The 56,482-nt window shown below is 65.1% G+C and carries 54 protein-coding genes and 1 tRNA gene (1 of these 55 cut by a window edge); 30 read left to right on the forward strand and 25 right to left on the reverse strand.

Going from position 1 to position 56,482, the window contains the following annotated elements; genetic code table 11:
• The first annotated feature begins 70 nt into the window (after positions 1-70).
• The 8 genes from WA237_RS02450 (at position 71) to WA237_RS02485 (ending at position 7,745) form a co-directional block, all read left to right on the forward strand.
• Positions 71-1,162: an ABC transporter ATP-binding protein gene (locus WA237_RS02450; RefSeq protein WP_336096550.1), complete on the forward strand. Its 1,092-nt coding sequence runs from the start codon at positions 71-73 to the stop codon at positions 1,160-1,162.
• Positions 1,163-1,254: 92 nt separating this feature from the next.
• Positions 1,255-2,388 (forward strand): extracellular solute-binding protein, encoded by a 1,134-nt coding sequence (locus WA237_RS02455; RefSeq protein WP_336096551.1) that lies wholly within the window; start codon positions 1,255-1,257, stop codon positions 2,386-2,388.
• A 74-nt stretch (positions 2,389-2,462) separates the two neighbouring features.
• On the forward strand, positions 2,463-3,305 hold the full coding sequence (locus tag WA237_RS02460) for an ABC transporter permease (RefSeq protein WP_336096552.1): 843 nt from the start codon (positions 2,463-2,465) through the stop codon (positions 3,303-3,305).
• A complete protein-coding gene (locus WA237_RS02465; protein ID WP_009812916.1) occupies positions 3,305-4,078 on the forward strand; it encodes an ABC transporter permease in 774 nt (257 codons plus the stop codon). Before WA237_RS02460 ends, WA237_RS02465 begins: the two co-directional genes overlap by 1 nt.
• Positions 4,075-5,442 (forward strand): amidohydrolase family protein, encoded by a 1,368-nt coding sequence (locus WA237_RS02470; protein WP_336096553.1) that lies wholly within the window; start codon positions 4,075-4,077, stop codon positions 5,440-5,442. Before WA237_RS02465 ends, WA237_RS02470 begins: the two co-directional genes overlap by 4 nt.
• A 21-nt stretch (positions 5,443-5,463) precedes the next feature.
• Positions 5,464-6,225 carry a DUF1028 domain-containing protein gene (locus tag WA237_RS02475; protein ID WP_336096554.1) on the forward strand — a complete coding sequence of 254 codons (762 nt, stop codon included), beginning with the start codon at positions 5,464-5,466 and terminating at the stop codon, positions 6,223-6,225.
• The gene (locus WA237_RS02480) at positions 6,218-7,513 is read left to right on the forward strand and encodes an NAD(P)/FAD-dependent oxidoreductase (RefSeq protein ID WP_336096555.1); all 1,296 of its coding nucleotides are present in this window, start codon (positions 6,218-6,220) and stop codon (positions 7,511-7,513) included. Before WA237_RS02475 ends, WA237_RS02480 begins: the two co-directional genes overlap by 8 nt.
• A gap of 156 nt (positions 7,514-7,669) precedes the next feature.
• Positions 7,670-7,745 (forward strand) — tRNA-Thr (locus tag WA237_RS02485).
• A 170-nt stretch (positions 7,746-7,915) separates the two neighbouring features.
• Here the strand turns inward: WA237_RS02485 and WA237_RS02490 are convergent.
• The gene (locus WA237_RS02490) at positions 7,916-8,692 is read right to left on the reverse strand and encodes a helix-turn-helix domain-containing protein (protein WP_336096556.1); all 777 of its coding nucleotides are present in this window, start codon (positions 8,690-8,692) and stop codon (positions 7,916-7,918) included.
• A gap of 146 nt (positions 8,693-8,838) precedes the next feature.
• Here WA237_RS02490 and WA237_RS02495 point away from each other — a divergent pair, with 146 nt between their 5' ends.
• The 3 genes from WA237_RS02495 (at position 8,839) to WA237_RS02505 (ending at position 13,649) form a co-directional block, all read left to right on the forward strand.
• Entirely contained in the window at positions 8,839-10,437 is a 1,599-nt protein-coding gene (locus WA237_RS02495) for an ABC transporter substrate-binding protein (protein WP_336096557.1), read from the forward strand.
• An 84-nt stretch (positions 10,438-10,521) separates the two neighbouring features.
• On the forward strand, positions 10,522-12,141 hold the full coding sequence (locus WA237_RS02500) for an amidohydrolase (RefSeq protein WP_336096558.1): 1,620 nt from the start codon (positions 10,522-10,524) through the stop codon (positions 12,139-12,141).
• Positions 12,142-12,278: 137 nt separating this feature from the next.
• Positions 12,279-13,649, forward strand: coding sequence for an oligosaccharide flippase family protein (locus WA237_RS02505; protein WP_336096559.1), 1,371 nt, complete (start codon positions 12,279-12,281; stop codon positions 13,647-13,649).
• On the opposite strand, the gene WA237_RS02510 is transcribed toward WA237_RS02505, so the two are convergent.
• From WA237_RS02510 to WA237_RS02520, 3 genes are all read right to left on the reverse strand, one after another.
• Positions 13,604-14,374 (reverse strand): hypothetical protein, encoded by a 771-nt coding sequence (locus WA237_RS02510; protein WP_336096560.1) that lies wholly within the window; start codon positions 14,372-14,374, stop codon positions 13,604-13,606. The two genes, WA237_RS02505 and WA237_RS02510, sit on opposite strands and share 46 nt — an antisense overlap.
• A gap of 8 nt (positions 14,375-14,382) precedes the next feature.
• A complete protein-coding gene (locus WA237_RS02515) occupies positions 14,383-15,303 on the reverse strand; it encodes a phosphotransferase (protein ID WP_336096561.1) in 921 nt (306 codons plus the stop codon).
• Positions 15,304-15,687: 384 nt separating this feature from the next.
• Positions 15,688-16,563 (reverse strand): hypothetical protein, encoded by an 876-nt coding sequence (locus WA237_RS02520; protein ID WP_336096562.1) that lies wholly within the window; start codon positions 16,561-16,563, stop codon positions 15,688-15,690.
• Positions 16,564-16,852: 289 nt separating this feature from the next.
• Between WA237_RS02520 and uvrB the strand changes: the two genes are divergently transcribed.
• Both uvrB and WA237_RS02530 read left to right on the forward strand, forming a co-directional pair.
• On the forward strand, positions 16,853-19,051 hold the full coding sequence (gene uvrB / locus WA237_RS02525) for an excinuclease ABC subunit UvrB (RefSeq protein WP_336096563.1): 2,199 nt from the start codon (positions 16,853-16,855) through the stop codon (positions 19,049-19,051).
• Positions 19,052-19,129: 78 nt separating this feature from the next.
• Positions 19,130-19,354 (forward strand): hypothetical protein, encoded by a 225-nt coding sequence (locus WA237_RS02530; RefSeq protein WP_009812930.1) that lies wholly within the window; start codon positions 19,130-19,132, stop codon positions 19,352-19,354.
• A 39-nt stretch (positions 19,355-19,393) separates the two neighbouring features.
• On the opposite strand, the gene WA237_RS02535 is transcribed toward WA237_RS02530, so the two are convergent.
• A complete protein-coding gene (locus WA237_RS02535) occupies positions 19,394-19,891 on the reverse strand; it encodes a hypothetical protein (RefSeq protein ID WP_336096564.1) in 498 nt (165 codons plus the stop codon).
• 161 nt (positions 19,892-20,052) lie between these two features.
• On the opposite strand from WA237_RS02535, the gene dtd reads away from it, so the two are divergent.
• Positions 20,053-20,502 (forward strand): D-aminoacyl-tRNA deacylase, encoded by a 450-nt coding sequence (gene dtd / locus WA237_RS02540; RefSeq protein ID WP_336096565.1) that lies wholly within the window; start codon positions 20,053-20,055, stop codon positions 20,500-20,502.
• Here the strand turns inward: dtd and WA237_RS02545 are convergent.
• Entirely contained in the window at positions 20,493-21,161 is a 669-nt protein-coding gene (locus tag WA237_RS02545) for an alpha/beta hydrolase (RefSeq protein ID WP_040617850.1), read from the reverse strand. The genes dtd and WA237_RS02545 overlap by 10 nt on opposite strands.
• The gene (locus WA237_RS02550) at positions 21,158-21,787 is read right to left on the reverse strand and encodes a DNA-3-methyladenine glycosylase family protein (protein WP_336096566.1); all 630 of its coding nucleotides are present in this window, start codon (positions 21,785-21,787) and stop codon (positions 21,158-21,160) included. Before WA237_RS02550 ends, WA237_RS02545 begins: the two co-directional genes overlap by 4 nt.
• Before the next feature lie 163 nt (positions 21,788-21,950).
• On the opposite strand from WA237_RS02550, the gene WA237_RS02555 reads away from it, so the two are divergent.
• The 4 genes from WA237_RS02555 to WA237_RS02570 all read left to right on the forward strand — a co-directional run bounded on the left by WA237_RS02555 (position 21,951) and on the right by WA237_RS02570 (position 27,836).
• Positions 21,951-23,168 carry an MFS transporter gene (locus WA237_RS02555; protein WP_336096567.1) on the forward strand — a complete coding sequence of 406 codons (1,218 nt, stop codon included), beginning with the start codon at positions 21,951-21,953 and terminating at the stop codon, positions 23,166-23,168.
• A 109-nt stretch (positions 23,169-23,277) separates the two neighbouring features.
• Positions 23,278-23,733, forward strand: coding sequence for a MarR family winged helix-turn-helix transcriptional regulator (locus WA237_RS02560; RefSeq protein ID WP_286908063.1), 456 nt, complete (start codon positions 23,278-23,280; stop codon positions 23,731-23,733).
• Entirely contained in the window at positions 23,730-24,773 is a 1,044-nt protein-coding gene (locus tag WA237_RS02565; protein WP_336096568.1) for an efflux RND transporter periplasmic adaptor subunit, read from the forward strand. Before WA237_RS02560 ends, WA237_RS02565 begins: the two co-directional genes overlap by 4 nt.
• 12 nt (positions 24,774-24,785) lie before the next feature.
• Positions 24,786-27,836 (forward strand): efflux RND transporter permease subunit, encoded by a 3,051-nt coding sequence (locus WA237_RS02570; RefSeq protein ID WP_336096569.1) that lies wholly within the window; start codon positions 24,786-24,788, stop codon positions 27,834-27,836.
• 18 nt (positions 27,837-27,854) lie between these two features.
• Here the strand turns inward: WA237_RS02570 and WA237_RS02575 are convergent, their stop codons facing one another.
• From WA237_RS02575 to WA237_RS02600, 6 genes are all read right to left on the reverse strand, one after another.
• A complete protein-coding gene (locus tag WA237_RS02575; protein ID WP_336096570.1) occupies positions 27,855-28,628 on the reverse strand; it encodes a squalene/phytoene synthase family protein in 774 nt (257 codons plus the stop codon).
• Positions 28,618-30,228: a citramalate synthase gene (gene cimA, locus WA237_RS02580; RefSeq protein WP_336096571.1), complete on the reverse strand. Its 1,611-nt coding sequence runs from the start codon at positions 30,226-30,228 to the stop codon at positions 28,618-28,620. The genes WA237_RS02575 and cimA overlap by 11 nt, the downstream gene beginning before the upstream one ends.
• Positions 30,225-31,631: a cysteine--tRNA ligase gene (gene cysS / locus WA237_RS02585; RefSeq protein WP_336096572.1), complete on the reverse strand. Its 1,407-nt coding sequence runs from the start codon at positions 31,629-31,631 to the stop codon at positions 30,225-30,227. Before cysS ends, cimA begins: the two co-directional genes overlap by 4 nt.
• 172 nt (positions 31,632-31,803) lie before the next feature.
• Positions 31,804-32,121, reverse strand: a complete 318-nt coding sequence (locus WA237_RS02590; RefSeq protein ID WP_336096573.1) for a hypothetical protein — start codon at positions 32,119-32,121, stop codon at positions 31,804-31,806.
• Positions 32,122-32,131: 10 nt separating this feature from the next.
• Positions 32,132-34,588 carry a cytochrome c oxidase subunit I gene (gene ctaD / locus WA237_RS02595; protein ID WP_336096574.1) on the reverse strand — a complete coding sequence of 819 codons (2,457 nt, stop codon included), beginning with the start codon at positions 34,586-34,588 and terminating at the stop codon, positions 32,132-32,134.
• Complete coding sequence (locus tag WA237_RS02600; RefSeq protein WP_336096935.1) at positions 34,585-35,133, reverse strand: cytochrome c oxidase subunit II; 549 nt, start codon at positions 35,131-35,133, stop codon at positions 34,585-34,587. The genes ctaD and WA237_RS02600 overlap by 4 nt, the downstream gene beginning before the upstream one ends.
• A gap of 126 nt (positions 35,134-35,259) precedes the next feature.
• Here WA237_RS02600 and WA237_RS02605 point away from each other — a divergent pair, with 126 nt between their 5' ends.
• Complete coding sequence (locus WA237_RS02605) at positions 35,260-35,814, forward strand: DUF2231 domain-containing protein (protein ID WP_336096575.1); 555 nt, start codon at positions 35,260-35,262, stop codon at positions 35,812-35,814.
• On the opposite strand, the gene WA237_RS02610 is transcribed toward WA237_RS02605, so the two are convergent.
• The 3 genes from WA237_RS02610 to WA237_RS02620 all read right to left on the reverse strand — a co-directional run bounded on the left by WA237_RS02610 (position 35,784) and on the right by WA237_RS02620 (position 37,614).
• Complete coding sequence (locus WA237_RS02610; RefSeq protein ID WP_336096576.1) at positions 35,784-36,293, reverse strand: CopD family protein; 510 nt, start codon at positions 36,291-36,293, stop codon at positions 35,784-35,786. The genes WA237_RS02605 and WA237_RS02610 overlap by 31 nt on opposite strands.
• Positions 36,290-37,051, reverse strand: a complete 762-nt coding sequence (locus WA237_RS02615; protein WP_336096577.1) for a cytochrome c oxidase assembly protein — start codon at positions 37,049-37,051, stop codon at positions 36,290-36,292. Before WA237_RS02615 ends, WA237_RS02610 begins: the two co-directional genes overlap by 4 nt.
• Before the next feature lie 188 nt (positions 37,052-37,239).
• Entirely contained in the window at positions 37,240-37,614 is a 375-nt protein-coding gene (locus tag WA237_RS02620; RefSeq protein WP_216015940.1) for a VOC family protein, read from the reverse strand.
• 78 nt (positions 37,615-37,692) lie between these two features.
• Here WA237_RS02620 and soxR point away from each other — a divergent pair, with 78 nt between their 5' ends.
• From soxR to WA237_RS02635, 3 genes are all read left to right on the forward strand, one after another.
• Positions 37,693-38,178 (forward strand): redox-sensitive transcriptional activator SoxR, encoded by a 486-nt coding sequence (gene soxR, locus WA237_RS02625; RefSeq protein WP_336096578.1) that lies wholly within the window; start codon positions 37,693-37,695, stop codon positions 38,176-38,178.
• Between the two features lie 85 nt (positions 38,179-38,263).
• Complete coding sequence (locus tag WA237_RS02630) at positions 38,264-39,466, forward strand: pyridoxal phosphate-dependent aminotransferase (RefSeq protein WP_336096579.1); 1,203 nt, start codon at positions 38,264-38,266, stop codon at positions 39,464-39,466.
• 244 nt (positions 39,467-39,710) lie between these two features.
• Positions 39,711-41,249 (forward strand): trimethylamine methyltransferase family protein, encoded by a 1,539-nt coding sequence (locus WA237_RS02635; RefSeq protein ID WP_336096580.1) that lies wholly within the window; start codon positions 39,711-39,713, stop codon positions 41,247-41,249.
• A 57-nt stretch (positions 41,250-41,306) separates the two neighbouring features.
• Here WA237_RS02635 and WA237_RS02640 read toward each other — a convergent pair whose 3' ends face one another.
• The 3 genes from WA237_RS02640 to WA237_RS02650 are packed head-to-tail and all read right to left on the reverse strand — an operon-like array spanning position 41,307 to position 43,151.
• Positions 41,307-42,092: a DUF4336 domain-containing protein gene (locus WA237_RS02640; RefSeq protein WP_336096581.1), complete on the reverse strand. Its 786-nt coding sequence runs from the start codon at positions 42,090-42,092 to the stop codon at positions 41,307-41,309.
• Between the two features lie 8 nt (positions 42,093-42,100).
• Positions 42,101-42,652 carry a peptidylprolyl isomerase gene (locus tag WA237_RS02645; RefSeq protein WP_336096582.1) on the reverse strand — a complete coding sequence of 184 codons (552 nt, stop codon included), beginning with the start codon at positions 42,650-42,652 and terminating at the stop codon, positions 42,101-42,103.
• Complete coding sequence (locus tag WA237_RS02650) at positions 42,645-43,151, reverse strand: peptidylprolyl isomerase (RefSeq protein ID WP_040617854.1); 507 nt, start codon at positions 43,149-43,151, stop codon at positions 42,645-42,647. Before WA237_RS02650 ends, WA237_RS02645 begins: the two co-directional genes overlap by 8 nt.
• Before the next feature lie 129 nt (positions 43,152-43,280).
• On the opposite strand from WA237_RS02650, the gene WA237_RS02655 reads away from it, so the two are divergent.
• Both WA237_RS02655 and WA237_RS02660 read left to right on the forward strand, forming a co-directional pair.
• Positions 43,281-44,465, forward strand: a complete 1,185-nt coding sequence (locus WA237_RS02655; RefSeq protein ID WP_336096583.1) for a phosphoglycerate kinase — start codon at positions 43,281-43,283, stop codon at positions 44,463-44,465.
• Between the two features lie 101 nt (positions 44,466-44,566).
• On the forward strand, positions 44,567-45,460 hold the full coding sequence (locus WA237_RS02660) for a fructose bisphosphate aldolase (RefSeq protein ID WP_336096584.1): 894 nt from the start codon (positions 44,567-44,569) through the stop codon (positions 45,458-45,460).
• Positions 45,461-45,580: 120 nt separating this feature from the next.
• On the opposite strand, the gene WA237_RS02665 is transcribed toward WA237_RS02660, so the two are convergent.
• A complete protein-coding gene (locus WA237_RS02665) occupies positions 45,581-47,203 on the reverse strand; it encodes an acyl-CoA dehydrogenase family protein (protein ID WP_336096585.1) in 1,623 nt (540 codons plus the stop codon).
• 126 nt (positions 47,204-47,329) lie between these two features.
• Here WA237_RS02665 and WA237_RS02670 point away from each other — a divergent pair, with 126 nt between their 5' ends.
• Positions 47,330-47,629, forward strand: a complete 300-nt coding sequence (locus WA237_RS02670; protein WP_040618320.1) for an FtsB family cell division protein — start codon at positions 47,330-47,332, stop codon at positions 47,627-47,629.
• A gap of 3 nt (positions 47,630-47,632) precedes the next feature.
• Here the strand turns inward: WA237_RS02670 and WA237_RS02675 are convergent, their stop codons facing one another.
• Complete coding sequence (locus tag WA237_RS02675) at positions 47,633-48,316, reverse strand: fused DSP-PTPase phosphatase/NAD kinase-like protein (RefSeq protein ID WP_009812960.1); 684 nt, start codon at positions 48,314-48,316, stop codon at positions 47,633-47,635.
• 202 nt (positions 48,317-48,518) lie between these two features.
• Between WA237_RS02675 and WA237_RS02680 the strand changes: the two genes are divergently transcribed.
• Positions 48,519-49,715, forward strand: coding sequence for a pyridoxal-phosphate-dependent aminotransferase family protein (locus WA237_RS02680; protein ID WP_336096586.1), 1,197 nt, complete (start codon positions 48,519-48,521; stop codon positions 49,713-49,715).
• Here the strand turns inward: WA237_RS02680 and WA237_RS02685 are convergent.
• Positions 49,712-50,821: a pyridoxal phosphate-dependent aminotransferase gene (locus tag WA237_RS02685; protein WP_336096587.1), complete on the reverse strand. Its 1,110-nt coding sequence runs from the start codon at positions 50,819-50,821 to the stop codon at positions 49,712-49,714. The genes WA237_RS02680 and WA237_RS02685 overlap by 4 nt on opposite strands.
• Positions 50,822-50,937: 116 nt before the next feature.
• Between WA237_RS02685 and WA237_RS02690 the strand changes: the two genes are divergently transcribed.
• The 3 genes from WA237_RS02690 to WA237_RS02700 all read left to right on the forward strand — a co-directional run bounded on the left by WA237_RS02690 (position 50,938) and on the right by WA237_RS02700 (position 53,259).
• Positions 50,938-51,114: a twin-arginine translocation signal domain-containing protein gene (locus WA237_RS02690; protein WP_009812963.1), complete on the forward strand. Its 177-nt coding sequence runs from the start codon at positions 50,938-50,940 to the stop codon at positions 51,112-51,114.
• A 189-nt stretch (positions 51,115-51,303) separates the two neighbouring features.
• Positions 51,304-52,611, forward strand: coding sequence for a polysaccharide biosynthesis/export family protein (locus WA237_RS02695; protein ID WP_442970244.1), 1,308 nt, complete (start codon positions 51,304-51,306; stop codon positions 52,609-52,611).
• 171 nt (positions 52,612-52,782) lie between these two features.
• Positions 52,783-53,259, forward strand: coding sequence for a hypothetical protein (locus tag WA237_RS02700; protein ID WP_336096589.1), 477 nt, complete (start codon positions 52,783-52,785; stop codon positions 53,257-53,259).
• A gap of 102 nt (positions 53,260-53,361) precedes the next feature.
• Here WA237_RS02700 and folE2 read toward each other — a convergent pair whose 3' ends face one another.
• On the reverse strand, positions 53,362-54,462 hold the full coding sequence (folE2, locus tag WA237_RS02705) for a GTP cyclohydrolase FolE2 (protein ID WP_336096590.1): 1,101 nt from the start codon (positions 54,460-54,462) through the stop codon (positions 53,362-53,364).
• A gap of 304 nt (positions 54,463-54,766) precedes the next feature.
• On the opposite strand from folE2, the gene WA237_RS02710 reads away from it, so the two are divergent.
• Positions 54,767-55,612 carry an enoyl-CoA hydratase/isomerase family protein gene (locus WA237_RS02710; RefSeq protein ID WP_336096591.1) on the forward strand — a complete coding sequence of 282 codons (846 nt, stop codon included), beginning with the start codon at positions 54,767-54,769 and terminating at the stop codon, positions 55,610-55,612.
• A 340-nt stretch (positions 55,613-55,952) separates the two neighbouring features.
• Here the strand turns inward: WA237_RS02710 and WA237_RS02715 are convergent, their stop codons facing one another.
• Both WA237_RS02715 and WA237_RS02720 read right to left on the reverse strand, forming a co-directional pair.
• On the reverse strand, positions 55,953-56,351 hold the full coding sequence (locus WA237_RS02715; RefSeq protein WP_370213122.1) for a DUF1761 domain-containing protein: 399 nt from the start codon (positions 56,349-56,351) through the stop codon (positions 55,953-55,955).
• Between the two features lie 84 nt (positions 56,352-56,435).
• Positions 56,436-56,482, reverse strand: the final stretch of a protein-coding gene (locus tag WA237_RS02720; RefSeq protein ID WP_336096592.1) for a tetratricopeptide repeat protein. The gene runs 1,225 nt beyond the window's last position; only the last 47 of its 1,272 coding nucleotides appear in the window; its start codon lies off the right edge, out of view; the stop codon is at positions 56,436-56,438.

Below are 56,482 nucleotides of genomic sequence, written 5' to 3' on the forward strand. Positions count from 1 at the left end.
CATGGTCCCATGTGGCAACGATCCGGGCGCCCAGCGCCGCCTCGCAACAGATACGGACAGTTTGCTCATCATGACCTCTCCCATTCTTTCCATCACCAATGCGGTGAAACGCTATGGCGCGGTCAATGCGCTGGACGATGTGAGCCTCGATGTGGCGGAGGGCGAGTTTCTGACGCTGTTGGGGCCGTCGGGCTCGGGCAAGACGACGCTGCTGAGCGCGATTGCCGGGTTCATTCAACTCGATAACGGACAGCTGCGCCTGCGCGACGAGGACATCACCAGCGAGCCGCCGGAACGGCGCGGCTTTGGCATGGTGTTTCAGGGCTATGCGCTGTTTCCGACGATGACCGTGCGCGAAAATGTGGCCTTTCCGCTCAAGGTGCGCAAACGCCCCGCCGCCGAGATTGCCGAACGGGTGCAGGACGCGCTCGATCTGGTGCAGATGGGGGCCTTTGCCGACCGCCTGCCGACCCAGCTTTCGGGCGGTCAGCAACAGCGGATCGCGCTGGCCCGCGCCATGTCGTTTCAGCCGCAGGTGTTGCTTCTGGACGAGCCGCTCTCGGCGCTCGACAAGAAGCTGCGCGCCGATCTGCAATGGGAGCTGAAGGCGCTGCATGATCAGCTTGGCGTGACCTTCATCTATGTCACCCATGATCAGGACGAAGCGCTGTCGATGTCGGACCGGATCGTGATCCTCAAGGATGGCGCGATCCAGCAGCAGGGCGCGCCCGACACGCTCTACAACCGGCCGCACAACAGTTTCGTGGCCGATTTCCTCGGCAAATCCAACTTCATCGAGGCCCAGATCGAGGCCCGCGACGGGCAGGTGCTGCGCTGCTCTGCCGCCGGGGCCGGCTTCGAGGTCGAGACCGACACCGATCACGCCACGGGCGCCGCGGTGCGCATCGCGCTGCGGCCCGAACGGCTCCGCCTTGCGGCACCGGGCGAGGAAATCCTGCCCGCCACGGTCAAGCAGGTGAGTTATCTCGGCGAGCGCTGTCAGGTCATCGTGACCCATCCCGGGCTTGGCGAATTGCTGGTCTCGCGCCCGACCTGGAAAACCGACATCACCCCCGCCCCCGGCCTCGCCGTGAGCATCGGCTGGGACCGCGACGCGGGCGTCGTGCTCGCCCCGGATGCGGCCCCGGAGACGGCCGCCTGAGACGCCCTGCCCCCCGCTCGCCGGGCGCATGACATTACCCACAAGGTGACAAGAGATCACCGTCCCGCACTGATCCAACAAGGAGACAAGACATGACAGAGACAACCGATTTCGAAGCCAAGCGCGACATCGCGGAGATCGCGGTCGAACGCTACAAACAAGGCCGCCTGACCCGGCGCGGGTTCATCGCGGCGATGGGCGCGCTCGGCATCCTGCCGGCGCTCGGCTCGCGGGCCACGGCCCAGGCCAAGGAGATCATCGTGGTGAACTGGGGCGGCACGGCCAAGGACGTGCTGCAAGAAGTGCTCTGCGACACCTACACCGCCGAGACCGGCATCCCGGTCACGGTCGACGGCTCTGGCCCCTCGGCGGGCAAGATCCGCGCCATGGTCGACAGCGGCGCGGTGGTCTGGGACCTCTGCGACAGCGGCGCCGGCTCGGCCATCATCCTCGAACAGCAGGGCGTGACCCAGCCCATCGACTATTCCATCGTCGACAAGAACAAGGTGCTCGAAGGCACCGCCTATAACAATGGCGTCGGCAATTACGTCTATTCCTACGTGCTGGCGACCAACCCCAAGATGCTTGGCGGGAATGTTCCTCAGACCTGGGAAGACGTCTGGAACGTCAAGGATTTCCCCGGCATGCGCACCTTCCGCAAATCCGTGCGCGGCATGCTCGAAAGCGCGACACAGGCGCGTGGCGTGCCGCTCGCCGAGGTCTATGACGCGCTCGGCACCGAGGATGGCATCAAGGCCTCGATCGCCAAATTCCGCGAGCTGCGCGAGAATATCATCGTCTGGGGCTCGGGCAGCGACAGCCAGAACCTCTTCCTGCAAGAAGAGGTCGCCATCGGCAATATCTGGTCGACCCGCGCCCATCTGCTCAAGGATCAGATGCCCGAAGGCAGCTTTGACGTGAGCTTTAAGGGCGGTGTCATCGCCCCCGGCATCTGGGTCGTGCCGAAGGACAACCCGGCGGGCAGCGACGAGGTGATGAAATTCATCGCCCATGGCCAGAAACCGGAACTGCAGGTCGAATGGCTCAAGAAGATCGGCTCGGGCCCGATCAACCCGGAGGCCGCCGCCATGGTGCCGCCAGAGCTTGCGCCCTTCAACCCGTCGAGCCCCGAGAACCTCGCGACCCAGATCCTCTACAAGGATGAATGGTACGCCAAGAACCAGGTCTCGGCGGAAGAGCTCTATGTGGATGCGCTGATCAACTAAGACCACTCACGGACATCCCTCTTGGATCGGGGCCGCTCTGGCCCCGGTCCCCTCCCGACCTGCCAGGAGCCGACATGCCCCGCGTCACCGAAAAATTCAGCTATTGGATGCTCGTCCTGCCCGCGCTTGCGATCATGGTGATCTTCTACATCGTGCCGGTTCTGGGCATCTGGAAAATCGCCTTTACCGAGCCGGTGACGGGCTTTGGCAATTTCGAGAAAATGGCCGCGTCGAGCGCCGTGCAGACCAGTTTCATCATCACCTTCCGGGTGGCGGCGGTGACCACTGTGGGCTGTCTTCTGCTCGGCTATATCGTGGCCTATGCGATCAGCAATTACGCCTCGCGGCTGACGCCTTTGATGGTGGCGCTGGTGATCTTGCCGTTCTGGGTCTCGGTGCTGATCCGCTCGTTCAGCTGGATCGTCCTTCTGGGCCGGTCGGGCATCGTCAATGATGCGCTGCGCGATGCCGGGCTGATCGATACGCCGCTCAAGCTCATGCATAATGAGTTTGGCGTGGTGATCGCCATGATCCATGTCATGCTGCCCTTTGCGGTGCTGCCGATGCTGACCAATATGCGCGGCATTTCCGGCGCCTATGTGCAGGCCGCCCGCAGCCTCGGGGCCAGCGAATGGTACGCCTTTCGCAATGTCTATTTCCCGCAGACCATGCCCGGCGTGATGTCCGGCGCGCTGTTGGTCTTTGTGCTGTCGCTGGGCTTCTACGTGACGCCCGCGCTGCTCGGGGGTGGCCGTGTTCTGATGATCTCGGAATATATCACCTACCAGATTCAGGAATTCCTCAACTGGGGGCTCGGCTCGGCGCTGTCTGTGGCGCTCTTGGTCGCCACCGCCCTCGTCCTTCTTGTCGCCGCGCGCTTTGTGAACCTGCGTGCCACATTGCTGGATCGGAAATAATGGCCCGTTCGACCTTTCAGATCTTCTTTCAGACCGGTGCCTGGTTGATCATCGCCTTTCTGGTGCTGCCCATCCTCGTGGTGATCCCGATCTCGCTCACCGATACGAGCTATATCGGCCTGCCCAAGGAGGCGCTGTCGCTGCAGCATTACGCCAATTACTTCTCCGACGGCGATTGGCTCGGCGCGACCTGGACGAGCATCTGGGTCGGGCTGGTGGTGGCGAGCTGCGCCACCGTGCTCGGCACCGCCTTTGCCATCGGCTGCTGGTTCCTGTCGGACCGCGCCGCGATGGTCGCCCGCTGGGTGCTCATCACGCCGATCCTCGTGCCGCCGGTGGTGCAGGCGCTGGGCTTTTACCGCTTCTGGGTGGTGCTCGGACTGATCGACACGCATTTCGGCGTGATCCTCGCCCATACGTTGCTGGCCCTGCCCTATGTGTCGATCTCGGTCTTTGCCTCGCTCACCAATCTCGACCGCAACATCCCGCGCGCCGCGCGCAGCCTCGGGGCCTCGGTGCTGCAGACGGTGCGGGCGGTGATCGTGCCGGCCATCAAACCCGGCATCCTGAGCGGCTTTATCTTTGCCTTCATCGTCAGCTTTGACGAGATCGTCGGCGTGCTCTTCATCACCGTGCGCCGGGTGCAGACCCTGCCCAAGATGATCTGGGAAGGCATTCAGGACAATATCGACCCGACCATCGCGGCGGTGGCCACGCTCTTGGTTCTTCTCACCCTTCTCGCCACCCTGTTCGGAGCCCTGCGCAGATCATGACCCGCCTGCTGCTGAAAAACGCCCGCTATATCACCCATGCCTCGGGCCTGCCCGAAGTCACCGCCGGCCATATCGCCATCGAGGGCAGCCAGATCGTCGCCCTGCCCGAGACGCTCGACGGCACCGAGTTCGACAGTTTCGAGCCGATCGACATGTCGGACAAGCTCGTCTCGCCGGGGCTGATCAATTCCCACACCCATGCTGTGCTCTTGGTGCTGCGCGGCACGGTCGAGGATATCGAGGGGAACCTTGTCTATCAGTATATGGTGCCCGCCTCCTATCTGCTCGAGCCGCGCGAACGGGCGGCGATTGCCCGGCTCGCCTGTGCCGAGGCGATCCGGTCCGGCACCACGACCATGGTCGACCCGCTGCGCCATGTCGCCGATTACGCCCCCGCGATGATCGAGACCGGCCTGCGGCTCTGGCTCGCCGAGAGCTGTGCCGACGCGGTGACCACCGAGGTCGGCCGGGGCCGCTATCGTTTTGACCGCGACTTTGGTCAGACTTTCCTCGACCGGACCGAAGCGCTCATCGAGCGGTTCCACGGCAGCGAAGACGACCGGGTGCGGGTGATGATCGCGGCCCATGGCCCCGACAATTGCAGCCCCTGGATGCTCGGCCAGCTCAAGGCGCTGGCGCGGCAACACGGGCTGCGCCGCACCGTCCATCTGAGCCAGATCATCAGCGAAAAGGAACAGGTCGAGGCGCTGCATGGCTGCACCTCCACCGAATATCTCGATCAGAATGACTTCCTCGGCGACGATCTCATCGCGATCCACTGGACCTTCTGCAACGAGAGCGACGTGGCGCGGCTGGCCGAGACCGGCACCTGGCTTGGCCATTGTCCGGCGTCGATGTCGGCCAAGGGGCCGCATCCGCTGCCGATGCGGGCGATCCTCGATCACGGGGTCAAGATCGTGCTCGGCACCGACAACATGACCGAAGACATGTTCCACGCCATGAAACTGGCCCAGACCCTGCATCGCGGCGCTTATACGCGATCGGTGAGCCCCGGGCCGCAGCAGGTCTTCAACTATGTCACCCGTAACGCGGCAGAGGCGCTCGACCATCCCGGCATCGGCGAGATTGCCGTCGGCAAAAAGGCCGATCTGGCGATGTTCGACCTGATGACCCCGGCCATGGCGCCGCGTGTCTCGGCGCTGTCGAACCTCGTGCATTACGGCCATCCCGGCGTGGTCACCGACACGATGGTCGACGGCCGCTTCCTGATGCGCGACCGGGTGCTCACCACGATCGACGAACGCGCCGCCATCACCGAGGCGCAGGAGGCCACCGACGCCATGTGGCAGCGGTTCGACACCGAGGACCGCCATGTGCCCCTGCCCGCCACCGACCCCGTCTGACCTTCTTTCAGGAGACCGCAAGTGACCTTTTCCATCATCGGACGTTGCACCCGCACCGGCGCCTTTGGCGCGGCCATCACCACATCTGATCTGGCGGTGGGCGGGCGCTGTGTCCGGCTCGTGCATGGCAAGGGCGCGATGCTGTCGCAGCACCGCACCGACAGCCGTCTCGGCGATCTCGGCATCTCGCTTCTGGCGCAGGGCAAATCCGCCAAGGACACGGTGACCGAGGTCTGTGCCTCCTCCAAGGATATCGAATGGCGGCAGATCGGCGCGCTCGACGCCAAGGGCCAGACCGCCGTCTATCACGGGCGGCGGATGTATTCGATCTACACCCATCACACCGGCGAAAACTGTCTCGCGCTGGGCAATATCCTCGACAATGATCAGGTGACCCGCGCCATGGCCGACGCCTTTGCCGCCGATCCCGATCTGCCTTTGGGCGAACGGCTCATGCGGGCGCTGGAGGCCGGGCGCCACGCGGGCGGCGAGATCATCGGCCCGCTGCGCTCGGCCGCGCTCCGGGTCACTGGCGAACATGGGATCGACGCGCAAGACCTGCGCATCGACATCTCGGAGGCCACCGCCGTGGAGGATCTGCGCGTTCTGGTCGATGCCTATGCCGACCGGGCCGACATCCTGCGCCAGGTGGCGCTCGCCCCCGAAGGCCTGCCGGTGATGCGCAGCCTCTTTGATGCGAGCATCGAACGGATCAACGAGCTTGGCCTCGAGGCGCGGTTCCCGACCGCGCGGCATCGCGACAGATGGGTGCTGCGTGACTGACCTGCGCCCTGACGAGAGCGTCTATTGGGACCATGTGACCGCGCCCGAGACGCCCGCCCTGCCGCTGCCTGCCCGCACCGATGTGGCGGTGATCGGCGCGGGCTATACCGGGCTGGCCACCGCGCTGCATCTGGCGCGGGCGGGGCGGCAGGTCACGCTCTTTGAGGCCGGCGGTCTTGGCGCGGGCTGTTCGTCGCGCAACGGCGGCATGGTCGGCCCGAGCTTTCACAAGCTCGGCGTCGCCGGGCTCACCGCCCGCTATGGCGCGGCGAAAACCCTCGACATCATGGGCGAAGGGTTGCGCGCGCTGGAGTATTTCGAAGGGTTCGTCGCCGACGAGGGGCTTGACTGCGATCTGCAGATGCGCGGCCGGTTTCGCGGCGCCCGCACTCGCGCCGATTACGAGGCAACGGGGCGCGAATGCGACTGGCTCGCGCGGCATCTCGGCCTGCCCTACGAGATGATCCCCGAGGCAGAGCAGCACCGCGAAATCGGCAGTGCCGCCTATCGCGGCGGCGTCGTCTATCACCGCGATGGCGGCGTGCACCCGCGCAAACTGCTGCTGGGGCTGGCGCAAAAGGCGCAGGCCGCCGGCGTCGCGATCCACTGCCACTGCCCGGTAACCGGGCTGCGTCCTGAGGGCGACGCGACCACGCTCACCACGCCGCAGGGCAAAACCGTGGCGCGCGAGGTGGTGATGGCCACCAACGCCTATGCCGATGGCGCGACCCGCGCCATGCACCGCCGCGTCGTGCAGATCCGCACCGCCGCCGTGGCCACCGAGCCGCTCGGGGCCGAGGTGATGCGCGCGCTCACCCCCAAGGGGCGGATGCTCGGCGAAAGCGGCCGCATCTTCATGTGGTATCGGCCAAGCCCCGACGGCGAGCGGTTCATCTTTGGCGGTCGCCTCGGCCGGCCCGGCGGCCCCGTCGAGACCCAGCGCCGCGCCTTTGCCACCGCTGTCACCCGCGTCTTTCCCCAGCTCGCGGACGTGGGCTTCAGCCATGTCTGGTCCGGCTCCGTCGCCTATACGCCGGATCACAGCCCGCATCTTGGCCGCTATGACGGCGTCTGGCTCGCCGGGGGCTATTGCGGCTCTGGCGTGACGCGCAGTGTCTATTTCGGCATGAAACTCGCCCGCAAGATCCTCGGCCAGCCCGAGGCCGACACCGCCTTTGACGATCTCGGCTTTCCGACCGTGCCCTACAAACCGCTCTCGGGCCTCGGCGCCCAGCTTCTGACCCGCTGGTACAACCATCTCGACGCCCGCGACCTGCGCCGGGACTAGACCCGTGGGGCCAAGCCGCCCCGTGGCCAAACTCCGATCTTGTCCTCACGCGCGAAGCCGGGTAAACGGCTGACCACCAGCGCCGAGTCGACCCGCCCCGCGGCCCCCGATCCCGGCGCTTCGATGCCAGCGCACACCCTGCGCCACACCATCGAGGCCCCTATAGCTCAGCTGGTAGAGCAACTGATTTGTAATCAGTAGGTCCGCGGTTCGAGTCCGTGTGGGGGCACCATTTATTATAGATAATCTCTGCTGTGCTGCGGCCTGCAAGGGGCTCACCTCAGACCGGTGGCGAACTCGCTATCCTCGCGACCGCCATACATCGCGATCCATTCGATTGGGTATACGTCAAGGCGGCGTGTGCCACGTCCAAGAAGGCCGAGATCCGAACCCACCCCCCCCTCAAGACACCGTCAGCGTCTCGGTGCTCAGGTAGCTGCGGATCGTCGGGTCGATCTTGCGGCTGTTGAAGGGCAGCACGCCGCAAGCGCCGAGCGCCTCGCGCGCGGGCACCTGCGCGCCGAGCTTCTTCCAGATCGACCGCGACGCATAGGGCAGCAGATAGGGGCGCGTCGCCACGCCCATCGTGATGCCTTGCAGATAGTTCACCTTCTGCCGGGGCGACGGCATGAGGATGGTCTCATCGACACTGGCCTCGCTTCTCGCCTCCTGTTCGAGGACATAGATCCGCCCGCCGCGCCGGGTCACCACGCCATCATACCGGGCGCGATGCACGATAGTGCCATCGCGCGATGTGGCCCGCTCGAGCGACCGGACGAGAACATAGCCGTCGCGCTCGTAGATGCAGCTCAGCCCGCGCAGGATGTAGCCTTCCCAGGACGGCGAGGTGATATGCGAATGATACCAGCCGAGATAGCGGCGCATCTCGCTGGAGCCGGTTTGAAACGCCTCGGCAAAGAGATCGAGCGGCCCGGCATGGCGCGCCACGCGGTCGGTCTTGCGGCGGCGCTCGAACTCGTCATGCGGCGCCATGAGCTCGGCCTCGGTGCTGCGGAAATAGCGGGCGATCCGGCGCAGGTTATGGGCCGCCGGCATGCCCGCCCCGCTGAGGTAGCGGTTGAACTGCTGCCGGTTGAGCCCGATGTCCCGGCACACTTGGGCAATGCTGCCGCGATCGGCGCAGAGGCTCCGCAGGTTGCGAGAAAAATCTTCCGTCATGGGGCAAAACCTTCGCAGTCTGACGCGGGTTTACAGCAAAACGCGTACATCCACTAAAACCCGCGAAGTTTCTAGAATCAACCGCGGCTTCGATCCTTGGCCCCAATAAAGAATCGTCAAAACGCTTCCGACAGGAGAATGATATCGTGACCCACCACAGAACAGAGACCGACTGGCTCGTTGCGGAACTGCGCAAGGGGCGTTTGTCGCGGCGGGCCTTCCTCGGCCGCAGCGCGGCGCTTGGCGTGGCGCTGAGCGTCGGTCAGGGCCTCTATAGCCAGGCCATGGCCGCCACCCCCAAACGGGGCGGCCATATGCGGCTGGCGATGGGCCATGGCGCCACCTCCGACACGCTCGACCCGGCCACCTTGCTCAACGGGCTGCAATGGACGGCGGCCTATGGCATCACCAACACCCTGACCGAGCTTGCGCCCAGCGGCGAACTGGTCGGTGGGCTGGCCACCGAATGGAGCACCTCGCCCGATGCCCGCATCTGGACCTTCAAGCTGCGCGAGGGGGTGGTCTTTCACAATGGCAAGACGATGGAGGCCGAAGACGTCATCGCCTCGATCAACTACCACCGCGGCGAGGCGTCGAAATCGGTGGGCAAGCCGCTGCTGGACACGGTCGTCGATATCCGCGCCGACGGGCCACAGGTCGTGGTGATCGAGCTTTCGGCAGGCAATGCCGACTTCCCCTTTAATTTCGGCGATGCGATCTTTGGCATCTACCCGGCCAAGGACAACAGCATCGATTGGCGCGCGGGCGGCACCGGCGGCTATATCCTCAAGACCGAAAAGCCCGGCCAGATCTATGAATTCGAACGCAACCCGAATTACTGGAACGGCGACAACTCGGCCTTTGCCGACACGGTCTCGCTCATGTCGATCACCGATCCGGCGGCGCGGACCAATGCGCTGATCACCGGCGAGGTCGATTGCATCGACAAGATCGAACCCAAGACCGTGTCGCTGCTTGCCCGTCGCCCGGATATGATCGTCGAAGAGGGCGTTGGCCCGCTGCATTACACCTTCCCGATGCTCACCCGGACCGCGCCCTATGACAATCCCGATCTGCGGCTGGCGCTCAAATATGCGCTCAACCGCGAAGAGCTGGTGGAAAAGGTGCTGTTCGGCCATGGGGTGGTGGGCAATGACCACCCGATCGGGCCCTCCTACCGCTATCACGCCAGCGATATCGAACAGCTCAGCTATGATCCCGACAAGGCCAAGTTCCACATGGAGAAATCCGGGCTGGGCAATGCGGCGCTCAACCTGAGCGCGGCCGACGCGGCCTTTGCCGGGGCGCTCGATGCGGCGGTGCTCTATCAGGCCTCGGCCAAGGCGGCAGGCATCAACATCAATGTCGCGCGCGAGGCCAATGACGGCTATTGGGCCGATGTCTGGCAGAAAAAGCCTTGGGTCGCGAGCTATTGGGGCGGCTACGCCACCGAAGACACGATGTTCGCCACCGGCTTCGCCGCCGAGGCCGCCTGGAATGACACGCAATGGGATGACCCACCGTTCAACGAGCTGATGGTCACCGCCCGGGCCGAGCTCGACGAAGGGCTGCGGGCCGAGATGTACCGCGACATGCAGGTGATCCTGCGCGACCGAGGCGGCTCGATCACCCCGATGTTCGCCAATGACATCCACGCCCGCACCGCAAATATCGCCCATGGCGATCTCTCCTGGGTGCGCGGCTTTGACGGGCGGCGCATTCTCGACCGCTGGTGGATGGTCTGACGCCAAAGCTCCTGTCCCCGCCCCTGTCCCTTTCTCGGACCGGGGCGGGGGCACCGCATTTCCAACCAGAGCTGACCGGATGCCATGACATATAAATTCTATTTCAACGGTCCCATCCTGACGATGGAGACCGACAGCCCCGAGGTGGGCGCCGTTCTGACCAAGGACGACCGCATTGCCGCAACCGGATCAGAAGCCGCGCTGCGCGCCGAGCTGCCCGAGGGCACCGAGATGATCGACCTCGCCGGGCGCACGATGATCCCTGCCTTTCTCGACCCGCACGGGCATTTCCCCGACCCCGGTTTTGTCGCGCTCTTCCGCGTCGATCTCGCCGCCCCGCCGCGCGGCGATTGCCGCGACATCGCCACCGCCCTCGACCGGCTCCGCGCCAAGGCGGCCGAGACGCCCGAGGGGCAATGGATCATGGCGGTGAATTTCGACCACACCGCCCTCGCCGAGGGCCGGATGCCGACCCGGGACGAGCTTGACGGCGTCTCGACGCGCCACCCGGTCTGGGTCCTGCACACCTCCGGCCACAATGGCGTCGCCAATTCCCGCGCGCTGGCCGAACATGGCGTCACCCGCGACACGCCCGACCCGACCGGCGGCCGCTATGGCCGCGACGCCGAGACCGGGCGGCTGACCGGGCTGATCGAAGGGCTCTCGGCCATGGGGCGCATGGGCGACACCGATTTCCTCATCGACCGCGACCGGTTCTGGCAAGGCTTCGACGCCTGCCGCGATGAATATCTGAGCCATGGCGTCACCTATGCCCAGAACGCCTGCGCGACGCGCGACATGATCGACCATTTCGCCAGCCTGCCCAACGGGCGCGATCCCGGCATCGACATCCTGCTGCTGCCCATCAGCGCCGAGGAACCGGCGCTGAGCCAAGGCCCGGACGCGCTCGACTGGCCCGACACGCCCTATTTCACCCTCGGCCCGCGCAAGCTCTTTACCGATGGCGCGTTTCAGCTCCAGACCGCCTATCTGAGCCTGCCCTACCATCGCCCGGCCCACCCCGAGGCCCCCAGCGGCATGAGCTATATCACCCGCGAGCACCTCTTCTCAGAGGTCGAGAAACTGCACCGAATGGGGTTTCAGATCCATTGCCACTGCAATGGCGATGCCGCCTCCGACATGTTCCTCGATGCGGTCGCCGCAGCCCAGGACGCCCTGCCCCGCGACGACCACCGCCACACGATCATCCATGGTCAGGTGATGCGCGACGACCAATTCGCACGCTGTGCGGCGCTTGGCGTCACCATCAGCTTCTTCTCCGCCCATATCCATTTCTGGGGCGACCGGCATCTCGACACGTTCCTCGGCCCCGACCGGGCACAGCGCATCTCGCCCGCCGCCTCCGCCGCCCGGCACGGGCTGCGCTACACGATCCACAATGACGCCGCCGTGACCCCGACGCGGCCGCTGCATCTCGCCCATTGCGCGGTGAACCGGCGCACCGCCTCCGGGCAGCTTCTGGGTGAGACGGAAAAGATCAGCGCCTATGAGGCCCTGCGCGCCCAGACCATCGACGCCGCCTGGCAGGTCTTCGAGGAGGACAACCGCGGCTCGATCCGGGTCGGCAAACTGGCCGATTTCGCCGTGCTCGACCGCAACCCTCTCGACCATCCCGAGGCGCTCGACCAGATGCGGGTCTGTCGCACCGTGCGCCGCGGCGACACGGTGTTTATCCGCGACTGAGCCCCTGATCCACCCCCCGCCGGTGAAATCCACCGATGCAATCTGGCCGGGCATTTGCTAGGTGAGAAGGAACGCGCCGGTGTAAGGCGCGGATTGGGGGCCGTGCCACCGGCGCGGCAAGAGGGGAGCAACGGCGCGTGACATCGCGGAACGGGGGCCACGGCCAGAGAACGATCATCGACCGCGTGCTGCGCGGCTCGGGCTTTATCGCCATGGGCATCCTTGGCGCCCAGGGCCTGCGGCTCGCCGGCAACCTGATCCTGACCCGGCTGCTCTTTCCCGAGGCTTTCGGCCTGATGGCGCTGGTCAGCGTCTTCATTGTCGGGATGAAGATGTTCTCCGACATCGGCCTGCGCCCGTGGATCCAAAAGGACGACAAGGGCGACGATCCCATCTATCTCGACACCGCCTGGACGCTTCAGGTCGGGCGCGGCGTGATGCTTTGGGTCTTTGCCTGCGTCATGGCCCTGCCGGTCGCGGGCTTTTTCAACGAACCGCTCTTGGCGCAGATCCTGCCCATCGCCGGGCTCGAACTGGTGGTCGCCGGGCTGATGCCGACCCGCGTCGCCACCGCCCACCGGCACCTGCGGGTGAAACAGCTCACCGCGCTGCAAGTGGCGAGCCAGGCCATAGGGCTCAGCCTGATGATCCTCCTCGCCTGGCAGATGCAGAGCGTCTGGGCGCTGGTCTATGGCAGCCTCGCCAACACGCTCGTCCTTCTCGCCGCGATGCATTTCGGCCTGCCCGGCCATCGCAACCGGCTCCGCCTCAACCGGGCGGCGGCGGCGAAAATCGTCTCCTTCGGCAAATGGATCTTCCTGAGCACGATCTGCGGCTTTGTCGTGGCCCAGGGCGACAAGATCGTGCTGGGCAAGTTTCTCAGCGCCGAGGCGCTCGGCCTCTACACCATCGGCTTTTTCCTCGCGAGCTTTCCGGTGATGCTCATCGAAAAGGTGACGCGCAAGGTGCTCATCCCGCTCTACCGCGAACAGCCCCCCGGTGCGTCACGCGAAAACTTTGCCCGCATCCGCAAGCTGCGCTTTGGCGTGACCGGCGGCATGTTCCTCCTGCTCACCGGGCTGGCCCTCCTTGGCCCGGTGATCACCGACATCCTCTACGATCCGCGCTATGCGGTCTCGGGGGTGATCCTCGTGCTGGTGGCCTGTGCCCAGATGCCGCTCGCCATCGGGCTCACCTATGATCAGGTGGCGCTGGCGCAGGGCAACTCGCGGCAATTCTTCGTGGTGGTGGCGATCAAGGCGGTGCTGATGCTGGCGCTGAGCCTGGCGGGCATCGCCACGTTCGGCATCGCCGGCGCCATTGCCGGACAGGGGGCGGCGCATCTGCTGACCCTGCCCGCGATCATCTGGCTCGCCCGGGCGCATGGCGCTTGGGACCGGCTGCATGATCTGGTGTTCCTGCTGGCGATGCTCGGTCTGGGCGGCACCGCGCTCTGGCTACATCAGGACGGGATTGCCGAGTTGATCCGCCTCGGCGCCACCGGCTGAGCCTCTTCGCGATAGCGCGCCTCGATCTCTGAAAGCGCCGCGGCAACCGCCGCCTCGCTGCCACCATCGGGCAGCGCGGCGAGCCAGCGGCGATGCACCCCGATCACCCGCAGCGGAAACAGCCCCGAAGCCCCGGCGGCCTTGGCCGAGGCCAGCCGATGCGTGCCATGCGCCGTCTTGATCAGCGTGCCATCGCGCCCGATCATCGCCTCCGGCAAATCCGCCCCCGGCCGTTGACGATAGCCCTCGCGCGCCATGGTCTCGAGCAGATCAACGAGATAGCCCTCAAATAGCGCGTCGAGCTGCGCCACATCCCGCGCCGCTTCGGTCTTGTGGGTGAACACCCCGCCCGCGCCGATCACCTCGAGCCCCTGCTGATACCAGCGCGAGCGCCGATACTCCGGCAGGCTCTGATAGAGATCCGCGACGAGCCGGTATTCCTCGCGCTGCTCAAAGGGCCGCGCCCGCAGATCCCAAGTGCCGCGATAGACCCCGCGCCGCCCCAAGAGATATTTGAGCCGCAGCACCCCATGCCGATAGACCGGCTGCGGCAGGTTCTGCGCCGACCACACGACCCAGGGCAAATGCGGCTCGAGCGTGTGCAGCTCTACCCGATGCGGGTTCACCTCGAGAACCACGGGACGGAACAGCGGACGCGTCCCGCGCCCTCCCGGGGCGGGATCGGACAGGCCGGAGCCAGATTTCAAGGCAGATCGCTCAGACATACGGCTCTTTACTGCGAAAATTGCCGGGCAAACACTGTGGTTTCTTCCGCCATGGCGCGAAACATCTCTTCCGGGAAATGTTCGAGATCGCTTTGCATCTCGCCCAAGGCGCAGAGCACATAAGAGGTCACATCGGCCCGCTCGCCATGCAACACGCGCAGCTGCCGCGCGATATGCTCGTCGACGAGCTTGGAGGGCGCGTTGCTGCTGATCGCAAAGCGGCAGAGATCAAAGAACGGATAGCCCGCCGATCGCGCCCCGGCCCAGTCGATGACCCCGAAAGGCATCGCTGCGGAGGGCCCCGACATCATCACATTGCCCATCCACAAATCGGAATGCTGCGCACAATTGACCGGCGCCCAGCGCCCCGTCGCCAAACGCTCGCCCGCCACATCCGCCGCCCGGCGCAAAAGGTCCGAATGGGCGGCATCTTCGCTCAGCCGCGCCAGATTGGCGGCAATACGGCTCTGTTCCTGCGCGCCCGCCGGGACCTTGGTCTCGACCAGCATCCCCGACAGCCAGTCCATCACCTTGACGCGCAACCCCCGCTTGGTGAGATAGCGCGACAACCGGCCTTGCGGCAGCTGGCCAAGCATCGGCCAGATCGCGAAAGACCGGCCTTCGAACTCGCCCGTCTCCAGCGGCTCGACAATCGGTTCGGCATAGCGATCCGAGAGCTTGCGCCGGATCTTGGTGAGCTTACGCACCCCGCGCGCCACCAGATCGGGATTGCCATCGCCGGACACCGTAACGAACACCGACGTCCCCTCGGGCGTGGCCACCGCCAGTTTCGACGTCGCATCCGCCGCCTCTTCGGGGGCCGCGACCACATCCGACAACACCGCCCCCACCGCGCCAACCGGGTCGGAAAACGCGGGCGCGCGTTGCAGCCGACAGGTCAGATCGGCAAGGGATACAGGGTCGATCATGAGCGCGAAGCTCCTAAGCCAAAATAATTTTCACTGGCAGACGCGGCCATACTCAAATCAAACAGGTGCTCTTGCGGTGTGGCGGCCCAGAGGCCAGGCCGCGCAGAGTGTCACGGCCCTGTCATGAAGGCTGTGTATACACCTTGCGGAGGCGATACAGCGCTCGGATCACAGGGCCCGCCCCAAAACGCGACGGAACAACACGCACTCAAACAGGTAGATTTCGCCCGAACTGCCTGAAAAAGCGTGCAAATCCTGACGACCCTCGCAACCGGAGGTGTCTCAGGGTACTAGACTGCCGCGCTATTTTCAATTGTATCGGTTCTGTGACACTGCGTTCCGGCGCATTTTTCCCGGAAATATCAAGGTGATCCCAGCCCCGGCTTAGGGCGTGATCATCGTCACGCCGGGGATATGGCCGATGGCTTCGCAATCCTCGTCATAGATCACCGACAGATCCTCGATCATGCTGTCGGTCCAGCCCGGCAGATCGAGCTCTTCGTCAAGCGCCTCTTCCTTCGCGAACTTGTCGAGAAAGGCCACGATGACCCGGCGCCGCTGCACCTCGCTCATGTCGGGGTGCTGATCGACATAGGCGAGGAACCGCTTCATCCCGGCGCCGCTCATGATCTCATGCAGCAGGTAGAACTCGCCATCGAGCCGCAAGGTCGCGTCGACCCCGGCCATCTCGCGCAGCACCTCGCCCCAGATGAGCGGCGTATCCTCGTTGCACCAGACCGTCACCGGCAGATCCGGCACCTCGCGGCTGATCCGCGAGAGCATGTCGGACCACAGGATATCCCGGGGCTCGCCACCGCCGATATATTCCGACACGCTATGCGCCCGCGCCTCATGCGCCAGCGCCGGCAACAGCCCACCGGGATCGCGCAACGCGAGGAAAAGCTCGACATCGTCGAAATGGAAAATCTCTTGAAACAGCCGCAGCCGCGCCACCGCCGCCGGGTAGAACAGCCCCGAATTCACCGCCATGCGCGGGGTGCCGAAAAACCCGTGATTGCTGAGGATAAGCCGCTCTGTCCCCTCCGGCACCCGCATCTTTTCGAGCACCCGCGCCCGCGTGTCCGCCGGCAGCCCGGACTGCAGCCCCTCATTGAGAAGATCGCGCAGCAATTTGCGATAGCTGTTGGGATGCGGCACGGCTGTTCCCAGCTCCGACAGGATCGGCTCATTGCCCATCAGGCATTTCACCAGCTTGTCGTCGTCCGTCTTATGCGCACCGGCGTGAATGATGACCTGCATATGTCTCCTACCTTGGCCGTTCTGGCCTTGGCCCGTCTGGCCTGCCTCGCGCGATCCCTGTGGCCCGCCCGAAGCGGGCGCGTGGCACCGTCTGCTGTGATGTCGCCCATGACTAGCCCTCGATCAAGGCCAAAAAAGGACCGGCCCGCGGCGTGTTTCGGGTCGTTTCACCGCGCAAACCCCTGACAATTCCGGTCAGCAGCACCGCGCAGAGCCCCCGCCCCGCCCCTCGGCGCTTGAAGCTCGGCGGAAAAACATCACATTCTGGGTCCAGACAAAGGAATCCCTTATGCCCTATGCCCATTCCGACGGCTCGCAGCCGATGATGCACGCCCCCGCGCCGGATGTGAAGGCGCGGCCCAAGCTCGAGGGCGGCAAGCGGTTCGAAATGGTGACCGAGTTTTCCGCCGCCGGCGATCAGCCCACCGCCATCGCCGAGCTGACCCAAGGCGTGACCGAGGGCGAGCGCGATCAGGTACTGCTGGGCGCGACCGGCACCGGCAAGACCTTCACCATGGCCAAGGTGATCGAGGAAACCCAGCGCCCCGCCATCATCCTCGCCCCGAACAAGACCCTCGCGGCGCAGCTCTACGGCGAATTCAAGGGCTTCTTTCCCAACAACGCCGTCGAATATTTCGTCAGCTACTACGACTACTACCAACCCGAGGCCTATGTGCCACGCTCCGACACCTTCATCGAGAAGGAAAGCCAGATCAACGAACAGATCGACCGGATGCGCCACTCGGCCACCCGCGCGCTTCTGGAACGCGATGACGTGATCATCGTGGCCTCTGTCTCGTGCATCTACGGCATCGGTAGCGTCGAAACCTATGGCGCGATGACCCAGGATCTCAAGGTCGGCTCCGACTATGATCAACGCAAGGTCATCGCCGATCTCGTGGCCCAGCAATACCGCCGCAATGACCACGGGTTTCAGCGCGGCTCGTTCCGGGTGCGCGGCGACAGTCTCGAAATCTGGCCCGCCCACCTTGATGACCGCGCCTGGAAGCTGAGTTTTTTCGGCGAAGAGCTCGAGGCGATCACCGAGTTTGACCCGCTCACCGGCGAAAAGACCGACACGTTCGATCAGATCCGCGTCTATGCCAACAGCCACTATGTGACGCCGAAGCCGACGATGCAGCAGGCCATCATCGGCATCAAGAAAGAGCTGCGCCAGCGGCTCGATCAGCTCGTCGGCGAGGGCAAATTGCTCGAGGCGCAGCGGCTCGAACAGCGCTGCAATTTCGATCTCGAAATGCTCGAGGCGACCGGCGTCTGCAACGGGATCGAGAACTATTCGCGCTATCTCACTGGCCGCGCCCCGGGCGAGCCGCCCCCCACGCTTTTCGAATTCATCCCCGACAATGCCATCGTTTTCGCGGATGAAAGCCATGTGAGCGTGCCGCAGATCGGCGGCATGTACCGGGGCGACTATCGGCGCAAATTCACCCTCGCCGAACATGGCTTTCGCCTGCCGTCCTGCATGGACAACCGCCCGCTCAAATTCGAGGAATGGGATGCGATGCGGCCGCAATCGGTCTTTGTCTCGGCCACCCCGGCGGCGTGGGAGCTCGAACAGACCGGCGGCGTCTTTACCGAACAGGTGATCCGCCCCACCGGGCTCCTCGATCCCCAGATCGAAATCCGCCCGGTAGAGACCCAGGTCGATGACCTGCTCGACGAGGTGCGCCGGGTCTCGGCGGCGGGCTATCGCACGCTCTGCACCACGCTGACCAAACGCATGGCCGAGGATCTCACCGAATATATGCATGAACAGGGCATTCGCGTGCGCTACATGCATTCCGACATCGACACGATCGAACGGATCGAGATCCTGCGCGACCTGCGGCTCGGGGCCTTTGACGTGCTGATCGGGATCAACCTGCTGCGCGAGGGGCTCGACATTCCCGAATGTGGGCTGGTGGCCATTCTCGACGCCGACAAGGAGGGGTTCCTGCGCTCGGAAACCTCGCTCATTCAGACCATCGGCCGCGCCGCCCGCAACGCCGATGGCCGGGTGATCATGTATGCCGACCGCATCACCGGCTCGATGGAACGCGCCATGGGCGAGACCGAGCGCCGCCGCGCCAAACAGATCGCCTATAACGAGGAACACGGCATCACCCCGGCCACGGTCAAGAAGAACGTCGAGGACATTCTCGCCGGGCTCTACAAGGGCGACACCGATCAATCCCGCGTCACCGCCACGATCGACAAATCCCTGCATGGCGGCAATCTCGAAACCGTGCTCGAAGGGCTGCGCGCCGACATGCGCAAGGCCGCCGAGAACCTCGAATTCGAAGAGGCCGCGCGCCTGCGCGACGAGGTCAAGCGCCTGGAGGCGGTCGATCTCGCCGTGGCCGACGACCCGCTCGCCCGGCAATCCGCCATCGAGGCGGCGGGCGAGGCCGCCAAAGGCGCGCGTGGCCGTTCCACCGGTGGCCGCCCCGGCCAGCGCGGCGGCAATGTGAAACGGAAAGGGCGATAACGCCGGGCCGCGCGCGCGTTAACCGTCGTTTAACCACGCCCGCGCCATGCTGCGGGAATGCAAAACCGGAACTCGCCTTTGACACCAGAGAATTGGCTGCGCGATCTCTTCGCCTCCAAAGCCGTGCAAGAGGGCGGCGTGATCCGGCGCAAGGCGCGGGATGTGGAACGGTTTGCGGGCATGGGATTGTTCTGGGCCGAAATTCACCGGCGGGGCTATCAGGTGGCGGAGAACGGCGGTCAATTCGTCATTTTCTGCAACCGCGCGCCGGTCCGATTTCTCACCGACCCACCGCAGTCTTGAAAAGACTGCGACAGGAAATCTTTTCAAGATTTCCCCACTTCAGAGCCGCAACCGCACATCGCCGCCCCGCGTCGCCCCGCGCACCAGCCGCCGCGCATCGCCCAGCTCTGGAAAGCTCTCGCGCCAGTCGCGGAACCGATCATTGCTGACCACCCGCGCGCGCAGCTTCCGCGCCGCCTCGAGCACCAGAGGATCGGCCGGCACCCCCTTGGGCGCGATAAAGACCTGCCGCGGCGGCACCCCCAGATAGGGCGCCAGATCGCGCGGCCCGGCGTAACGGCCAAAGAGCTTGTACCCCGCGTTCGCGTCAAACCAGATCACCGAGTGATAGCCTTCCCGGCCCAGCGTCTCGATCACCGCCCGCACCGTCTCGGCGCGCGGCGTGCCACCGTCCCAGAACATCACATTCGACCCATCGATGATGATCGACCGGCGCGCCGCTATGGACCGCGCCGCAAAGAGCCGCCAGCCCTGCCACAGCACCAGCGCCGCGAGCAGCAGGAAAACGATCCATGCAATGGCCTCTGGGCTGATCATGCCTGTCCGTCCTTCCTCGTCCAAACCGCTCCCGGGCATGTTTTCCCGATCCGGCGAAGGGGCACAAGACGCACTGTCGCTTTACCGTCGTAATACCGACGACTTGCCGACATGGCATTTTCGCCCTACTCCTGCCCGCTCAACCACCACAGGAGCCCCCGATGCGCGCCCTTCTGCAACGTGTGACCGAGGCCTCGGTGAGCGTCGATGACCGCCTCATCGGCCGCTGCGGCCCCGGGCTTTTGATCCTCGTCTGCGCCATGCAGGGCGAAGATAAAACCACCGCCGCCAAGCTCGCCGCCAAGATCTCCAAGCTGCGGATTTTCAAGGATGATCAAGGCAAGATGAACCGCTCGCTCCTCGACATCGGCGGCAGCGCCCTGGTGGTGAGCCAGTTCACCCTCGCCGCCGACACCCGCAGCGGCAACCGCCCCGGTTTCTCCACCGCCGCCCGCCCCGACGAGGGCCGCGCGCTCTATGAAGGGTTTGCCACCGAGCTCAGCCGGCTCGGCATCCCCACCGAGACCGGCGAATTCGGCGCTGACATGGCTGTGAGCCTCGTCAATGACGGACCCGTAACCATCTGGATCAATACGGAAAATCAGGCGTAGCCGAGCCGATCCCGCATGAAGGCCAGGGCCACCTGAAGCCCATCCTGCGCAATGCCATGGGCGGTGCCTTTCATGACATGGGCATAGACGTCCTTCCAGCCCGCGCCCTGCAGCGCCTCGGCCGCCTCGGGCAGAGATTGCACCGGCACCACGTCATCGGCATCGCCATGGATGAGCAGCACCGGAGGCCGCGTCACCGCCTCATCGGCCAGCAGCTCCGGCCGCAGCAACCGGCCCGAAAAGGCCACGATCCCGGCAATCGGATCCTCTCGCCGCGGCGCCACATGCAGCGACATCATCGTGCCCTGGCTGAACCCGAACAGCAGCACCTGCTCGGGCAGCAAATCCTCATCCACCATCAACGCATCGAGAAATGCATCGAGATCCTGCGCCGCCGCCAAGAGACCGCGCTCGGCCTCTTCCTCGGACGACCCATCAATCCACGGGATCGGAAACCACTGCAGCCCCGACGGCATCATCGGGATCGTCTCCGGCGCATCCGGGGCCACGAACAGCGTGTCGGGCATATGCTCGCCCAGCACATCGGCAATGCCGAGAAGGTCCGCGCCATTGGCACCATAGCCATGCAGGAACACCACCGCAGATCGTGTCTCGCCCGAGACCGGCGCCCGGCGCCCCGCTTCCAAAACCCGTGTCATCTGATCCCTTCCCGTTGCTTTTCAACCCTGTAGTAGGCCCAAAGAAGACGCGCGGCAACCGATCTCCAAGGGCTCCAGGCCTGCGCCATCTCGCGCATCTGCCGCTCTTTCGGACGCATCTCGAGCCCATAGAGCACCCGCGCCGCCTCTTGCAGCGCGAGGTCATTATGGGCAAAGACATCAGCCCGTCCGAGGCTGAACATCGCATAGATTTCCGCGGTCCAGCGGCCGATCCCCGCGACCTCTGTGAGCCGCGCGATCACCGCCTCCGAGGGCATCTCGCGCAGCCCGTCGAAATCGATGCCAGCCGCCGCCAAAGCCTTGGCATAGCGTACTTTTTGACGGCTAAGACCCAATTCGCGCAGGCTCTCTTCCGTGGCTTGCGTCACCGCCTCCGGCGTGGTCAGCCCCGCCGCCGCCACCCGCCCCCGGATCGCATTGGCCGAGGCGACCGAGACCTGCTGGCTGACAATGGCGCTCAGCAATTCGGCAAAGCCTTCGGGCTTGCGCCGCAACGGCAGATCGCCACAGAGCGCCCGCGCCGCCCCCAGTCGCGGGCAGAGCGCCGCCAGCGCCTCGGCGCCCTCCTCGACATCGGCGAGGGTTTCGATGATGCGTTCCGTCATGACGCGGCCTCCTTGCGCGGGCACACTAGGGCGGGGGCGCGCAATGGTAAATCGCCCCGGCACATATTTGCGACCACCGCGCACCAGCAGCGCGGCAAACGCCCACAGGATGCGACATCCCACGCCCTTGCGGACCCCAAGAAACGGGCGTAGCACTTCGCCCATGACAGATATGCCCCTCCCTCAGACGGACGCCCGCACCCGCCGCAACGTCACCGTTTTGGTGCTGGCACAGGCCATTCTCGGCGCGCAGATGGCGATGATGTTCGTGGTGGCAGGGCTCGCCGGGCAGTCGCTCGCCTCCAATGTCTGCTTTGCCACGCTGCCGATTTCACTGATCGTGCTCGGCTCGATGCTGGCGGCAAGCCCACTGTCGTCGATCATGCAGAAATATGGCCGTCGGGTAGGCTTTATGCTCGGCACGCTCGCCGGTGCGCTCGGCGCCGCGGTGGCGGCCTACGGGCTCTATCAGGCGTCGTTTTTCTGGTTCCTCATGGGCAGCCTGATCTCCGGCATCTATATGTCGGCACAGGGGTTTTACCGTTTTGCCGCTGCCGATACCGCCAGCGATGCCTTCCGCCCCAAGGCCATCTCCTATGTGCTGGCCGGTGGGCTGGCGAGCGCGGTGATCGGTCCGCAACTGGTCAAGGTGACGAGCCAGGCGGTGGTTATCCCCTTCCTCGGCACCTATGCCGCGATCATCGCGATCAACCTCTTCGGCGCGCTCCTGTTTCTCTTTCTCGACATTCCGCGCCCGCCCGTCCCCGCCGCCGACGCCCCCCGTGGCCGCAGCCGGTGGGAGCTTTTGACCACCCCGCGCATCGCCGTGGCGGTGATCTGCGCCATGGTCTCCTATGCGTTGATGAACCTTGTGATGACCTCGACGCCGCTTGCGGTCGTGGGCTGTGGCTTTAGCCAGGATCGCGCCGCCGATGTGGTCACCGGCCATGTGCTCGCGATGTTCGCGCCCTCCTTCTTCACCGGCCATCTGATCGCCCGCTTCGGCGTGGAAAAGATCATGGGGCTGGGGCTCGTCATTCTCGCAGGCGCAGGCGTCGTCGCGTTGCAAGGCGTTGAGATTGAAAACTTCTTTCTCGCGCTGGTCCTTCTGGGGCTCGGCTGGAACTTCGGCTTTATCGGTGCCACCTCGATGCTCGCCGGGGCGCATGAGCCGCATGAGCGGGGCCGCATGCAGGGGCTCAACGATCTGCTCGTTTTCGGTGGCGTGACCATCGCGTCACTGGCCTCGGGCGGGTTGATGAACTGCTCGGGCGGCACCGCGCAGGCCGGCTGGACCGCGGTCAATCTCGCGATGATCCCGGCGCTGATGCTGGCGGGCAGCGCGCTCGTCTGGCTGGTGCTGCAGGGCCGCCGCGCCTGAGCGCCACCCCGCCCGAAACGCGCCCGTGGCACAATATAAATTTCACCATTCCAATATTTCAAATTATGAACTATATCCAGCCAACCCCTTGATTCCGAGCGGAGCCGCAATGCCGGACCTGAGCGATATCGACCACCCAGACGTCAACGTGATGCTGAGCATCGTCATGCTCTATTGGTCGCTGCATGACCGGCTGAGCTGTGAAAAACCTGACCTGTCGAAACAGGAACGGCTCACCCTCATCCGGCTGTCGCAGCCGCGCCGCATGGGCGATCTTGCCCGCGCCATGCAGGCGCTGCCCTCGACCATGACCGCGCTCACCGACGGGCTCGAGGCCAAGGGGCTGGTGACACGCCGCCGCGATCCCAAGGACCGCCGCGCCTGGCTTCTGGAACTCACCGAAACGGGCGAGGAAACCCGCGCCGAACTGGGCGAAATGCTCAAACTGGCGCTGCGCGAGGAGACCGGGCTCGATGCGGCTGATCTCCAGCAATTCTCTGATCTTCTTTTGAAAATCCGCTCTCACATCATGGCCAAGGGCCTGCCGAAAGGACTGCCGTTTTGACACGTCTTGCTGCTCTCATCCTCTGCTTTGCAACCGCGCTCACCGGGCCTGCCATGGCCAGTGACGACACCCCGCCCCGGCCCGTCAAACTGCTGACCGTGGCCCCGGCCGAGGCCGGCATGACCCGCGAATTCTATGGCCGGGTGGTGGCGCGTCAGACCGTCGATCTCGCCTTTCAGACCGGCGGGCAGTTGATCGAGTTTCCGCTCATCGAGGGCGAATCCATCGCCAAGGGCGATCTCGTCGCGCGGCTCGATCCCGAGCCTCTGGAGCTTGCCGTCGAACAGGCCCGTCTGCGCCGCGAACAGGCCGCCCGCGATCTCAACCGCCTCCTGCAGCTGAGCCGCGCCACCGTGAGCGAGGCCGCCCAGCAGGACGCCCGCACCGCCGAAGGCCTCGCCGCCGTGGCCCAGCGCGATGCCGAACGCGCGCTGTCGCATGCCACGCTCACCGCGCCCTTTGATGCGCTGGTGGCCGAACGGCTGGTGGCCAATTTCACCACCGTCGCCGCCGGCACGCCGGTGGTCCGGCTGCATGACATGTCGGAACTGCGGGTCGAGGTCGAAGTGCCCGAAATTCTCTTTCAGCGCGCCGGGAATGACAAGGACATCCAGCTCGAGGCGCGGTTCCTCGGCCATAAGGACAGCTACCCGCTCGAAATTCGCGAATTCACCACCGATGCCACGCAATCGCTGCAGAGCTTCAAGGTCACCATGGCCTTTCCCGAGGACCGCGCCCCCGAGGTTCTGCCCGGCTCGTCGGTGACCGTGCGCGCCCTGCTTGCCCAGCGGGCCACCGGCCTGCCGGTGCCGAGCTCGGCGCTGGTGCCCGCCGCCGATGGCTCGATCACCGTGATGCTCTTTGACGAGAGCGACGCGGGCGCCCATGTCCGCGCCCGCACCGTCGAGATCGAAGTCGCCGATGATGGCAGCTTTCGCGTGACCGAGGGGCTCAAACCCGGCGATATCATCGTCGCCGCCGGGGCGAGCGCGCTCGAAGACGGGCAGGCGGTGCGCCGCTTTACCGGCTTTCCGCAGTAAGGACCGCAGCCCATGACCATCGCACGCGCCTCCATCGACAAGCCGATCCTGACCTGGCTTCTCATCCTTGGCTGCTTTCTCGGCGGGCTTTGGGGCTTTGCCTCGCTCGGCCGTCTCGAAGACCCGGCCTTTACCATCAAACAGGCGGTCATCTCGACAAGCTACCCGGGCGCCTCCGCCGATCAGGTGGCCCGCGAAGTGTCCGAGCCGCTCGAATCCGCCATTCAGCAGATGGGCGAGATCGACAAGATCACCTCGGTCAACCAACCGGGCCGCTCGCTGATCGAGGTCGAGGTTCATTCCACCTATGACGGCGACATGCTCCCCGACATCTGGACCGAGCTGCGCGCCAAGGTCCGCGACGCGGCGCGCAACCTGCCCTCGGGCGTCGGCGCGCCGCTGGTCAATGACGGGTTCGGCGATGTCTTTGGCCTCTACTATGCGGTCACCGCCCCCGGCTATTCCGATGCCGAGATCTACCGCCTCGGCACATGGTTGCGCCGGGAATTGCTCGCGGTCGATGGCGTCACCGATGTCGAACTCGCAGGCCTGCCCGAAGAGGCGATCTTCGTCGAGCCCGAGCTTGCCCTCTCGGTCGCCCATAATGTCCCGCCGCAGGCCGTGGTTCAGGCGCTCTCGACCGCCGATTCCGTGGCCTCTGCGGGCAGCGTCGAACATGGCAACCGCCGCACCGTGATCGAAGCGCCCGAAGGCTCTGACAGCGTGTCAGAAATCTCGGGCCTGTCGATCGGGGTCAATGGCGAGGTGCTCAACCTCTTTGACGTGGCCCAGGTCCATCGCGGTCCTGTCGATCACCCCTCGCTTCTCCTGCGCCACAATGGCGACGCCGCCTTTTCGCTCGGCGTGGCGGGCCGGGCCGACGAGAACATCGTCGAGATCGGTCACCGTGTCGACGACCGCATCGCCGAGCTTTTTGCCGAAATCCCCTATGGCGTGACGCTGAACCCCATCTACCAACAGCATCTCGTGGTCGAAGAGGCATCGAATGATTTCCTCGTCAACCTCGCCATGTCGGTGGCCATCGTGGTCGGTGTGCTGGCGCTCTTCATGGGGTGGCGTGCCGCGACCGTGGTTGGTGCGACGCTCTTGCTGACCGTGGTCGGCACGCTCTTCTTCATGGCGATCTTTTCGATCGAGATGGAGCGGATTTCGCTCGGCGCGCTGATCATCGCGATGGGGATGCTCGTCGACAATGCCATCGTGGTGGCCGAGGGCATGCAGATTTCCATGCAGCAGGGCAAATCCTCGCGCGAGGCCGCCGAGGACACAGCGGGCAAGACGCAGATCCCGCTGCTCGGCGCGACGGTCATCGGCATCATGGCCTTTGCCGGGATCGGGCTCAGCCCCGACGCCACGGGCGAGTTTCTCTTCTCGCTCTTCGCGGTGATCGGCATCTCACTCCTGCTGAGCTGGGGTCTGGCGATCACCGTGACGCCGCTTCTGGGGCATTACTTCTTCAAACGTGGCACGGAAGGCGGTGCCGATGCCTATGGCGGCGCGATGTTCCGCGCCTATGCCGCCACGCTGCGCGCCGCGCTCAAGGCGCGCTGGCTGGTGATCGCGGGGCTGGTCGGCATCACCGTGCTCTGCCTCATCGGGTTCGGCCAGATCCGCCAACAGTTCTTTCCGAACTCCAACACGCCGCTCTTCTTCGTGCATTACAAACTGCCACAGGGCAGCACCGTGCATGACACCGCCGATGATCTCGCGGTGATCGAAGACTGGCTCGACAACCGCGACGAGGTCACCGCCTACACAAGCTATGCCGGCGGCGGCGCGACCCGGTTCATGCTCACCTACTCCGCGGAAAAACCGAACCCGAGCTATGGGCATATGATCATCCGCACCGAGAGCATCGACACGATCCCCGCCCTGCGCGCCGATCTCGAAAAATTCGGCCGCGAGGCCCTGCCGCAGGGCGAATTCCGCACCCGCCGTCTGGTCTTTGGCCCCGGCGGCGGCGACCCGATCGAGCTGCGCGTCTCCGGCCCCGATCCGGTCATGCTGCACCAGATCGGCCAGCAGGTGATCGAAGTGATGGAGGCGACCTCGCCCGATGTGCTCGACCCGCGCACCAATTGGCGCGAACCGGAACTGGTGATCCGGCCCGATTATGCCACCGAACGCGCCCAGAGCGCCGGCATCAGCCGCGATGACGTGGCCTCCACCCTGCGCTTTGCCACCGACGGGATCACCGGCGGCCTCTACCGCGAAGGCGAACGGCAGATCCCGATCATCGTGCGCCAATCCCCTGACGCCAGCAGCACCCTCCGGGATCAGCCCGTCTGGTCGCAGAATGCACAGGATTTCATGCTCATCGAGCAGGTGATCGACGGGCTTCATGCCGAGGTGCAGAACACGCTCATCCACCGCCGCGACCGGGTGGCGACGCTCACGGTCGGGGCCGATATCCCGCCGAACCGCACCGCCGCCGAGGTCTTTGGCCAGATCCGCGAGGCGGTCGAGGCCATCCATGTGCCGCAGGGCTATGCGCTGACCTGGGGCGGCGAATATGAGAGCAGCTCTGACGCGCAGGCGAGCCTCAACAGCCAGCTGCCGCTCAGCCTGCTCATCATGGTGCTGATCTCGGTCCTGCTGTTCAACGCGGTGCGCCAGCCCATCGTGATCTGGCTTCTGGTGCCGATGTCGGTCAATGGCGTGGCGCTTGGCCTGCTGGGCACCGGGCTGCCCTTCACCTTCACCGCGCTGCTGGGCCTTCTGTCGCTGTCGGGGATGCTCATCAAGAACGGGATCGTTCTGGTCGAGGAGATCGACCTCGTCCGCGCCGAGGGCCGCCCCCTGCGCGAAGCCATCGTCGAGGCCTGCGTGTCGCGTCTGCGGCCCGTGGTTCTTGCCGGGGCGACGACGATCCTCGGGATGCTGCCGCTTCTGGGGGATGCGTTCTTCGTCTCCATGGCGGTGACGATCATGGGCGGTCTGGCCTTTGCCAGCGTGCTGACGCTGATTGCCGCGCCAGTCTTCTACTATGTGATCTTTGCCCGCTCGGAACGCCGGGCCATCGCCGCGGCAGCCGCCGCCTGATCTCTCAGACCGGGCGCGCTACCAGCGCCCGGTCACCGCCGTCATGACAAGCCCGAGCCGATCCCGAAACGGCGACGGCTCGAGCGCGCCATCGGCAACCCGGCGCGGATCGCTTGCGGCCCGGCGCAACACCCCCTCGACCTGCCAGAGCGATATCATCGCAGGCCGCGCCTCGGCGGCAACACCCGCCCGCCGCGCCGCCCGCAACCGGTCGAGCCCCTCTTGCGCCAGCGCCTGCACAGCCTCCGGGCGGCCATCGACCAAGGGCACCCGCCCCGCTGCCTCAAGCGCCGGCACCGCCCGCAGCCAATTCGCCAGACCGAGCGCAAACCCGGCATCGTCGATCCCAGCCCCCGGCGTGCCGCCAAGCCCTCGGATCGCCGCCCGCAGAAGATGCCCCGCCGTGTGATCGAGATGCTGGCGAAACGCCGCCTCATCCTCGAACGGCTCGCGGTAGATGTCCCAGCGCCGCGCCAGCACCAGCTCGTCGAGTTCTTCGGCGCTCGTCCGGTCGAGCACCGCCGCCAACGGTGTCACCACCTCATGCCGCCGCACCATGCCGCCCGCGGCGATCTCGGCCAGCGCATCGCGCCACCATTGAAGCCGCATCTCGGCGATCATCGCCTCCTTGGTCACCCAAGGCGCCCGCGCCACTTCGAGATTGAACGCATAGAGCGGCAAGAGCACCCGCCGCGCCGCCACCGGCGCCGCCATCGCGGCCCGGAACCGGGGCATGTCGCCCCGCCGCACCAGCTCGGCACAGGCGGTGAAATCGAGAGGATCAGCCGTCACGCAAGAGCTTCCAATTGATCGCGTCGAGCAGCGCCTCAAAGGAGGCATCCACGATGTTCGGGCTGACGCCCACCGTGGACCACCGCCGCCCTTGCCCATCCGCGCTGTCGATGATGACCCGGGTCACGGCCTCGGTGCCGCCCTGGGTGATCCGCACCTTGAAATCGACGAGCCGCATGTCGTCGATGGCGCTCTGATAGCGTCCGAGATCCTTGGCAAGCGCCTTGGCCAGCGCGTTCACCGGCCCCCGGTCGCTGCCATGCTTATCCATGCTTTCGCTGACCGAGAGCGTCTTTTCGCCGTCGATCTTGACCACGACCACCGCCTCAGAGAGCGACACCATCTGATCATACTTGTTCTTGCGCCGCTCGACGGTGACCTTGTAGCGCTTGACCTCGAAAAACGCCGGCATCTGGCCAAGCTCGGCCCGGGCGAGCAGCTCGAAACTCGCCTGCGCGCTGTCATAGGTATAGCCACGATCCTCGCGCGCCTTGACCTCCTCGAGAATGCGCGCGAGCGCCGGGTCCCCGGCCTCGACCTTCAGCCCCGCTTCGGCCAGACGGCGGCGCAGGTTCGACTGCCCCGCCTGGTTCGACATCGGCACGATACGGGCATTGCCCACCGCTGCCGGGTCGATATGTTCATAAGTGCTCGGGTCTTTCAGGATCGCGCTGGCATGAAGCCCCGCCTTATGCGCAAAGGCCGAGGCCCCGACATAGGCCGCCTGCCGCCGCGGCACCCGGTTGAGAATATCGTCGAGCATCTGGCTCGCATGGGTCAGCCCTTCGAGCGCCTCCGCCGTCACCCCGGTCTCGAACCGGCTGGCATAGACCTCCTTGAGCATCAAGGTCGGGATGAGCGACGTCAGATTGGCATTGCCACAGCGTTCGCCCAACCCGTTGAGCGTGCCCTGGATCTGCCGCGCCCCCGCCTCGATGGCCGCGAGACTGCCCGCCACCGCCTGTTCCGTGTCGTTATGGGTGTGGATGCCGAGACGCGCGCCGGGAATACCCGCCGCGATCACCGCGCGTGTGATGTCATGGATCTCGCCGGGCTGCGTCCCGCCATTGGTGTCGCAGAGCACGATCCAGCGCGCCCCTGCCCGATAGGCCGCATTGAGACAGTCGAGCGCATAGGGCGCATTGGCCTTGTAGCCGTCAAAGAAATGCTCGGCATCGAACAGCGCCTCGCGCCCCTGCGCCACCAGATGCGCAATCGACCGCTCGATATTCTCGATATTCTCGTCCAGGCTGATGCCAAGCGCCGTCTCGACATGGAAATCATGGGTCTTGCCCACCAGACAGACCGCCCGCGTCCCGGCATTGAGCACCCCGGCCAACACTTCGTCATTCTCCGCCGACCGCCCCGCCCGTTTGGTCATGCCAAAGGCGGTCATGATGGCGCGGGTCTCGGGCGCATCCTCGAAGAACGCGCTGTCGGTCGGGTTCGCCCCGGGCCAGCCGCCCTCGATATAATCAACGCCGAGCTTGTCGAGCGTGCGCGCAATCGCCTGTTTCTCAAGCGTCGAGAACTGCACACCCTGCGTCTGCTGCCCATCGCGCAGCGTCGTGTCATAGAGGTAGATCCGTTCGCGGGTCATGACAGACCTTCCAACTGGCTTGGATCGAAATTCGGCCCCGGCACAAGCTCGACACCCTCTTTGCTCATCCGCACCTCGACCCCGGCCTCGAGCAACGCCGATTTGAGCCGGTCCACTTCAGAGAAATCCTTGCTCGCCATCGCCGCCGCGCGGACCTGCCCCAAGAGCTCGGCCAAGGGCGCGAGCCCATCCTTGCCGGATTGCAACTGCGCCACCCGCGCCTCCAGCTCCTCAAAGCTAAAGAGCCCCAGAAACACCAGGTTCGCCGCCAGCTCGGTGCCCATCGCGTGATTGGCCAACTGATCCAACCCAACCAACGCCGCATGGGTGTTCAAATCATCCGCCAGCGCCTGCACGATCTCCTCCATCGGCGCCGTGGATCGCGCCGCCCCCAGATCGCCATATTGCGCCACGCTCTTGATGTAATCGTCGAGCTTGCTTTCCGCGCCCGCCGCCTTCTCCGCCGTCCAATCCATCGGCTTGCGGTAATGCGTGCTCAGGAACACAAACCGGATCACCTCGCCCGGAATCCCCTGATCGAGCAGATCGCGCACCGTGAAGAAATTGCCGAGGCTCTTGGACATCTTCTTGCCCTCGACCTGCAGCATCTCGTTATGCATCCAGACCTGTGCAAACTGCCCCTCGGGATGGGCACAGCAGCTCTGCGCGATCTCATTCTCATGATGCGGAAACATCAGATCATTGCCGCCGCCATGGATATCGAAACTTGCTCCCAGGATTTCATAGCTCATCGCGGAACACTCGATATGCCACCCGGGCCGCCCATAGCCCCAAGGGCTGTCCCAGCCCGGCTGGGTCGCATCCGACGGCTTCCACAGGACGAAATCCATCGGGTCTTCCTTGAACGGTGCCACCTCGACCCGCGCGCCCGCGATCATGTCATCGACCGACCGCCCCGACAGCCCGCCATAGGCCTCGTAGGACCGCACCCGGAACAACACATGCCCCTCGGCGGCATAGGCGTGACCCCCTTCGATCAGCCCCTCGATCATCGCGATCATCTGCGGAATATAGGCCGTGGCACGCGGCATGTGATCCGGCTCAAGCGCGCCGAGCGCCGCCATATCGTCGAGAAACCATTGCGTCGTCTCGGCGGTGATCTCACCAATCGCCCGCCCGCTCTCGGCGGCGCGCGCGTTGATCTTGTCATCCACATCGGTGAAATTGCGCGCGTAGGTGACCTTGCCCCAGCCATTCGTTTTGGCGACATGCCGCAACAGCCGATAGAGTACATCGAACACCACCACCGGCCGTGCATTGCCAAGATGCGCCCGGTCATAAACCGTCGGCCCACAGACATACATGCGCACATTCTCCGGATCGAGCGGCGTGAACACCTCTTTGGTCCGGCTCCGGCTGTTATGCAGTTTGATCTCGGTCATGTTATCCTCGCGCACGGGGGCTCCGCGGCGGGCTTAGCAACTTCATCACATGTTGGAAATAGAAGACCGGCCCGCCGAAATGTCTCAGCAGGTAATGCAGCAAATGGTGATGCAGCTTTTGGTCATGGGGCGACCATAGGCCGGGAGGCACATGAGGGTCAAGCGATTGGCGCTAGCGGCACCCCGTCACCAAGACCAGCGGCAGGAGGATCCAGACCGTGCTGCCCACCGCCGCCAGCGATAGCAGGAGGCTCACCCGCCGCAATGTCCGATCCTCCGAGCGCCAGCGCTCTGACTGCAGCGCGACCGCGAGGATCAGTTGCGCCCCGATCAGCAACACCCCGACCCCGATCAGAACCGGCCTTTGCCAGAACACCGCACTCCCCTCGACCCAGCGGCTCGAACAAAACAGCCCATGCAGCGCGTATAGCCCGCTGAACCCGGCAAGCCAGAGCGTCAAGGGCAGCGACAGGCACAGAACCGCTCTCATGATACCCCCCTCATGACAGCGCCCCCGGCAAAACCGCCGCCCCATAGGCGAGCGTGGCCGAGATCACGCCATAATCGGTCCAGAGCCGCGCAATTCGCGCCGGGCCCTGCCATGTCTCGGCCCCGTGGCCCGCGATCCCCCGCGCCACGATCACCCCGTTCATCAGCGCGGCAATCCCCTGATGCAGGATGCCATAGCCGGCCAGAACCCAGACCGTCGCATCATAGGCATGTACCGTCGGGTCCGGCACCAGCCAGAGCACCCTCGCCCCGACCGCCGCAATCGCCAGAGTGCCCAGAGCCGCTAGCGCGTGGCCTGCGCCCGCGCCGCCCCGCGTGCCCAAGAGCGCCAGCACCACGCCCAGAGCCAAGAGCGCCCAACCGACAAGGCTCAACTCGGCATAGGCCGGCGGCGGCCAGTTCGGCGCAATGGTCCAGTAGAAACTATAGCCAAAGAGCAGCGAGCCAAAGAATGTCCCATTGGCCAAGAGCAAGAAGAGTGACCCCCACCAGCCCGGCGGATCGGCCACCTCGGCCGCCGTGACGAGCGACAGACCGCGCCCCACCGGCACTGCCCCCTCCCCGCGCCGGGGCAAGAGCCCCCAGACCCAATAAAGCGCCATCGCCACCACGCCGATCAGCGCCAAGGGCACCAGCCAATAGGCCTTGGTCAGTAGGCCGAGGAAAAACAGCCCCGTCACCGCCGACATCGCCATGGGAAACCCCGTGTTGGCCGGAAACACCACCACATAGCGCGGTGCGCCGGTCGTTACCTCGACCGTCAGCGTCTCGCGCCGATCCCGCGCCCAATCGCCGAGATAGCCTTCGCCCCGCGCGATCTTGGCCGGCAGGTCCGGGTCGGCCCAGAGCGGATCGCGGGCGCTCACCTCGGGCAGGCTCGCGAAATTATAGGCGGCGGGCGGCGTCGGCATCGCCCAGTCAAGCGTGCTGCCCCCCCAAGGATCGCGCGACCCGCGCACCGAGGCCAGCACCGAGACGATCACATCGATCGCGATGAGGGCAAAGCCGATGGCCATGACGAAACTGCTCACGGACGCGATGAGGTTGATCGCCTCCCAGCCCTGACCGGGCTCGAAACTGTCGATCCGGCGGCGCATCCCCAGAAGCCCCGCCCAATGCAAGAGCAGAAACGTCCCGTGAAACCCGATCACGACGAGCCAGAACGCCGTCGGACCGAGGTTGAAATAGATCTTGCGCCCGGTGAAATGCGGCAACCAGTAATAGAGCGCCGCCAGCATCGGAAAAACAAACCCGCCGATTAGCACGTAATGCAGATGCGCCACGATGAAATACGTGTCATGCACCTGCCAATCGAACGGCACGATGGCCACCATCACCCCGGTCAGCCCGCCAATCACGAAGGTCGCGAAAAACGCCAGAAGCCAGAGCATCGGCAGATGCAGCCGCGGCGCGCCTTTCGCCAGCGTGCCGATCCAGATGAAGAGCTGCACCGCCGTCGGCACCGCCACCAGCGTCGAGGCGGCCGAGAAAAACGCGAGCCCCAGATGCGGAATGCCGGTGGTGAACATGTGATGCACCCAGAGCCCAAAGCTCAGCACCCCGAGCGCCACCGCCGCCGCCACGATCCAGCCATAGCCAAGCAGCCCGGTCCGCGCCATCACCGGCAGGATCGTCGAAATCGCCCCCGCCGCCGGCAAAAAGATGATGTACACCTCCGGATGCCCGAAGAGCCAGAAAAGATGCTGCCACAGCAGCGCATCGCCCCCCGCCGCCGCCTGAAAGAACGGCATGTCAAAGGCCCGCTCCAGCTCGAGCAGGATCGACCCGAGGATCAGCGGCGGAAACCCGGTGAGGATCATCACCGCCGTCACCAGCGCATACCACGCGAAAATCGGCATCTTTGACAGCGACATGCCCGGCGCCCGGTAGCGCAGCACCGTCACGGTGATCTCGACCGCCGCGGCAATTGCCGAAATCTCGACAAAAGTGATCCCGATGAGCCAGAAATCCGAATTGATCCCAGGCGCGCCGAGCGTTGACGACAGCGGCGGATACATGAACCAGCCGCTGTCCGGCGCGATGCCCCACAGAAGCGAAAAGATCATCATCGACCCGCCGAAGACATAGCACCAGAACCCGTAGGCGGTGAGCCTCGGAAAGGCGAGATCGCGCGAGCCGAGCAGCTTGGGCAAGAGATAGACCGCGAAGCCTTCGAACACCGGGATCGCGAACAGGAACATCATGATGGTCCCATGCATCGTGAACACCTGATTGTAATGCTCCGGCCCGAGGAATGCGGATCGCGGCGTGGCAAGCTGCGCCCGGATCAGCATCGCCAGAACCCCGCCCACCACGAAGAAAAACACCGCCACCGTCAGGAACATCCGCCCCAGATCGGTGTGGTTGACCGTGGTGAACCAGCCCTTCCAGCCCGGATCGGACGCCCAGATCCGGCTCAGGGCGCGATGTCGCTTGAGGCTGCTCATGGTGTCTCTCCCCGCAAAAACGCCTGCCACGCCGCCTCCTCATGGGCGACCACCTCGAACCGATGGGCGCGATAGCCGCGCCCGTTGAACTCGGCCCCAAGCCCGGCAAACCGCCCCGGCTCATAGGCCTCGATCCGCAGGGTATTCACATGCCCCGGCACCGCATCGAGCTTGCCCGCCAGACGCGGCACCCAGAAGCTATGGATCACATCGACCGAGGTGATCGCCACATCGACGGGCCGCCCCGCCGGGATATGCAGCACATTCTCGGTCTCGCGCTCCGGCGCATCCTCATAGCGGAACCGCCACGCCCATTGCCGCCCTTCTGCCGCGACCCGCACCACCTCCGGCGCGGCCCGGGGCAAGAGCCGCTCGCCGATCACCAACCCATAGGCCAGAAGCGCCAGCAGCACGACCACCGGGAAAACAAGGCCGAGCCCGATCACGAAGCCGCGTTCATTCACCGCCCCCGGCGGCCGCCGCCAGCCCCAGGCAATCAACCCCGCCACAAACCCAAAGATGAGCGTTGCCCCAATCAGCAACACCCACCACAATGAGGCGATGGCCGAGGCCGCCGGCCCCGCTGGATGAACGACCGACAGGGTTTCTTCGCAACCTTGCAGCGCCAAGAGCGTTAGACCGACAGACGCATAGCGAAAAAGGCCCCGCCCATGTCTGACACCAGCCCCGACAAAAGCCTCCACAAACCCGCGCGGCACAGTGGCAAGGCCACCCCGCCCGAACCGCTCGTCGATCCGATCGCCGATCACCCGAGCTATGACGAGACGGAAACTTTCGTCGGCATCTGGGGCCACCCGATCCACGCGATGAGCGTCGCCTTCCCCGTGGCGCTGACCTTCTGCACCTTCGGGGCCGACGCGCTCTATTGGCTGTCGGGCGATCTCTTCTGGGCGCGCGCGGCGGTCTGGGCGGCGGGCACGGCCTTTCTCTTTGGCCTGCTGGCCGGACTCACCGGCACGGCAGAACTGCTGCTCGTCCCCGGCATCCGCATCCGCGCCCCGGCCTGGACCCATTTCGTCATCGCCGTGATGCTCCTGTCGCTGCTCGGCGCCAATTGGGGCTATCGCCTGCAAGGCTTCGAAGAGGCGATCCTGCCCTATGGCATCCTCCTGTCGGGCTTTAACGTGCTCGTGGTGATGGTGACGGGATGGCATGGCGGCAAACTCGTTTTCGACTATCGTCTGGGAACGTCAAAGGGCAATTGAACGCCCCGCGGCTCGCTGAGCCATCCGGGCATCGGGATCTCGTTGAGCTCCGGCTTGGTCAGCACCAGCGCCAGCAGCCCGAGGACGAGCCCCACCAGAATCACCAGCGGCCAGCCCGGGTGCGGCACCTCTTCGGGGCCCGCCTGCTCGGCCACATGAACGAGCACATAGCCAAGCCAGACGTGAAAGCTCACCAAGAGCGCCACGCCCACCAGCTTGACGAAAAGCCACAGCTCAAACACCTCGCGCAGGAAAATAAGCGCCGTGCCCGAGGCGATGGCCAGAACGGCGGCGGGGGTCAGAAACATCGTATAGGTGAAATGGGTCGCCCGGCGCACCCGCGCATACTCCTCTTGGCCAATCGCCGCGTCATGCCGCGCCAGCATCACCGGCAGCGCGAAAAGCCCCGCGCACCACAGCAAAAGCATCCCGATATGCAGGGCCTTCACATGCGGGATGAGCGCCACGAGATCCATCATCCGGCCTCCCCTCCCGCAGTCTCTGCTCCCGCAGTCTCTGCTCCCGCAGTCTCTGCTCTCCCAGCGCGCCCCCAGCTTTGCCGCGCGAGATGGCCGATGATCACCAGATAGGGCAGCATCGCCGGCACCCACATGATCAGCCCGCCAAGCTGCTGGTCGCCCAGAGGCGTCAGCCCCCAGCTCAACGGCGCCACCGCATGGGCGGCATAGAGGGCCTGCGGCGCAAAGGTGAGCAACGCCCCCAAGAGCCCCATCTGAATGAGCCCCGCCAAGGCCCAGAGCAGCGCCTGAAACCCCGGCTCTTGGCCGAGCACCGCGCGCCAGAACCCAAGGGCCGAGCCCAAGAGCGTCACCTGCATGACCCAATAGGCCGCCATATCGCGCAGCGCGAAATCATAGGCCGCCGGCACATGCCAGAGCCACAAGGCGGCGGTCGACAGCAGGAACCAGACCGCCGCCGATCCCCGGCCCGCGCGCCCCGGCAGGGCCAGGGCCAGCAAGGGCGCGGCCACCAGCACCAGAAGCAAATGATGCACCACCCGCGCCGAGAACAGCGCCACCGACAACGCACAAAGCGGCGACACAAAGGCGAGCGTCAGCACCGCCACCGCCGCCACCCCCCGCGCATCGCGCCGCATAAGGATCAAGAGCGCCGTCAGCGCGAAAAGCAGAAAGGGATCGAAATTCCATGCGCCAAGCGCGGTCTCCGGCACCGGGGCCGCCCCGCAATAACTGCCCGCGATGAGTTCGAACGCCATCCCGCTCTCGCCTCCAGATCACCGGGCCGTCCCCTCCCGCCCCTGCGGAAAAGTCGCGGCCTCTTTGGGAAAACTGTGGCGATTGCGGCTTTCGTCAACTCTGGCGGTCATGGCACGCAAGACAGGACAACGCCCCCGGCCAGGCTATGGCCGGAGGCGTCTCGCAAAGCGCCCGAGATCAGCGGCGATCAGGCATAGCTCACCACCTCGAACTCGATCCCATCCGGCCCGTCGAAATAGAACCGCTGCCCCGGCTCGTAATCGGCGTGGTTATGCGGCTTATAGCCCGCCTCATGCACCCGCGCCTCGGTCGCGGCCAGATCCGTCACCACCACGCCGACATGGTTGATGCCGCCGACATAGCTATAGGTCTCGCCCATCGGCTCGAGCGGCCGACCTGGCCGGTAGAGCGCGAGATAGCTCTCGTCATCGCCGATATGCACGGAAAACCCGTCATTGATCGCCGCCCCCTGCCAGCGGATTTTCCAGCCAAAGATCTGGGCGAGCTTGGCGGCGCTGGCCTTTGGGTCCGGCACCGTGATGTTCACATGTTCGAGATGCATGGGATGTCCTTTCCTTTGATTTATCTCGAAAAACACTCTACTTTCTTAAGTTAACTTGAGATCAATAGGTAAGTTTCCATGAAAACCAACGCCTTATCAAATTCCGCACTGAGCATCGGCAGCATTTCCGACCGTACCGGCCTCGCCCCATCGGCCATCCGCTACTACGAGGACGAGGGGCTGATCGCGCCGGGGCGCAACGCCTCCGGCCATCGCCGCTATGCCCGTTCCGACATCCGCCGCCTGTCTTTCGTGCAAATATCCCAAGGGCTTGGCTTCACCATCGCCGAAATCCGCGAGGCGCTCTCTTCCCTGCCCGTCGACCGCGCCCCGACCAAAGCCGACTGGTCGCGCATCTCGCGCCGCTTCGGGGCCGAACTCGACGCCCGCATCGCCCGGATGCAGCTTTTGCGGACCAAGCTCGACAGCTGCATCGGCTGCGGCTGCCTGTCGCTCAAGACCTGCGCGCTCTACAACCCGCGCGATCGGGCCAAACAGCTCGGCTCCGGGCCGCGCTACCTCTTGGGGGACACCCCGCCCGACCGATCCTCTGCCCAAAAATAAGGCGAATGTGATTGACAAGCCCTGCCCGGCTCGGCCACGTCTCGGGCGATCACACATCACTTGACGGAATTGAGGAGGCATCGCGATGCGTTATTCCAAGACGATCACGGGTCTGACCGGCGGCGGTTCGGACGGGTGGGACATCTATCGCAAGGCGCGCCGGATGCAACGCGACGGCACCGAGGTGACCATGCTCACCATCGGCGAACATGACATCCGCACCGATGCCCAGATCCTCGACGCGCTGCACCGCTTCGCCCATGCGGGCCACACCGGCTACACCACCTTCGACGGCGAGCCCGAGCTCAAGGACCGCATCGCCACCCGGCTGAGCGAGCGCACCGGCGTGCCCACCACCCCTGCCAATGTGCTCATCGTGCCCGGCGGTCAGGGCGGTCTCTTTGCCGCCCATCACGCGATCTGCGATCCCGGCGACACGGCGCTCTATATCGATCCCTATTACACCACCTACCCCGGCACGATCCGCACCGTCGGCGCCATCCCCCGCGCCATCGAGGCCCGGCCCCGCCACGGGTTTCAGCCGCAGCCCGAAGATATCGCCCGCGCGGCCGACGAGGCCGGCAACGCCCGCTCGCTGCTGGTCAACACGCCGAACAACCCGACCGGCGTCGTCTACACCCGCAAGACGCTCGAAGGCATCGCCGAAATCTGCACCGACAAGGGCCTCTGGCTTCTGTCGGACGAGGTCTATGACACCCAGGTCTGGAACGGCGATCACCTGTCGCCCCGCGCCCTGCCCGGCATGGCCGAGCGCACACTGGTCATCGGCTCGATGTCGAAGAGCCACGCCATGACCGGCAGCCGCGTCGGCTGGGTCGTCGGCCCCGAAGAGGCCATCGCCCACATGGCCAATCTCGCGACCCATACGACCTATGGCATCTCGGGCTATATTCAGCACGCGGCCGCCTTTGCCCTCGATCTCGGCCCAGCCTTCGAGGAGCAGATTGCCGAACCCTTCCGCCGCCGCCGCGATCTGGTGATGGCGCAGATGGAGGGCCAGAACGCCGCCCGCCCGATCCCCGCCGATGGCGCCATGTATGTCATGGTCGATATCCGCAGCACCGGGCTCAGCGGCGAAGCCTTTGCCGACCGGCTCCTCGACCGGCACCATGTCGCCGTCATGCCGGGTGAAAGCTTTGGCCAGGCCGCCGCCGGCCATGTCCGCGTGGCGCTGACCGTCGCCGATGACCTGCTCGTCGCGGCGGTCGCGCGGCTGGTCGAGCTGGCGGCAGAGCTCGCCGCGCAACACGCAGAACCCGCGCAGTAACGAAAAATCTCCAAACCTGTCCTGTTTGCGACATCTGTCGCGAATGGGACAGACTGCCCCCGGCGCATGGCGTCCAAATCGGGATCATTCGGCTTGGAGTGACCGATTCATGAGCCCATGCAGCAAGATCGCATTGGTAATCTACACGATAGGCGCGGCCCGCGGACGGGCAGCGCGCGGGCGGCCATTGCCGGTCTGACACCGACCTCAGACCTCACGCAATCTCGCTTCCCAAGGACCCCCAATGACCCAGATGCAAACTCGCCGCTCCGGTGGCCGTGCCGCCCGTCGCGCCAGCCGCGCAGCCCCCGTCACCGATGAACTGCGCTCGATCCGCCCCGGCATGGAGGGCGGCCGCTACGGCGTGCTCACCCAAGAACAGATCGAAACCATCCACGAAGCCGCCATCGAGGCGCTGGAAACCATCGGCCTCGCCGATGCGCCGCCCTCGGGCATCGAACATATGACCCGCGTCGGCGTGAAACTCGGCGATGACGGGCGGCTGCGCTTCCCGCGCGCGGTGGTCGACGCGGCGCTGCAACAGGCCGCCAAGGAAATCACCCTTTGTGGCCGCGACCCGCGCCACGATCTCCTGCTCAAGGGCAACCGCGTCCATTACGGCACTGCGGGCGCGGCGGTGAGCATGGTCGACATCGACGGCCAGAACTACCGCGACAGCACCGTGCAGGACCTCCACGACGCGGCCCGCATCTGCGACACGCTCGACAACATCCATTTCGTACAGCGTCCGATGGTCGCCCGCGACATCCCCGACAACCGCGAGATGGACCTCAACACGGTCTATGCCTGCACCTCCGGCACGTTCAAACATGTCGGCACCTCCTTCACCGAGCCCGATTACGTCCATTCCGCCCTGGAATTGCTGCACCTGATCGCGGGCGGCGAAGAGGCCTGGCGCGCCCGGCCCTTCGTGTCGAACTCGAACTGTTTCGTCGTGCCGCCGATGAAATTCGCCACCGAAGCCTGTCAGGTCATGGAAAACTGCATCAACGGCGGCATGCCGGTGCTGCTGCTGTCGGCGGGCATGGCCGGCGCCACGACCCCCTCGACCATCGCCGGCGCGGTGGTGCAGGCCACCGCCGAATGCCTCGCCGGTCTGGTCTATGTGAACGCGGTCAAGCCGGGCCACCCGGCGATCTTCGGCACCTGGCCTTTCGGTCTCGACCTGCGCACCGGCGCGATGACCGGCGGCTCTGGCGAACAGGCACTGCTGAGCTCGGCCTGCGCCCAGATGCACCATTTCTACGGGCTGCCCGGCGGCGCGGTCGGCGGCATCACCGATGCCAAGCTGCCCGACATGCAGGCCGGGTGGGAGGCCATGTGCTCGAACGTCATGGCCGGTCTTTCAGGGCTCAACATGGTCTATGAGGCGGCGGGCATGCACGCCTCGCTCCTCGGCTTCTGCCACGAATCGCTGATCCTGTCGGACGATCTCATCGGCCACGCCCTGCGCTGCGTGCGCGGCATCGAGGTCACCGACGAAACCCTCGCGCTCGACCAGATGCGGCAGGTCTGTCTTGGCGGGCCGGGGCATTACCTCGGCACCGATCAGACGCTGGCGCGGATGCAATCGGACTACCAATACCCGGCGCTGGGCGACCGCACCTCACCCAAGGAATGGGCCGAGATCGGCAAGCCCAACCTCGTGGCCAAGGCCATCGCCCGCAAGGAAGATATCCTGTCGCGCCGCGCCGCTGCACGGTTTGATCCCGAAGTGGACGCGAAAATCCGGGCGGCCTTCAACATCCACCTGCCCGCGTAACCCCAAACAGGAGGAAGGGGGCCACCCCCTTCCTCTGCCCATCGCTGGGCTGCGGGCTCACTCCTTGGTCTGCTCCGTCACCTCGGCCTTCGCCGCCGCCTCGGCCACCTCATCCCAGAGCCCCTTGCGCAGCTCCCGCCGATAGGCGCGCTCCAGCTCGCCACGCGCATTCTTCATATAGCAGCGCCCATGCGCCAAAAGCACCCGCGCCGGCGCCCAGCGGATCATCTCGCGCAGCGACGCCGCCAGCGCCCGCTTGTCGCCATAGGCCCGGCGCAGCATGCTCGGCATTCGGCCATCGCTGTCATCCGCCCCGGAAAACCACACCAGCGGCCGCATCCAGACCGGCAGATGCGCGGTCTCGAGGCTTTGCAGAATATCGGTGAGGATCAGACTGCGGCTCGCTTTGTGAAAAAACACATATTCCGTGTGGCGACGGCTGCCCGCGATCAAAAGCTGACCGATCTCGCCCGCCCAGGGCACCGGCGCCTCCAACAAATGATCGAGATGCAGACTCTGCCCCTGCCGCGCGGCCCGCGTGACGGCGGCCTCTACCCCCCAGGTCTCTGCCTCGGGATAGTGCGCCTGCCACTCGCTGATATGGGTGGTATGCAGCGGGTTCGGCACCACCAGATGCGCCACCCTGCCCAGCGCCTCCAATTCGGCACCGAGCTCCGGGGTCCAGGCCGTGGGTGAATGCACCCACAGCCCGCCCGTCTCAAGCCGGATCACCACCGCCCGTGTCGGGTGCGGCATCCGGCGGCAGGTGACCGGCGGCCCATCGATGATCCAGATCCCGTCGGCGACGGGCTTGGGCACATCGAGAGGCGCATAGCCGGTCACGCGCGCCCCTACTCGGTGACCGTGACCGAAGTCATCACGTCGGGCTTGCCCGGCACCGCACCGGACTGGCCCTGACCGCGCTTGATCGCGTCGACCACCTCCATACCCGCCGTCACCTTGCCGATCACCGTGTACTGGCCATTGAGGAAATGACCCGGCTCGAACATGATAAAGAACTGGCTGTTGGCACTGTCGGGGCTCTGGCTCCGCGCCATGCCGACGACACCACGATCGAACGGCAGGTCCGAAAACTCGGCCTTGAGGTCCGGCAGATCGCTGCCGCCCATCCCGGCCCGGCCCGAGGTATCGCCCTCGCGGCCAAACCGAACGTCACCGGTCTGCGCCATGAACCCGTCCATGACCCGGTGGAACACCACCCCGTCATAGGCGCCGTCCTTGGCCAGCGCGGTGATCTGCGCCACATGCGCCGGAGCCACATCTTCAAACAGATCGATGGAGACGGTGCCATTGGCCTCGCCCGCCACTTCGATATCGATGCCGGTGGCCAGCGCCGGACCTGCCAGAACCACGCCGAGCGCGGCGATAAGGGCCTTATGCATCCGCGGCAACCTTGACGCTGATCATCCGGTCCGGGCTCGCAGGCGGCTCGCCACGAGTGATCGCATCGACATGTTCCATGCCCGAAATGACGCGGCCATAGACCGTGTACTGACGGTTCAGGAAATGGTTGTCGCTGAAGTTGATGAAGAATTGGCTGTTGGCGCTGTCGGGGTTCTGGCTGCGCGCCGCACCGAGCGTGCCACGGTCATGCGGAACACCCGAGAACTCGGCCTTGAGATTGGGCAGGTCGCTGCCGCCGGTCCCGGCCATGCGCAGGTTGAAATCCTTTTCCATATTGCCATTGGCCACGTCGCCCGTCTGCGCCATGAAGCCGTCGATCACCCGGTGAAAGGCCACGTTGTCATAGGCACCCGACCGCGCCAGTTCTTTCATGCGGTCGCAATGGCCCGGCGCCACATCGGGCAGCAGCTCGATGGTCACGGTGCCGTCTTTCAGTTCCATCAGGATGGTGTTCTCGGGGTCTTTGATCTCGGCCATGGGGCCCTCCTTGATATATCTCTTGTCCCGATAGGTATGACTTTGCTGCGCGATTGCCAAGCAGAGGTGTTGACGCCCCGGCGGCTTCGCGCCATGAGAGGCGCGAAATCGCGGCGTAAGAGGTATCAGATGGCCTGGAAAACCCTTGATGACATGGATCTGGCGGGCAAGCGTGTGCTGACCCGGGTCGATATCAACGTGCCGGTGGAAAACGGCAAGGTCACCGACGCCACCCGCATCGAACGGATTGCCCCCACCGTCGAACATATCCTGTCGCAAGGCGGCATCCCGGTGCTGATCGCCCATTTCGGCCGCCCCAAGGGCAAGGTCGTGCTCGACATGTCGCTGCGCATCGTGCTGCCCGCGCTCGAGACGGCACTCGGCCACAAGGTGGGCTTTGTCGAAACGCTGGAAGGCGCCGAGAACCTCACCGGCGAGGCCCGCGCCGCCGAAGTGCTGCTCTTGGAGAACATCCGCTTTTACCCCGGCGAAGAGGCCAATGATCCCGAGTTCGCCGCCCGCCTTGCGGGTCTCGGCGACATCTATTGCAACGACGCCTTTTCCGCCGCCCACCGCGCCCATGCCTCGACCGCAGGCGTGGCCGAACACCTGCCCTCCTGCGCCGGCCGCCTGATGCAGGCCGAGCTGCAGGCGCTCGAGGCGGCACTCGGCGCGCCCGAACGCCCGGTCGTGGCCGTGGTCGGCGGGGCCAAGGTCTCGACCAAGCTCGACCTCCTGGGCAATCTCGTCGACAAGGTCGATCATCTGGTGATCGGCGGCGGCATGGCCAACACGTTTCTCGCGGCGCAAGGGCTCAACGTGGGCGCTTCGCTCTGCGAACATGACATGGCCGACACCGCCCGTCAGATCATGGTCAAGGCCGGCGCCGCAGGCTGCGAAATCCTGCTCCCCGCCGATGTGGTCGTCGCCCGCGAATTTGCCGCCGGGGCCGAGAACGAAGTGGTCCCCGCCCATGCCTGCCCCGAAGACGCGATGATCCTCGACGCAGGGCCGCAAAGCGTCGCCCGCGTCGCCGCCGTCCTCGCCAAGGCCAAGACGCTGATCTGGAACGGCCCGCTCGGCGCGTTCGAAATCGCCCCCTTCGACACCGCCACCAATGCCGCCGCGCAAGAGGCCGCACGGCTGAGCCGCGAAGCCGGGCTGATCTCGGTCGCCGGCGGCGGCGACACGGTGGCGGCGCTCAATCAGGCCGGGGCGGCCGAGGATTTCACCTATATCTCGACCGCCGGCGGCGCCTTCCTCGAATGGATGGAAGGCAAGACCCTGCCCGGCGTCGCGGCGCTCGGCGGCTGAGCGCCGGACCACCAACACAACAGGCGTTAGCGCCACCAAGATTGCAACGCATGTCCCGCTCGCCTAGAAGCGGGGGCAAAGGTAACGAGGGGATATCATCCATGTCGAAGACACGTCAGGCAGAGCAGATCCGCAGCGCCAAAGGCTTTATCGCAGCGCTGGACCAATCGGGCGGCTCGACCCCCAAGGCCCTGCGCCTCTATGGCGTCGAAGAAGACGCCTATTCGGGCGAAGCCGAGATGTTCGACATGATCCACGCCATGCGCGCCCGCATCGCCTCGAGCCCGGCCTTCACCGGCGACCGGATCATCGGCGCGATCCTGTTTGAAATGACCATGGACCGCGTCATGGATGGCAAGCCCTCGGCGCAATATCTCTGGGAAGAGCGCGGCGTCGTCCCCTTCCTCAAGGTTGACAAGGGCCTCGCCGACGAGACCGACGGCGTGCAGATGATGAAACCGATGCCCGATCTCGACGCGCTGCTCGACCGCGCCAATGACAAGGGCATCTTCGGCACCAAGATGCGCTCGGTCATCAACGCCGCCTCGCCGAGCGGCATCAAAGCCGTCGTCGCCCAGCAATTCGAAGTGGGCGGCCAGATTCTCGACAAGGGCCTCGTGCCGATCATCGAACCCGAGGTCACCATCTCGATCGCCGACAAGGCCCAGGCCGAAGACCTACTCCTGGCCGAGATCAAGGCCCAGCTCGACGCCCTGCCCGAAGGCCGCGACGTGATGCTCAAGCTGACCCTGCCGGAGACCGCGAACCTCTACAAACCGCTGGTCGACCACCCGCGCGTGCTGCGCGTCGTGGCGCTCTCGGGCGGCTATAGCCGCGACGAGGCCAACAGCCGCCTGTCGCAAAACACCGGCATGATCGCCAGCTTCTCCCGCGCCCTGACCGAAGGCCTCTCGGCCAGCCAGAGCGACGCCGAGTTCAACGCGACGCTCGATGCCACGGTGCAGAGCATCTATGACGCCTCCGTCGCTGGCTAAGGTGGCTGGCTAATCGCCACGGCCGACCCCGAGCGCCTGTCGCGCAATGGGTATTTGAAACCAGAAAGAGCCCCGGCGCGGAACCCTCTCCGACCGGGGCTTTTTCATGCGCGGGTGAAATTACCCGCCCAGCCGCGCGAGGATCGCGCCGGTGTCGAGCCCCTGCACCGCCCCGGCGCTGCGCCCGCGCGCACCGCCAAGACGGGTAGCGCAATAGGCGTCCGAGATCGGCCCCGGCGCTTGCCGGATGAGCACCGACGCCGTGAGCAGCGTCGCAAGGCTCTCGACATACCAGCGCGCTTCGCCCTCGTCAGGCAGCCGGGTGAACCGCTCCATATGGGTGCGCAGCGCCGTGTCATAGGCCCGCGACTGGCCCGTCGCCTCGCTCAGCTCGGCGCTCAGAACCTCGCCCGCCAGCGGCAGTTTCTGCAGGCTGCGCAGCACATCGAGGCAGATCACATTGCCCGAGCCCTCCCAGATCGAGTTGAGCGGCGCTTCGCGGTAGAGCATCGGCAGCTCGGTGTCCTCGACATAGCCCATGCCGCCGAGCGCCTCCATCGCCTCATAAACCACCCCGGGGCAGAACTTGTTGCCGAGATATTTCGCCAGCGCCACGCCGAGCCGGGCAAAGGCGCGCGACGCCTCGTCATCGCGGTCGAACGCCGCCCCCATATGCAGGCCGAGCGCCAGCGTGCCCTCCCAATCGAGCGCCAGATCGGCCAGCACCGTGCGCATCAGCGGCTGATCGGCGAGACCGCGGCCAAACACCTGCCGATGCCGCGCCCAATGCCACGCATGATCGAGCGCCGCCCGCATCAGACCCGCCGGTGCCAGCGCCGTATCGAGCCGCGTGTGATGCACCATGTCGAGGATGACCCGTACCCCGTCGCCCTCCTCGCCCAGGAGATGCCCATAGGCATCGACCAGCTCGATCTCGGCCGAGGCATTGGCGTGATTGCCGAGCTTGGATTTGAGCCGCTGCAGATGGATGCCGTTGCGCCGCTCGTCGAGCCAGCGCGGCACCAGAAAACAGCTGAGCCCGCCGGGCGCCTGCGCCAGCATCAAGAACCCGTCCGACATCGGCGCCGAGCAGAACCATTTATGCCCGCGCAACCGATACATCTCGCCCTCGGCCACCGCCCGGGTCGCATTGGCCCGCACATCCGATCCGCCCTGCTTTTCGGTCATCGCCATGCCCATGGTGGCGCCGGGCTTGCGCGCCAGCGGCTTGGCCGCCCCGTCATAGACCCGCGAGGTGAGCTTGGGCACCCAGGTCCGCAACAGTGTCGCATCCGAGCGCAGCGCAGGCACCGCCGCATAGGTCATCGTCATCGGACAGCAGATGCCCGGCTCGACCTGACTGGTGAGATAGACCATCGCCGCATGGGTCGCATGACCGCCCGGCCGCCCCTCCCAGGGCAGCGCCGCATAGCCCGCGCCGATCCCCGCCTCCAGCAGTTGATGATAAGACGGGTGAAACCGCACCTCGTCGAGCCGCCGCCCGCCCGCGTCGAAAATCCGCGCCTGTGGCGGATAATCCCGCGCCTCGCGCGCCGCCACCGCCGCCTCGGCATGGCCCATCAACGCGCCATAGTCCGACAGCTGTTCGCTATCCGCCCCCGCCGCCGCCGCATGATCGCGCAGCGCCGGATCATCGGCCCAAAGCCTGCGGTTGCCGCGCGGTGGCGGCTGGTTCGTCACCTCATGGGTGTCGCTCATGGTCTGGGCGGGCAAATGGCGCATGATCGTCCCCCTTGCTGGAATGCTACAGGCCAGCCCCATGTTTTGGAAAGGGGATTCACAAGCGCCCCGCGATATGGCACTTTGCATCTGTTGCCCGACAAGAGGCATGAAACCGAGGCAGATACCGTGAGCATTCGCAAGCCGCCCGCCATGGGCGTCCTCATCTATTTCGCGATCACATTCGCATTGGGGCTCTATTTCACCTTTGCCGCGGTGCAGGGCGATTTCGGCCTGTTCCGCCGCGCCGAGATCGAGGCCGAGACCCGCGCCCTCGAGGCCCGGCTCGAAGCGCTCGAATCTCAGGTCGCCCGGATGGAAAACCTGACTCGGCGCCTGTCGGACAGCTATCTCGATCTCGATCTGCTGGATCAGCAGGCCCGTGATGTGCTCGGCCTGATGCGCAGCGACGAAATCGTCATCCGCTAACGGTCAGAACCACGGCTTGTAGGTCGCCTCGAACTCGCGCTGGAGGGCCTCATTGTCATATTCCTGGCGCACCCACTCCTCAAAGCCGATGCCGGTCTCGGCCTGCCGCGCCTCATAGACATCGAGGATATGGTCGAGAACCCCGGTTTTCGAGCGCCGGATATGAACATATTTAAAGCTCAGCATCCGCCGCGCCTCGGACACCGGCCGCCCCTCCATGACGAGAAGCCAGATCGCCGAGGCAAACCCGGCCCGATCGGCCCCCGATTTGCAATGCATGACAAAGGGTTTCTCGATCTGGCGAAACGCCTCGAGCAACGTCAGGATATCCTCGCGCGGCGCGGCATAGCGCGCGTGCAGCGTCACATTGACCAGCGTCAGCCCGAGCTTTTCACAGCTCTCCACCTCGGTCAGGTAATGCGCCGCCCCGCCCGATCCGCGCAGGTTGAGCACGCTGCGAAACCCCATCGCCTTGAGCTTTTCAAACCGCCGATGCGTCGGATGGTTCGACCGCCAGACCCCCGGCGCCACCTCAAAGAAATTGGTCCAGACCGTGCGCAGGATCGCGTGATCGAACCACAGGTTATAGATATGGGCGCGGCGCCGGTTCTCGGGCGTGCTGAGATCGGTGTTGTAGCTGGCGCGCAGATTGGCTTCCCAAGTCTTGAGCCGTGAAAATACCGTCATGAGGTCCCGAGCCTTTGTAGTGTTCGCGCCCCATGTAGGCGTCCCGCCGCCCAGAGGCAAGCTTGGCCTCCCTGCACGCCGCCCCGCGCACCGCCCGCGCCCCGCCCGCCGCACTGGCCCGCCTGCCTTGCCGCAACAGCGATTGACCTTGCCCGCCCGGTGCCTAAAGTCGCCCGCAATATCTGTCAGAAGGATCAGTGATATGGGGTTTGCACAGGGGCGCAGCTATCTCGCCATTCCAGGGCCATCGGTCGTGCCCGACGCGGTCCAGCGCGCCATGCACCGCGCCGCCCCCAATATCTATCAGGGCGAGCTCGTGGACATGATGGACGGGCTCGCCACCGATCTGCGCCATGTGGCCCAGACCGACGGCTATGTCGCGATCTATATCGCCAATGGCCATGGCGCCTGGGAGGCGTCGCTGGCCAACACCATCGCCCCCGGCGACCGGGTTCTGGTGCTCGCCACCGGCCATTTCGGGCTGGGCTGGGGCCGCCATGCCGAGGCCATGGGCGCCAAGGTCGATCTGCTCGACTTCGGCAACCGCGCCACCATCGACCCCGACCGGATCGAGGCCGCGCTGCGCGCCGACACGACCCACGACATCAAAGCCGTGCTCGTCACCCATGTCGACACCTCCAGCACCGTGCGCAACGACATCGCCAGCGTTCGCGCCGCGCTGGACGCCGCCGGTCACCCGGCGCTCCTCATGGCCGATTGCATCGCCTCGCTCGGCTGCGAGCGGTTCGAAATGGACCGCTGGGGCGTCGATGTCATGGTCTCGGCCAGCCAAAAGGGCCTGATGCTGCCCCCCGGTCTCGGCTTTGTCTGGTTCAACGACCGCGCCGATGCGGTGCAAACCCGGCTCGACCGGGTGAGCCCCTATTGGTCCTGGACCCCCCGCGCCAAGCCCGAGGCCGTCTATCAATATTTCGGCGGCACCGCGCCCACCCATCACCTCTACGGGTTGCGCGTGGCCCTCGACATGATCCGCCAAGAGGGGCTCGACGCGATCTGGCAACGCCACGCCCGCCTCGCCGGCGCGATCTGGGCCGCCACCGACTGCTGGGCACGCGACGGCGCGATGCGGCTCAACATCTCCGATCCCGCGCTGCGCAGCCACGCGGTCACCGCCGTGTCGCTCACCGCTCCCGACGCCAGCCGCCTGCGCGGCTGGACCGAAGAGATGGCCGGCGTCACCCTTGGCATCGGGCTCGGCATGGCCGAACAGGGCACCCCCGCCGCCGACGGGTTCTTCCGCATCGGCCATATGGGCCACGTCAATGCGCATATGGTGCTGGGCGCGCTCGGCGCGATCGAGGCAGGGCTCGCCGCGCTCGACATCCCGCATGGATCGGGCGGCGTCTCGGCGGCGGCACGGGCGCTGGCGGCGGATTAACCGCCGCGCGCGCGCCGCAACGCCTCCGGCAGCGCCTCGGCCAGCCGCGCCAGATCCGCCTCCGTGCCACAGCTGATGCGGATACAGCGATCCTGCGGCGCCACGAAAGGCATCCGCACGAACACCCCCTGCGCCACCAACCCGCCCAGAACGGCACGGGCAAAATCGCCATCCGCGCCGCAATCCACCGTCACGAAATTGGTCGCCGACGGCAGCGGCTCGAGACCGTTTTCGCGGGCAATCCGCGCAATCGCCTCGCGCGACGCCGCCACCTTGTCACAGATCTCGCGCAGCCAGTCCTGATCCTGCAACGCCGCCAGCGCCCCCGCCTGCGCCACCCGGCCCATGCCGAAATGATTGCGGATCTTCTCGAAATTGCGGATCACCCCGGCCGAGCCGAGCGCATAGCCGATCCGCGCCCCCGCCATGCCATAGGCCTTGGAAAAGGTCCGCATCCGAATGACCCGCTCATCCTCGATCGCGACCGGCGCGGCGGTGCCCTCGGGCGCAAACTCGATATAGGCTTCGTCGAGCAGCAACAGACAGCCCTCGGGCAGATCCTCGAGCGCCGCCACCACATCCGCCCCGCTGAGCCAGCTGCCCATCGGATTGTCGGGATTGGCGAAATAGATGAGCTTGGCGCCCCTCTCCCGCGCCAACGCCATCAGCCCGCGCAGATCCTCGTGATCGTCGCGATAGGGCAGCTTGTGCAGCACCCCGCCAAACCCCGCCACATGATAGTTGAACGTGGGATAGGCCCCGTCCGAGGTCACCACCGCATCGCCCGGCTCGATGAGCAGCCGCACGAGATAGCCCAAGAGCCCGTCAATACCCTCGCCCACGACGATATTGCCCATCTCGATGCCGAGATGCCCGGCCAGCGCCGCGCGCAGATCATGGCTCGCGGCATCGGCATATTTCCAGATCTCGACCGCCTCGGCCTGCATCGCGGCAATCGCCTTGGGCGACGGACCAAAGACATTCTCATTCGCCCCGAGCCGCGCGTCGAAGGGCGCGCCGCGCGTGCGCTCCTGCTCCTCGGGGCCGACAAAAGGCACCGAGGCGGGAAGGGATTGGGCGAGGCGGGTAAAACGTGCATGTGTCATGGCCCTGAGATAGCGCCATGCGCGCCCCTCCGGCAAGAGCCTCGCGCAGGCCAAGGCTTGAAACAGCCCCTGCCGCCCCATAGCTCTACTGTGTGATCCAAGGCCGAGGAGACCCGATGCCCAAGCTCACCCGACGCGGCTTTATCGCCGCCACCTGCGCCGCCGGGGCGACCCGCGCCCTGCCGACCCTCACCACCCGGCTCGCCCCGCATCTGGGCGGAAAACGCATCCTGACGCTAGTCTACGACAAATCCCTGGGCGCCATGCGCGCGGTCGAGCGGCTCGTGCCCTGAACACCACAGGCGATGTTGGCCCGCGGATTTCCACCTATGCGGGAAATTATTTGTGACAAAAACCCCATCCTTGGGCCTTTCCGTTAGGCCGAGGGCTTGAAACCTGCGCCGGTTCTCTGGCAACTGGCTAGGGAATTATCGGGGGATATGTTCGGAATGAGATTCGTGGTGTTGGTAGCTTTGACCTTGATGGTCAGCGGATGTGGTGTTGCCTATATTAGCCCAAAGGTGCCGGCAAATTCGCCAAATGTGGATGTTGTCCGGCTCGACGCTGCCACCGTCGCCAGTGCCAACCGCTCCACCTACACCCCGAAAACGCTGCCCGCCGCCTTCTTTCAGACCGCTGGCACCGATGCCGGCATCTATGGCGTCGGCAGCTCGCCGGAACCCGTGGTCGACCGGCAGATCAAACCCACCGCCCTGCCCATGCGCACCCCGCCAAGCGCCCCTGTCGTGCCCTACCGGGTCGGTGTCGGCGATGTCCTGTTGCTGAGCTCGCCGGACGCGGGCAACACGGTCGAGGAACTGTCGGGGCTCTTGGCCGCCCAGAACCGCCGCCAAGGCTATACCGTGCAGGATGACGGCGCCATCGCCGTGCCCGACGTGGGCCGTATCAAGGTCGCGGGCCTGACCCTCGAAGAGGCCGAAGCGCAGGTCTTCCAACGCCTGATCTCGAGCCAGATGGACCCGTCCTTCTCGCTCGAAGTGTCCGAGTTCAACTCGAAACGCGTCTCGGTCGGCGGCGCAGTGTCCAAACCCGCCGTGGTTCCGATCACCCTCGTCTCGCTCACCCTCGAAGAGGCGCTGGCGGCGGCGGGCGGCATCTCGACCCGCGACGAGGATTACACGCTCATCCGCCTCTACCGCGACGGCGAGCTCTACGAAGTGCCGCTGACCGAATATCTCAAACGCCCCGGGGTTCAGAAAACCCGGCTCGCGGCGGGCGATTCGATCTTTGTCGACACCACGTTCGAGCTCGAAGACGCACAGGCCTTCTTCACCGAACAGATCGCCCTGGCCACCTATAAACAGGACGCCCAGATTCACGCGCTCAACCAGATGAACAGCGCCATGAACCTGCGCCGCAGCGCCCTCGAAGAGGCCCGCAGCAACTTCCTGTCACGGCTCGAACTGGACTCGGTGGATCGTGATTTCGTCTATCTCACCGGCGAGGTCAAAACCCCGAGCCGCTTCCCGCTGCCCTTCGGCAAGACCGCCTCGCTCGCCGATGCGCTCTTTGAAAACGGCGGCTCGCAGAACATGACGGCCAACCCGGCCCGCGTCTACGTGCTGCGCGGGCAACCCGGCAGCGACCGGATCACCGCCTATAATCTGAACTACCGCGACGCCACCAATCTGGTCCTCGCCACCAAGTTCCAGATGCGCCCCAATGACGTGGTCTTCCTCTCGGAACAGCCGATCACCAAATGGAACCGCGTCGTGCAACAGCTCGTCCCGAGCCTCCTGACCAGCAGCGCCACCCTGGCCGCCAACTAGGCCAGCCGAGGACATCCAAACAGCAAAAAAACCCCGGCCACCGCGCCGGGGTTTTTTCGTTGTCCTATCCTGAAACAATGAAAATTCTTGCTTGGGAGCGAACGCCAGGCTTTTCTTACCGATAATTGAAAAAATCTCTTCTACACTCATTCTCGAACAAGGACGTATTTTATGGACCTAAGCGCAAAGACCGATCGACAGATTCAGAACCTTATTGAAAACCACCGTCGAGAGAAGAAGCTAGACGCTCCCTTGGCCAAGGCGGCTGTCGAGGAGCAAGCCCGCCGGAATAAGGCGTTCAACTTTCAGGCCGGAATTGAGTTCTTAATTCAAGCGGCTTCAGACAAGCGCCCCGTTAACTATAGGGAATTGGCTGAAGCCGGCGGCATCCTAAAAGCTGACGACAAGTGGTATCAACACATGACCAGAAAAATTCCGTTGTCGCAGATTGTCGATTACGCACACACTCAAGGCATGCCAGCGATCACCTCTTTAGTTGAGACAACTCAAGGCATAACAGACAATATTCTTTCAGGGTTTCAAAAAGGCTTGGACGACACAGGCATAAAGGTACCTAGTGGCATGAGCATCCGGGATTTTTATCTTTCTGAGCGGCAAAGAACGTTCGACTGGGTTTCCAAACGCTGAAACGGCTTCAGCCCGAGCAGCAGGCGAAGGATCTGTTTCGCTAAGTCCGTGTCGTTTCGAAAAACGCACAACACCGCCGTGTCACCGACGGAATACCGACGTTTAACCGACGTGAAACAGCGTGTTGAACAGCTTCGGATCGAGGCTCTGCGCGGCAAAGGTCGGGCCCTCGGTGAGGATGCTCACCGCGTCATGGCTGTGCAGGCTCTCTTGATGGCTCGCCACCACCCGGAAGTCGCCCACCCGGCCATCGGCCAGCAATTCCTTGCAGAACAGACGCGCCGCATCCTCAACAAAAATAGGGTTCGCCGCGTTGAGCTCGGCAAAGGCCTGCTCGTCCTCGCGCTTGACCATCACCTGCGTCTCGGTGGGCACCGCCCGCCGCGCGAGGTCGATCAGATCCTCGAACCACAGGCAATCCTCGCCCACCAGCTCGACCGAAATCCGCGCCACTGAACGCTGCGAATGCGGCGTCGCCAACTGCCCCCGCTCCCGCCGCGCATGCTCCGACAGCTCGAGCGAACAGGGGCAGGTCGAGGAATAGACATAGTCGAGATGCATGAACTTGCGCCGCACCCCCTCCGTCTCGACCAGCTCGAGCGCGAAATCATAGTACTGATAGCCCTCAAGCCCCGAGCGCAGCGACCGGATCTTCATCGGATAGGAGAACCGCATCTGAATGCGCGCATCGATACTGTCGAGATCGGTGATGTAATCGTCGAGCGCCGCTTCGATCACCTCGAAACTAAAGGTCTTTTCCGCATGTTTGTAGAAACTGCGCATGATGCGCGACATGTTGATGCCCTTCTTGCCCGCCTCGAGGCTCACCGTCCCGGTGACCGAGGATTCGAGCGTCAGGTCGCTCTCATCGCGGCGGTGAAACCGCACCGGCAGGCGGAAATTGGAAATCCCCACATGCTGCAACTGCTGCCGCGCCCCCCGGATGAGCGAGGTCGGCCCGTTCTGCAAATCCGGCATGGTGGCGCGATAGGCGTCATCCACCTCGAACTCTTCGGGATAGGCGCGGGCGAGCGCCGGGTAATTCGACACTTCCTGCCCCGGCAGAAGACGCGCCACCGCCGGGTCGAGATCGGCCACCTCTTCGGGCGTGGCCGACATGGCCCATGTCCGCAACGTGTCGAGCGCATCCTGCGCGTCATCACGATCCGGCGAGCTCTGGACATGGCTCGGGTGCATGTTCATGGGCCTATCTCCCAATGCAAGAAACCCGATCTACATAAGGTGTCGGTCAGCAAAAAGCTAACGATGAATCGACAATAGCCCCTCCGAACACGTCACATCCCGGCCCCTGCAGGACCCGCAAGCCCCCCGCCGCCCCCACCGAGCGGCCCCAAAATTATATCCCATTTCGGAATTCTAAATAGGTATTCACCTAGTTTATATAATTTCCCCACTGAATAACCTCCCTCGTCAGGCGGCCCATCCCCCCGCCCAAACCCAACCGCGCAGCGCCTTGCCCGGCGGTTTCCCCATCGGAGGACAGACCATGAAATACGAGAATTTCCAAACCTTCACCGTCGACGTGACAGAGGCCATCCCCACCGTCACCTTCGATTTCGGGTCGGTCAACGTGCAGGGCCAACAGATGCTGGCGGACCTCAACAGCCTCGCCATGCGGCTCGAACGGGACCGCGCGGTCAAGGTGGTGGTGTTCCAATCGGCAAACCCCGAAATCTGGGTCTGCCATTACGACACCGAACTTCTCAAGGACATGTCGCAAGAGCCGGTCTCGCGCGACGAGGCGGAATTGCTCGACCTGCAGGCCGTCTGCGAACGGATCAGCAAGGTCCCCCAGGCCACCATCGCCAAGCTCGAAGGCTTTGCCCGGGGCGGCGGCCATGAACTGGCGCTTGCCCTCGACATGCGCTTTGCCGCGCCTGGCAAGTTCAAATTCATGCAGATGGAAGTGGGCATGGGCATCCTGCCCTGCGGCGGCGGTGCCTCGCGCATGGCCCGTCAGACCGGGCTCGGCAAGGCGCTGGAAATCATCCTGAGCGCACAGGATTACGACGCCGATGATGCGGAACGGCTCGGCACGATCAACAAGGCCTTGGACCCCGACGAGATCGGCCCCTATGTCGATGCCCTGGCGCATCGCATCGCCCAATTCCCCGCCGCCTCCATCAACGCCTGCAAACAGATGGTCTACGAATCCATCGACACCCCCATCGCCGAGGCGCTGAAGGCGGAGGCCTATTGGCTCTATCAGGCGACGAGCAGAACCCCCGCGATCAAGCGGTTCACCATCGCCGACGACCAAGGCCTCGAACATGACATCGAAAATCAGCGCAACTGGGGCGATCTCGTCATGAAGGTGCAAGACATCACCTGACCGGGTGCTCGCCGAAACAAGAGGCCGCACGCGCGAGACTGCGGCCTCTCCCCTGACACCCCCCTAAATGGCCTCTCCCTCAAACGGACTCTGCCCGGAAAGGCCGCGCGGCATCCCCGGGGCCCGCCTCAATTTGAACGGTGTTTTAGGGACTTAGCCTTTGCCAGCCGCACCCCTTCCGCGCTATCCTCATCCTATTCGGACCAGGATGGCCGAACCTTCAAAGGCATTGTTTACGCGCGTGGGAGACGGGTGCGCGTGGGGCAGCGGAGGGTTCAGCGATCGGCGCCGAACCCTCCGCTGACATGTCTGAACTCCGGCTAAAACAGCACAGGACCGCTCAAAACAGCCCGAGCACCGCCCCCATCGCCGCACAGCCCAGCGCCGCATAGCCGCCATCGATCAGCGTCAGCGTCACGGGCCGCTGGCTATAAAGATTGTTGAGCGCGATCCAAGGCGTGATGAAAAACAGCCCGATCCCGAGCCCCGCCACCAGACCGGCGAAAATACTGTCGATCCCCGACAGGGCAAAGACATGGCGCATCATCCCCGCCACCAGCAATTGCAGCCCAAAGGCAATCACATAAAGCATCGGGTTGGAGCTGCCCTTGGGCTTGCCATCCGCCCCCACCGGCACCTTGGCCGCCCGCATCCACGGCCCCGACAGCTTGCCATACCACCCCGCCCCCAGGGCAAAGGCCGCCACCGTCGCCAGAATGACCGAAATCCACGCCACCATATCCACTCTCCTCTATGACCTCCCCCGAGACTGTCCCCAATTCGCCCCCCGGTCCAGTGTTTCCGTGGCCCCGTGCCCCCAGCCTCACATCCCGGCCAGCGAATTGCGCAGCGCGATCCGGGGCCGGTGCA

The sequence above is a fragment of the Roseovarius sp. CH_XMU1461 genome, assembly GCF_037027165.1.
In the GTDB taxonomy this organism is placed as follows: domain Bacteria; phylum Pseudomonadota; class Alphaproteobacteria; order Rhodobacterales; family Rhodobacteraceae; genus Roseovarius; species Roseovarius nubinhibens.

Excerpts from the sequence above, each read along its gene's own strand:
- WA237_RS02450 (WP_336096550.1), top strand. The coding sequence starts at position 71 with ATGACCTCTCCCATTCTTTCCATCACCAATGCGGTGAAACGCTATGGC.
- WA237_RS02455 (WP_336096551.1), top strand. The coding sequence starts at position 1,255 with ATGACAGAGACAACCGATTTCGAAGCCAAGCGCGACATCGCGGAGATC.
- WA237_RS02460 (WP_336096552.1), top strand. The coding sequence starts at position 2,463 with ATGCCCCGCGTCACCGAAAAATTCAGCTATTGGATGCTCGTCCTGCCC.
- WA237_RS02465 (WP_009812916.1), top strand. The coding sequence starts at position 3,305 with ATGGCCCGTTCGACCTTTCAGATCTTCTTTCAGACCGGTGCCTGGTTG.
- WA237_RS02470 (WP_336096553.1), top strand. The coding sequence starts at position 4,075 with ATGACCCGCCTGCTGCTGAAAAACGCCCGCTATATCACCCATGCCTCG.
- WA237_RS02490 (WP_336096556.1), bottom strand. The coding sequence starts at position 8,692 with ATGACGGAAGATTTTTCTCGCAACCTGCGGAGCCTCTGCGCCGATCGC.
- WA237_RS02500 (WP_336096558.1), top strand. The coding sequence starts at position 10,522 with ATGACATATAAATTCTATTTCAACGGTCCCATCCTGACGATGGAGACC.
- WA237_RS02510 (WP_336096560.1), bottom strand. The coding sequence starts at position 14,374 with ATGTCTGAGCGATCTGCCTTGAAATCTGGCTCCGGCCTGTCCGATCCC.
- WA237_RS02515 (WP_336096561.1), bottom strand. The coding sequence starts at position 15,303 with ATGATCGACCCTGTATCCCTTGCCGATCTGACCTGTCGGCTGCAACGC.
- WA237_RS02520 (WP_336096562.1), bottom strand. The coding sequence starts at position 16,563 with ATGCAGGTCATCATTCACGCCGGTGCGCATAAGACGGACGACGACAAG.
- uvrB (WP_336096563.1), top strand. The coding sequence starts at position 16,853 with ATGCCCTATGCCCATTCCGACGGCTCGCAGCCGATGATGCACGCCCCC.
- WA237_RS02535 (WP_336096564.1), bottom strand. The coding sequence starts at position 19,891 with ATGATCAGCCCAGAGGCCATTGCATGGATCGTTTTCCTGCTGCTCGCG.
- dtd (WP_336096565.1), top strand. The coding sequence starts at position 20,053 with ATGCGCGCCCTTCTGCAACGTGTGACCGAGGCCTCGGTGAGCGTCGAT.
- WA237_RS02545 (WP_040617850.1), bottom strand. The coding sequence starts at position 21,161 with ATGACACGGGTTTTGGAAGCGGGGCGCCGGGCGCCGGTCTCGGGCGAG.
- WA237_RS02550 (WP_336096566.1), bottom strand. The coding sequence starts at position 21,787 with ATGACGGAACGCATCATCGAAACCCTCGCCGATGTCGAGGAGGGCGCC.
- WA237_RS02555 (WP_336096567.1), top strand. The coding sequence starts at position 21,951 with ATGACAGATATGCCCCTCCCTCAGACGGACGCCCGCACCCGCCGCAAC.
- WA237_RS02560 (WP_286908063.1), top strand. The coding sequence starts at position 23,278 with ATGCCGGACCTGAGCGATATCGACCACCCAGACGTCAACGTGATGCTG.
- WA237_RS02570 (WP_336096569.1), top strand. The coding sequence starts at position 24,786 with ATGACCATCGCACGCGCCTCCATCGACAAGCCGATCCTGACCTGGCTT.
- cimA (WP_336096571.1), bottom strand. The coding sequence starts at position 30,228 with ATGACCCGCGAACGGATCTACCTCTATGACACGACGCTGCGCGATGGG.
- cysS (WP_336096572.1), bottom strand. The coding sequence starts at position 31,631 with ATGACCGAGATCAAACTGCATAACAGCCGGAGCCGGACCAAAGAGGTG.
- WA237_RS02590 (WP_336096573.1), bottom strand. The coding sequence starts at position 32,121 with ATGAGAGCGGTTCTGTGCCTGTCGCTGCCCTTGACGCTCTGGCTTGCC.
- ctaD (WP_336096574.1), bottom strand. The coding sequence starts at position 34,588 with ATGAGCAGCCTCAAGCGACATCGCGCCCTGAGCCGGATCTGGGCGTCC.
- WA237_RS02605 (WP_336096575.1), top strand. The coding sequence starts at position 35,260 with ATGTCTGACACCAGCCCCGACAAAAGCCTCCACAAACCCGCGCGGCAC.
- WA237_RS02610 (WP_336096576.1), bottom strand. The coding sequence starts at position 36,293 with ATGATGGATCTCGTGGCGCTCATCCCGCATGTGAAGGCCCTGCATATC.
- WA237_RS02615 (WP_336096577.1), bottom strand. The coding sequence starts at position 37,051 with ATGGCGTTCGAACTCATCGCGGGCAGTTATTGCGGGGCGGCCCCGGTG.
- WA237_RS02620 (WP_216015940.1), bottom strand. The coding sequence starts at position 37,614 with ATGCATCTCGAACATGTGAACATCACGGTGCCGGACCCAAAGGCCAGC.
- soxR (WP_336096578.1), top strand. The coding sequence starts at position 37,693 with ATGAAAACCAACGCCTTATCAAATTCCGCACTGAGCATCGGCAGCATT.
- WA237_RS02630 (WP_336096579.1), top strand. The coding sequence starts at position 38,264 with ATGCGTTATTCCAAGACGATCACGGGTCTGACCGGCGGCGGTTCGGAC.
- WA237_RS02635 (WP_336096580.1), top strand. The coding sequence starts at position 39,711 with ATGACCCAGATGCAAACTCGCCGCTCCGGTGGCCGTGCCGCCCGTCGC.
- WA237_RS02645 (WP_336096582.1), bottom strand. The coding sequence starts at position 42,652 with ATGCATAAGGCCCTTATCGCCGCGCTCGGCGTGGTTCTGGCAGGTCCG.
- WA237_RS02650 (WP_040617854.1), bottom strand. The coding sequence starts at position 43,151 with ATGGCCGAGATCAAAGACCCCGAGAACACCATCCTGATGGAACTGAAA.
- WA237_RS02655 (WP_336096583.1), top strand. The coding sequence starts at position 43,281 with ATGGCCTGGAAAACCCTTGATGACATGGATCTGGCGGGCAAGCGTGTG.
- WA237_RS02660 (WP_336096584.1), top strand. The coding sequence starts at position 44,567 with ATGTCGAAGACACGTCAGGCAGAGCAGATCCGCAGCGCCAAAGGCTTT.
- WA237_RS02665 (WP_336096585.1), bottom strand. The coding sequence starts at position 47,203 with ATGCGCCATTTGCCCGCCCAGACCATGAGCGACACCCATGAGGTGACG.
- WA237_RS02675 (WP_009812960.1), bottom strand. The coding sequence starts at position 48,316 with ATGACGGTATTTTCACGGCTCAAGACTTGGGAAGCCAATCTGCGCGCC.
- WA237_RS02680 (WP_336096586.1), top strand. The coding sequence starts at position 48,519 with ATGGGGTTTGCACAGGGGCGCAGCTATCTCGCCATTCCAGGGCCATCG.
- WA237_RS02685 (WP_336096587.1), bottom strand. The coding sequence starts at position 50,821 with ATGACACATGCACGTTTTACCCGCCTCGCCCAATCCCTTCCCGCCTCG.
- WA237_RS02690 (WP_009812963.1), top strand. The coding sequence starts at position 50,938 with ATGCCCAAGCTCACCCGACGCGGCTTTATCGCCGCCACCTGCGCCGCC.
- WA237_RS02695 (WP_442970244.1), top strand. The coding sequence starts at position 51,304 with ATGGTCAGCGGATGTGGTGTTGCCTATATTAGCCCAAAGGTGCCGGCA.
- WA237_RS02700 (WP_336096589.1), top strand. The coding sequence starts at position 52,783 with ATGGACCTAAGCGCAAAGACCGATCGACAGATTCAGAACCTTATTGAA.
- folE2 (WP_336096590.1), bottom strand. The coding sequence starts at position 54,462 with ATGAACATGCACCCGAGCCATGTCCAGAGCTCGCCGGATCGTGATGAC.
- WA237_RS02710 (WP_336096591.1), top strand. The coding sequence starts at position 54,767 with ATGAAATACGAGAATTTCCAAACCTTCACCGTCGACGTGACAGAGGCC.
- WA237_RS02715 (WP_370213122.1), bottom strand. The coding sequence starts at position 56,351 with ATGGTGGCGTGGATTTCGGTCATTCTGGCGACGGTGGCGGCCTTTGCC.